Origin of the sequence: Bradyrhizobium sp. ISRA442 (assembly GCF_038085055.1) — a bacterium.
In the GTDB taxonomy this organism is placed as follows: Bacteria; Pseudomonadota; Alphaproteobacteria; order Rhizobiales; family Xanthobacteraceae; genus Bradyrhizobium.
In genome coordinates this window covers 1-57,671 of record NZ_JALGCN010000029.1, presented here as the reverse complement: position 1 = coordinate 57,671, position 57,671 = coordinate 1, and the positions used below count along the sequence as shown (strand labels likewise).

Genomic DNA, 57,671 nt, shown 5'->3' with positions numbered 1-57,671 from the left:
GAAGCCGGAGAAGTGAGGAGACACTCAGAAGGACATACGTGCGCCTCGTGCGCGAGCCGAAAAAAGCGATGCGCGCAACGATGCCGGAGACTTATCCATGCTTGACGCAACAAACAGGCAGCGTTCCGCCCTTGTCGACCCGGAGGGGCGATCCGTTGCACCGGGATGCTGGCGCGAAGGAAACGGCTTCAGGATCTTTCTGGCCAAGGCTCGGCAACGAAGGTCGATGATCGTGAGATTGGCGCTTGTCGGCGCCACGCTGGGTGGGATTGCAGGCGGCGCTTACGGCTTGATCAGAACTCCCGTATTTTCCGCGTCTGCCGTACTTCTAATGTCCAATACGACCCTGCAATCGTCGGGGCCGGACGCGGTCGTCCTCCAGATTCTTCTGGAGGACTCGCTCATTCAGAGTGCAATCGAAATGCTGAAATCGGGCAGCGTTCTCGACCGCGTCATCGACAGGCTCGGATTGGACAACATCGAACAAATCCTGCCGAGATCACGCTTCGCAGCACTTGGCGCGAAGCCGGAGCGCACGGGGGCGAGCCGCAGGCAAATCGCGCTGGCTTTGCTGAGATCCAACACGACGGTTCGTCGGGTGGGCACAAGTCAGGTCGTTTCGGTTCGCGGAACCGCCTTGACCGCCACGGACGCCGCCAGGGCGACCAATGAGATCGCACAGGCATTCGTTGAGGAGCAGAACGACACCAGCGCCGTCGTCACGACGAACGCGGCATTGCGGGAGCGGATCAAGGTGCTTGGACCGACCGCGAAGGTCATCAGCGATGCCGTTCCACCGGACGCCAAGGACGGCCCCGGTACGAGCGTCGCCATGCTACTGGGGACACTGTTCGGCGCTGTGCTAGGCATCGGCGGCGGGCTCGGGCTGACGCTAGCGGATCGACGCGTGCGCAGCGCTGAGCAACTGGCCGCGCTGACCTCCGTTGAGTGCTTCGGATACGTACCGCAAGTTAAGGGCAAGCGGACTGTCCTGCCCGGCCCGGCAGCCAGCTTGATAAGCTCGGTGCTGCGTCGTGCGCGCTCAGCGGTGCTGGAGCGCTCCGAGAGGGCTCCGCATATGGTTGCCGTAACGTCCTGTTCGCGCGGAGAAGGAAAAACGATGCTTGCCGCCAGGCTAGCTAAATCCATTGCGCGCGACGGTTCCCGTGTGCTCCTTATCGATGGATGTCGCGACACCGCGATCTTCTCGAGCAAGCCGGGGCAGGGAGAGATGCAAGGCCTCTACGAGATGCTGCGCGGCGAAGTTGCGCCGGGCAAGGTCATCCAGGCGGACATTTGCCCCAATCTCGACTTCCTGCCGACCGGAAATCCCACCGACAACCTCGACGCGCTATGGGGCAATCTCGCCGAGCTCATCAATGGAAGGTCGGAGTTGTTCTACCAGTGGGTCATTCTCGATCTTCCTGCGCTTACGAGTGCCGTGGACGTGCGCGCTGCTGGTCAAATCATTGACGACTTGCTGGTCGTGGTGGAATGGGGGCGCGCGTCGGAGGCCCAGCTCGAGCAGGTGCTGCGTGCGCTCGGAACCGTACGAGACAGGATTGTCGGAACGGTCATTAACAAGACGCCACGACGCTCGCTTCGCTCCGAGGCCCTGATCTAGATGCAAACAAGGCGCCGGCTTCGGCAGGCGCCATCTGCAGAATCCAGACGGCAGAGAACTGCTATGAATCGGAAAAAGCTTCGCGAGAGTGCAATGGCTCTGAACGTCGTGCTGATGCTTGCCTCGACAGCCGCAGTCGCAGACGAATACCGGCTCGGGGTATCGGACCGCGTGAAGATCAAGGTGCAGGAATGGCCGGATTTAGCCGGCGAATACACGATAACCGCGGATGGTGACATTTCCCTCCCCCAGATCGGAAACATCCATGTCGTTGGCGAGCGCCTCAGTGATCTGTCACGAGAAATATCGAAGCAACTGCAGCGGCGCGCAAGCGGAGGCGAGCCGCCAATTGCAGCGGTCGAAATGGTTCAGTATCGGCCGTTCTCCATCGTGGGGGATGTGCAACGGCCCGGTGATTATCCATATCGACCGGGTCTTACGGTGCTCAAGGCGATCAGTATCGCGAGCGGATACTACCGGCCAGAGTTCGGCCTGCTGCGGCTGGACCGCGATATTGCGCTCGCGAAAGGCCAGATCCGCGAATTGTCGCTGAAGCAGAACCGGCTCTTGGCGCGCCAGGCGCGCCTGACGGCGGCGCTCGCCGGCAACAATGATTTTACGGTGCCGCCGAGTCTTGCGGAGCAGAGGGATGACCCTAGCATCTCCGTCATCCTGGATAGCGAGCGCGCTGTCCTGGCCCTGGAGAACGATACGTCTCGGTCGGAAAAGGCGGCGCTCGAAAACATCAAGACGCTTTACCAGCGTGAGATCGATTCACTCAACGGGCAAGTGCAGGCGCTGGCAGGGGAGCGCGAGACGACTGAGGTACAGCTGAAACAGCTTCGTGCGCTCTCGACAAAGGGCCTCGCGCTTGCGCCGACGCTCTTCACCCTCGAGCGGGCGCTCGCGCAGATCGTGAATGAACAGATGGCTATCGAAACGGCAATCACAAAGGCTCACGAGAGCGTCGCATTGGCCGAGCAGGGGCTTCACGAGCGCTCGCTCGAGAGGAAGCGGAAGGACACGCAGGAACTGCGGGAGACCAAAGATCAGCTCTCGGAATTGCGGACTCGAATCCGGACGGAAGTAGACCTTCTGACCGAGGCGGAAATTAGCGCACCCGCTGAGGCTCGCGCGCGCCTTGCAGCGCGCGGCCAGCAGTCCACCTTCACAATAATTCGGAGGGACGGTCAAACCACGCGCGAGATCGCGGCGGACGAGATGACATCGGTGTTGCCCGACGATATTGTCAAGGTTCCCGTGATCCATCCCGAGCCGTACGCTCCGAGCGACGTTGCCAATCTGTCCGGGTCAAGTCCGGCGAAAGCGGATCGATAACTCGGCGGTCCTTGCTATCTCCCACATGCATGGCTACCAGCAAGGCCTGAAGGGATCGCGTCGGGCGATGCAAGGAGGTTAAGCGCAGGCTCAGCTCCTGCCGACCTTTGTTGCTGCGGGATCGATCGCAGAGTCTTCCGACGCATCGAATGGAGCCAGTGCCGGGCCGCCTCCATCATACGCGCTCCCAGAAGAAGATGACACATGAGCGGCGGTCAGGGTGAAGGCGAAACGCAAGGGCCTTCTGAACAGGGGCCGCTGCCACACGCTTCCTTCGTTCCACCAACCATGAGCCACACGCGCGTGGCAAGGCAAAGTGGTCTGTGACGTGCCAAAGCATGATCGAGAACGTGCGGCTTGCCGCACCAATCGTCAACGCTTGTGTCGGGGAGACCAGGACGACGTGTAGCGTCGCTGCTGTGATGGCCTTTGGCCGTTCGCGATAGCGAACCGAGTAGCAAGTCTCGAAGGGGCGCAGATCAAACCGAGCGGTCAATGGTCTTGAGGCAAGATCACAAGGCACCGCCGCGTCCTCCCCGCGACTGGGCGGCAAAAAAGCCCTGTTGCACCTGATCGCCTCACCCCTCCTATGGACTAGCTCATGAAGCTCACTTTGATAGAGCAGGTTTTAGGATAGTTTGCATCCGTGATTCAGACCTGTTGCGCGATCGGGAATGGTCGCGGGTAAAAGGTCGGGGCAAATGAGTCAATTTGACTCCGAAGCAATCTCAAGCCGAAATCATCCCCAGGCTAGCGGCTGGACGGGTTTGGTATCGAGTGGACCCGCCGAAGCGAACGGGCCGCTTCTCGCCGGCACAAACATTCTTGGCAATGCATCAAACCTGTATGTTGAAACCGACGACTTGCAGGACCAAGCGCGGCTGAAACTGCAGATTCCCTGCGCGGCGATCGGAGTGCTGTTTGCTGCCGCCGATGCCAGCTTCATTGTTTTGGCAAGCCTTCTGGGAGCGCGCGGCTATCAGGACTTAATTTCACATGCGCCATGGAATCTAAACTTCCATGTCGGGGCAGGTGTCACCGCTGCGCTGCTCTACGTACTAGTCGGGCGATCATCAGGTTTCTATCAGATGTCCAGCCTGTTCTCTGTCCAAAAAGTGTCAAGCATTGTCTGGCAATGGTTCTTGATCAGTCTGATCCTTGCGATGCTGGCATTTCTGTTTCGGATTGGCGTGGAATTCTCACGAGGCTCAATCATTTGCTTCGCCGGTCTGGCGCTTCCGATGTTGTTGATCTCGCGCAATCTCATGAAAGCGGCGCTTGCGTCAGCGATGAAGCAGGGTCGGGTGCAGGGCCGCCGCGCCGTTGTGGTGGGACTGCGCGACGAATTGGCGATAATCAGTCACGCAGATTTGCTTCGGCGGTTCGGGCTAAACGAAGTTGCGCGCGTTGCATGTCCTGCCGCGGCAAGTTGGCCGTCGCCGGCAACCAAGAGCATCTTGGCATCGTTGGACCGAGCGCTGGCTCTGGCTCGCGATCGCGGGGCCGAGGAGATCGTTCTGGCATTTCGTTGGAACGAAACCAGGCTTATAGAACTCATTCGCGAGAAGCTTAGGAGCTCGCCGCTGCCGGTTGAGCTCTTGCCTGATCGCAATGTACGCAATCTGATCGAGAATCCCAGCTTTTCGATCAATCGTTCTTTTGCGATCGGAATCCAGCGTCCCCCGCTTTCCGCGACTGAGCGGCTCGCCAAACGGCTGTTCGACGTTGTGGGCGCCAGCGTTGCACTGGTTCTGCTTTCGCCGTTCATGGCGCTGACGGCAGTGGCGATCAAGCTTGACTCCCCGGGACCGATCTTTTTCCGGCAAGTGCGGAGCGGCTTTAATGCAAGACGGTTCAGGATCTTCAAGTTCCGTACCATGACGGTCATGGAGGAGGGCGACAATGTCGCTCAGGCAATCCGGCATGATCCGCGCGTCACCAGAGTGGGCGCCATCTTGCGTGCCACTAGCCTCGATGAGTTGCCGCAACTCTTCAATGTTCTTCTTGGCGACATGTCCTTGATCGGCCCGCGCCCGCACGCGATCGCTCATGATGGCCACTACGGTAGCATGTTGTCGGAATATGCGTTCCGCCATCACGTCAAACCCGGAATGACCGGTTGGGCGCAGATTCACGGTTGCAGAGGTGAGACCGCGCAAATCGAGCTGATGAAGAAGCGGGTCGATTGCGACCTCTGGTACATCAACCACTGGAGCATCGGGCTCGATCTGTTGATCCTGCTTCGAACCCCTGGGGAAGTGCTGCGCCGGAGAAACGCGTATTGAGGCGCACCGGTGACCGTCGGCAGCTGATTGATGCAGTACAAGACAATCGGAGTGGTGGATGCGTATCGTGCACGTTGTTCGCCAGTTTTATCCGGCGGTCGGAGGGGTCGAGAGCGTCGTCTGGGAGCTGGCCACGAGGCAGGCGCGCGATGCTCACATGGTGCGTGTTGTCACGCTTGATCGCTTGTTCAAAACTGACAAGCTGGGCAAGCTTCCTGCGCATGAGCTGGTCAGCGGAATAGAGATCGTTAGAATTCCGTTCTTCGGCTCTTCGCGTTACCCGATCGCTCCTTCGATTTTGAGCCATGTTGGCGACGCCGATATTGTCCATGTGCATGCAATCGATTTCTTCTTTGATTATCTCGCATGGACCAGGCTTCTGCATCAGAAGAAGCTCGTCGTCTCGACCCATGGCGGCTTTTTCCATACGTCCTTCGCGGCGCGGCTGAAGGAGATTTATTTCTCCACCGTGACGCGCGGCTCGATGCGCGAGTACGACGGCGTCGTTGCGGTGAGCCAGACCGATCGGGACCGGTTCAGCCGAATCAGGGCGCGCGGCCTAGTCTGCATCGAGAACGGCGTCGACATTCAGAAGTTTGACGACGCCTCGTCGCATCGGGCCGTCAAGTCGATGATCTGGATCGGCCGCTTCTCGCAGAACAAGCGGCTCGACCGGCTGATCCACTTCTTTGCGTCGCTCTCGCGGCTTGTCCCCGACTGGAGACTGACGATCGCAGGGCGGCCGTGGGATCTCGACCTAAAGCAGGTGCAGGAATTGGTCGATGTCTCGGGCGTGCGGAACTCGGTGACGATCGAAGAAGCTCCGGATGATGCCAGGATCAGGCGGCTGATCGGGAGCTGTTCGGTCATCGTTAGCTCCTCCGACTACGAGGGATTCGGGATCGCGGCGATCGAGGGCATGTCGGCGGGACTATTTCCGTTGTTGAGTGACATCCCGCCGTTCGAGCGACTGGTTGCAGCGAGCGGTGTCGGATTGAATGTGAATTTTGCCGATCCTGAGGCTGCGGCAGCATCCTTCGCGGAGCGCTGGCAGAACGTCGCAGCGAATTACTCTTCGATCCGCCAGCGGTCGATTGCCGCGGCCGCCCGCTATGGTTGGGAAAATGTCGTCAACCTTTACCGATCGCTCTACGACGACGTGCTGGGAGCGAGGTATCGCACCATTCTCGACGTCCCGGTCTTTGCGGGAACCCGGGACGAGGCCGTCCAACAAATCGATGCGGCCTACGCCAGCGGCAAGCCGACGATCGTCGTCTTCGCCAACGCCAACACGCTGAACGTCGCAAGCCGCGACGAGAGGTATCGCAGCGTGCTCAAGCACTGCCTGGTCATGAACGACGGCATCGGCATTGATACTGCAAGCCGCATCCTGTTCGGATCGCACTTTCCGCAGAACCTCAATGGCACCGATTTCACCCCCGACTACCTTAAGCAAACGAAGAACAGCCACCGCATCTTCTTTCTCGGTGCCTCCTCGGGCGTCGCCGAACGCGCAGCTTCCAGGCTGATCACGATGTGCGGCGGCCGCCACCGGATTGCGGGCTACCAGAACGGCTATTTGCGCGAGGGCGATGCGATGACGATCGTGGCCAAGATCGTGGCATCCAAGGCCGACGTGCTGCTGGTAGCCATGGGTAATCCGCTCCAGGAATTGTGGCTGGCCGAACATCTTCAGGCCACCGGTTGCCGGCTGGGCATCGGCGTAGGCGCGCTGTTTGATTTTCTGTCCGGCGATGTTGCGCGCGCGCCGCTGTGGGTGCGCGAGGCGCGGCTGGAATGGGTGTACCGCCTGTTGCTCGAGCCGGGACGGCTGTGGCACCGTTATCTGGTGGGAAATCCGGTCTTTTTGATGCGCGTGCTTGGGCAGTGGTGGTCGGGCGCGCGGGTGTGAGATGTTTGCATCCGGATAGCACGTGCCGGTTCAGGTCGTCCTATGAGCATTGGGGCGGATTTGAACACTCGCTAATGCGATCGAGGCTCCTTAGCGGAGATAGTTGGCCAATACTCGCATCTGCGGCTTGTCGATGACCGGCGTGGCCGCCAAGTCCGGCTCGACTGAGAACGGGTAGTCGCCCCACCACGGACCGCCGGCCCACACGGCGAACCCAATATAGACGTCTCGATTCTCGGAAATGTGCTTGAGGAAGGCATCGGCTTCGGCGAGGTACGCTGGCGAGGAGGTGAAGCTGAACTCGCCGATGAAGCCCTTCTTGCCGTTGGCGCGCAACCACTCCGTGAAAGGCTTGGGACGCGACGCTCCCGAGCCAGCTATCACCGGATCCCCCGGGTTGCCCGATCCATCAGCATCGAAATACTGATGCGCCTCATACGCGTAGTTGTCGAGCGGATCGATCACACCGAGCATGACCGTATGGTTGTCCTCCTCTGTCCATTTCCAGGCGCCATCCCAGTACGAGCCCGGCACCAGCAGCAGTTGGCCTGCGCCGGCCGACCGGATCGCCTTGATGGCCGCGTTCGCGCCGCTGAGCCATTCGCGCGCGGTTTGGTCATGCGGCTCGTTCATCAGGCCCAACGCCACGTTGTGCTCGCCCTTGATCCGCTCCGCGATCGCTGCCCAGCAGGCGGCAAACTCGCGCGTTGCCCCGGCATCTCGGCCGATCAATCTTCCCGATCGTGACATCCCATAATCGTGCATGTCCAGTACGACAGCAACGCGCCTGTGATCGGCGTGGTCGATAAGTCGCAGTAAGACATCCATATCGGCAGTCGGCTTGTAGCTTGCCGACAGAACTCGCTTCGCAAGAAACGGGATGCGGACCAGCCTGAACCCTTTGCTGGCGTAATAGTCGATCTCAGCTGGATCCGGGTAGCCGTAGTTGGTCCACAGCTTGCCTCCGTACTTCGCCTCTTCGTTGAACTCGCCGACTGCTAGATTGACCCCGGGCAGAAAGGGAGCGAGTAGCGGGACGGCCGCGGGTGCTTCGACGCGCGCCGCCGAGTCGGACGAACGATTCTGCTGGGCATTGCTGATTTGCGGCCACGCGATGGTGCTGCCGCAGATGAGCTTGAGGATGTCGCGCCGCTTCATGTTGATCACCTCATTACTGAGTTGGCGCTATCAAGGCCGCCGAAGCCACGGTGGCGAGCCGTAAGATACTCCGGATACTCACGGAAGCTTCCATCCTCATCGCCCAGTGACCGCGGCTCGGGGCTTTCCAACATACATGACGCACCGCTCAGACATCCGCCTGCGTTAGCAGAGCCGATCGTTTAGTGCCCGCAGGGGGACGTCGCCGCGGCCAGAGCTACGTCTCTCCCCGGAGGAACGGGTCGCACGAGCCGGATCCTTCGTGGCCAAGACAAGTGTCTCGTGTCCGGATCCTGGATTGTCGAGCGGCTCTAGCCGGACAGGTAGCCCGCGCACCAGATTCTCAGCGGTCTCTCTCCAGCTTGCTGCCGCACCTCTTAGGTTGCGACGAAACCTGTAGAAACTTGCGTAGCCAAGGCCTCGGAGGAATGCCATGCACTCGCACCCCAAAGAGCTGTCAATCATCTCAAAAACGACAATTGGATTCCACCGCTGAAGCGTGCGTGTCGAGCCGCGGAGGACCGACAATTCATGACCTTCGACGTCGATTTTAATCAGAGCGATTGGCTCACCAGCAAATTCGCACGAAGCGAGAATGTCGTCCAAGGTAGCAGTTTGGATGGCTAGTTGATTGGAGTTGGATGCAGATTGGTTTGGCTCGATCGTCGACCATCCAAAGTTCCCATCGTTAGGGACGTGCAAGAGAACTTCGCCCGACGAAGCAGATACGCCTCGGCAGATGCACGATACGTTATCCAATCCGGCAACGGCTATATTCGCCTCCAAGACTTTCGCGGTGACCGGGTTGGCTTCTAATGCGAGAACGTGCCTAAAAAGTCCGCTGAAGACAATCGAGTACAGGCCAATATTAGCGCCAACGTCCACGCAAACCGCATCGGTATTAATCTTGAAGCCCAGGAGTTGGTGAGAAGACTCAATCAACGTTTGTATAGCGGCGACATGGGTCGACTCGTATTCTCCGGTGGCAAAGACCCTCATCCCCACAGTGTCGTCCATCGGGACAAATAGGTGCTGGAAACGACCCTTTTTGAGCGCCCTGGCGCGGATTTTGGTCACTGCCCAGTAGAGCAGTCTATCGACCAGCAGTCCGCCTAAATGCCAGCGTTCTTCAAATGCGTATCGCACGGCGTTCCCTACCTGAAGCGATTAGTTAGGTCCCTCTCGCGCCCAGCCTAGAACACAACGAAATTGATACACCGGAAAGCCGCAACGGGCAATTTTTGCGAACTACGGCCGTTGAGTCCGGCGCCAAGCCGCTCGCGCGCACCAGTACAACATGCCGCCCGGCAGGTCCGCGAATCCGACGCAATGAGGGTCGGCCTCTCGCGCGCTCATCCCGGGACGGAGATCCCTGGCAGCGACCGCTTGAGATCATGCGCAATACCTCTCGCGCGGGTTGAATCGCGCGGGACCCAACCCTTTTTTAGGAAGCGAGGAGTTGCCGGCGCTGTCGCCTGATACTCCGTTCACGGCCATGAAAGCGTACCCCTCATGGTCGTGCCCCGATAGCCCTCAGGAACGACTTCTCAATGACCAGGACGGCAACGAAGCCTAAAGCGGTTAACGTCTCTACAATCAGGACGGCCATGAAGGCTCCCTTTATCCCCGCGAGAACCGTTCCAACATACAGGCACGCCACCCCAAGTACGGATCCAAGGATCCGAACCCGACTGAATTGCGTGACGAAGCCGAAGACGACGAGCGACAACATGCCCAAAAAAAAGGAGCAGACTGAAAGGAGCGGGATGAGCCACAACAACCTCAAGTATATTTCACTGTTTGCGAATTCTCTGCCTCCGAAGAAGAGGACCAAATAGCCGGCCAATGCGAGGAACGTGCACGAGAGGGCACACCCCGTCACTAGCAAGAGGAGCAACAAGGTCCGCCGCAATTTAGGTACTTTCTCGGGCTCATTGGCTGAATATCGACAAAGTACAGGAAAGGCTGAGTTATAGACGGGGACGAAAAGACTGCGCGCCGCTACTAAGATCCGGTCCACAAAAGCGAACGCGCCGGCGGCGGCAGATCCCAGCAGTGCGCCAACAATAACTGCGCCTGCACCTGAATACAGGACCACACCGAACTCGGACAGCATGATCCCTGCATTCGAGGACGCAGAGGTACGGAGCGCTCGGGGCCCCGGGTAAGAAAACCGTATGCTAGACCAAAGCACAGCGAACAGAAGCGCAGAACCTGTCAACGCAACGCCCAAGTTTATGATTGCGTATGTGACCAGATCGGATGGCGTCCGGACTAAAACGAGAATTGCGCCGACACCGGCCGATCGGATAAGCAGCTGAGATATGCCAAGCAGCTTGGTGCGCTCCATGCCCAGGAAGAACCACATTGGGGCAAGTCCGACAGCATTCTGCTGTAAGAAGACTAGTATGCTAACCGCGGGGTGCTTTAGGAGCATCGGCACCAGCGTAAAAGCTGGAATAAATAGGAGCGACACAACCACAAACGTGACAAGCTGAAAAAGAATAATCTGGGAGACGCTGTGATCCAGCTTTCGCTTGTCGTTCTTGACTTCCGCGACAATCTTTGGGCCTGTCACGTACACCGAGGCAATCGTGAATAAAGAAAAGTACGAACAGATACCAACGACAACAGCGTAGTCACCATAGTACTCTATACCCAAGGCTCTGGTCACGACTGGAAACGTGACGATCGGTAAGGCATGGTCCGCGATCTGGATGAGCGAGAGCCAGCCTGAACGTCCTAATAGTTCCCGAAGCACCATGACCGAATAAGCGCGAGAGGTTGATCGGATTCACCCAAGCCGGACGGCGATTAGGCGGACTTCGGGGAAGAGGTCCGAGTCCGGGACAGAGAAGCAGAATCTACTCCCCGGCTTGTACTTCTGGCGGCGTACACGTCATCTCCAAACCCTGCTCAAGGCGGCAGCGTATGGATCGCAAAGCGATCGAAGGGGCAATCCTACACTTCCAACACCACTAGATCGTATATTTCAAATTCGATCTAGGCCTCCGCTAACTTCGGATAAGTCCTTGGAACGGTTTCGACGTTTCCCGACTTCGTTCGGCCAGTTGCCGCAACCGTTCCGCGATCCTCGCGTTCTCCCGTGATCTTCTCGACCGCAACTAACAGAAAAAACTATTCCATCCAGGCGCCAATCAGCTCGCGCAGAAACATTCGGTGCACTCTCGCCACGCAAGTCGGTATTATTCCAAATTCACACCCGCCGGTCGGCCAAAGTCAAGGGCCCTCAATATCTGCGACAATTATACGTTAGGGCTTTCGGAACTGTGACTCGATCCCCGGCGCCCAATCGGCATTTCGGAGGTTCATCGAGTTGTTCGAGCTGCGATTGCTTACGACCTGCGTTGGTCTTAGAAAGGAAGCTCCCTGAGCCGCTCACGGGCTCCGGGACTTCAAGACTGAGCGATTTTGTCGGGCCAGAATCATGGGCATCGATTTCACCGGACTCCGAGCTCTCGCTTTCGCAAACCGCGTATATGGTTTTGATTTTCGCGAGACCGTAATGCTTGGCAGGCAAGAGATCCATTTCTGGAAAGAAGAATATATGGCCGTTCGCGAGAGCGCCAAGTTGGATTTTGAATATGATGAGGCCATCGAGCTCGGTCAGTTTGCCGAGCCGCTGTTTCGAAAAATGGGAGCGCAGAAGGTTAAATCTGTTGATGCGGCTAGTTATGAAGGGGCCTCAATAATCCACGATTTCAATCTGCCGCTCCCCGAGAATTTGCATAGATCATTTGATACTTTTGTAGATTTCGGGTCTATCGAACACATCTTTGACGTGGCGCAAGCGATAGACAACATTCGTTCGATGGTAAGGGTCCACGGTTCGATTCTGATCGTGACAATTGCGAATGGATTTGCGGGTCACGGTTTCTATCAATACTCTCCTGAATTTTTCTATAGTGTCTTCAGCGAACGCAACGGCTTCGGCGACACCAGTGTATTTCTCGTGGATACCTCTCGTCCGAAGTTGTGGCATTTGATCAAGAGGCCCGCCGGACTCAAGCGCCGGAACCAAATTCCTTTCGGTAAGCAATTCTTGATAGCGGTTTTCTCGCGGAAATGCGGTGACGTGAGGGGATTGGAGGTAATTCAATCGGATTATGAGAATGTAAGGTGGACTACTGCCGATTACTCCCACTTCGAACCTTGGAATCAAGAACAGATACTCAAATCGCGCAAGTTTGCTCGAAGGATATTGAATCCGTATGTCTACAAAGCGATCGCGTATGCAAGGCAAGCGCGTAGCGCTCTGGGGAATTATAAGGCGGATCGCACATTGATAGATCCGGACACTGTGGATGCTGCTGCTTTCATGCAAAACGTCACAGCCGGTTCCTGACGGCCAGGTCGGAGTCACACTCGAAATCTTGGGGCCTGGCGAACTTCGCGATCAGATCCACGGCACGCGCGCCTCGCGGCGACAAGGATCAGCTGAGCGGAAGCTGATTGCCAGAGCGAGTGCGCAACTGCTATCTCAACGAACCCGCTATGTCGGCTCCAGCACGTGGTCGTAAAACGAACGGACGGTCGAATAGCGCAGTTCGGTATTCATTGTCCCCCCGCCAAGGACTGGAATTTCGTACCTTCGTCGCTTGGCCCCTTGGCCTGCAAGATGAATGATGCCGAGTGGCCGCCGATTTTCGTCGGGCGTTACGAACAGGCGGACGGCTGGGTCCCATGCAGGGGGGGCGCGATCAGGAATCCAATTAAGTTCCGGCGGGAGGATCAAGGTCGGTGTTTTGTCCTGATGGACAATTTGATTGAAGGCGAATTGGTCATTCGGATAGATCCGCCCGGTCCGCCGAGCTGCGGCGACGAGGCGTTCACGCCACCTCTCCCAATGCGGCGCATCACCTCGGATCGCGAAGACACCCATGTTGATGTGCGGCTGCATCTGCAGCCACAGTCCGTCTGTCAGTCCGTATCCGCGAATGAAACTCTTGATGTTCCGAAACTGGAGACGAGGCTGGAAGCGGTAGCTCAGGTGGTGCTCCGCGACGACAGCGGCGCCATGAGCGCCGGCCCCCTCGATGAATGCATCAAGTGTGCCGGGGACCTGGAGCCATGCGTCGGGATCGATCCAGAAGTACACGTCGTAGCCGGGAAACTCGATCGGAAGGAACAAATGGCTGGCCCAAATTCCGGATGTCGGGTCCTGATCGCGCGCAATCTCGAGACGCCACGTTGGTTTGATAATGCGCGAAGTATAGGCGTGCAGCGAGCGAACCTGGTCGGCCGTAAGCCCATAATCGATGATGCCAATGTCAATACCGCGCATGCGTCGGTGCGGGTCGACCGAAACGAGCATCTCCGACAATAGATCGAAGTAGTTGCGATCACAACCAGCGAGAATAATAGTGCGATACTTTGAGCTTTCAGGTCTGTCCAACAAAACAGCCATATAGCACCAAATGATCTCGAGAGCGTCGTACCGGCATCCAGAGTTCTGCTATCGGCCCGCCAACAGACTGAATAGGTATTGGCCGTAGGTGTTGCCCTTGAAGTCAGCGGCGAGTCCTTCGAGCTGACTGTCATCGATCCAACCCTGTCGCCAGGCGATCTCCTCGGGCGAGGCGATCTTCAGGCCCTGGCGCGCTTCGACTGTCGCCATGAACTCTGAAGCTTGCAGCAGACTTTCCGGGCTGCCCGTATCAAGCCAGGCGAAGCCGCGGCCCAACTTTTCGACCGTGAGCCGGCCTTGGCGCAAATAATGATTGTTGACATCCGTGATCTCGAGCTCGCCTCGTGGCGAGGGCTTGAGCGTAGCAGCGATGTCGGCAACCTGCTCGTCGTAGAAGTAGAGTCCAGTCACTGCATAATTTGAGGGTGGATTCTTCGGCTTCTCAATGATGGCGCGCACGCCGCCATCTGGATCGAAATCGACCACGCCGTACTGGCTCGGCTCGCGCACCCAGTACGCAAATGTGACGGCACCGACGTTGCTTGTAGCCGCGCGCCGCAATTGGGCGATGAAGCCTTCGCCATAGAAGATGTTATCGCCAAGGGCCAATGCGGACCGCCCGTTCGCAATGAAGTCGCGGCCAATTATAAGTGCTTGGGCGAGGCCGTCGGGCCGCGGCTGAACGGCATAGCGCAGTTCAATGCCCCATCCTGCACCGTCCCCCAGTAGGGCTTGAAACTGCGGCGTTTCGCGGGAATGCGTGATGAGCAAGATCTCACGGATGCCGGCCAGCATCAGCGTGGTCAGCGGATAGTAGATCATCGGCTTGTCGTACACGGCCAGGAGCTGCTTGCTCACGCCCCGCGTAATCGGCCACAGTCGACTTCCGGTGCCCCCAGCGAGGATGATCCCCTTCATGCCGCCACCTCTAAAAGCGGGGTCTACAATGTGTGATGGTCCGACAATCGCCACAGAATCTCGCGGGCGACGAGCCGCGCCCCAGGGCGGAGCCGAGAAAGCTGGCATCGCTGGTCACACGCTTTCCGGACGATTGCTTCCGGGAGCGTTCGTCACCGATCACGAGGTGATCAGCCTGGAAGCGCATCACAGGGATCATGAATGCCAACCCAAAGTGAACCGCACCGCGAGCCAACGATACTTGCCGCCAAACCTTCTCGTCAACTTTGCTGAGCGCCACAAAGGATTAGTTCGTTAGGATCGATCCCGCGAAGCGTCGCGTGCGCCTGGCACAGGACCTCAGCAGTACTATCCACCGCTCAGGTGCGTCGAAAGAGAAAGCCCAACACCTGTGATGCTTCCGGTGCCTTTCGATAATGTTGACGATCAGTGCCGAAGGCGACGAACTCACGCCGCAGAATGACTCCGGAGCCTGTCACTTGCCTCAAGAAGTCGTCATTGCCGCGGGTATCTTGTCCGATGTCCTGCGCGGCCACTATGAAGGATTCACGAAAGCTTTGAGGCCGATGGGTGGATCGTCGGCCGCAAGACGATGAGCGAAATGGCAAAGGGACGCCCCAGTGCGCCAAAGTTGACACGCGAGGCGCATCTCGGAAATCGCAACGGCCCCAAGCTCGCGATCGGGATAGACCCATCGGGGCGCGTACATTTCGGTAAAGACAATGTGGGCGGCGATCATGCCATGGCGGTTCTCGGAGAGCACGTCTCCGACGCTCACCTTTTGGAACTGCGCACGGCCGGCGTGTCCTATGTGTTTGCGCGTCCCAGGGCCTCGCTGCGGCCCAAGCTGTTCGGCCCCCTGATTATCGCCGGCGCACCGCTTGCCTACTGGGTCGGCATGCACGGCAAATATCCGATGCGCTACTCGGGTGGGCTTCTGGGCGGAAGCTGGCTCACGGCGCTGACCAGCGATCTTGGCGCCGGCAGATTCGATGGTGCCTGGCTGGTGCAGAACTTCGAGAACCAGAACCCGTCCAACACTCTCAATGGCCGTCCCACCGAAGATGATCAGCAGCACGCCGGCAACGGCTAAGCTGATCCGCGTTGAAGTGGCCATGCCGAATAGTCGCGTTTGATGATCGCATAACCAGGCCCTTCACGGCAGGTTTCATCCGGCACCTCCCAAATCACCAAGATGTTGAGCGTTCTGCGCGTTTGGTCGGGTGAGAGCCGACGCTGCCAGGACGTGTTGTCGCCAGAATTTGAACAGGGAGCCACGCCCGTGCTGCAGGCGATGTTCGCGGTTGCGCGTCTTCTTGTCCTGTCGGTGGCGGCACGCGGCACCGCTACTGATCACGGTGATCCGGCAAAGGCGCCGTGATCTTCAGCCGCGAGTCGTTATGTCACACCATCGGCAAAGGCGAGCCAAATCGTTGCCGCTTCCAGGAAAAGCATCTCCTCTGCGGAGAGCGTTCCCGTCCATCCTTCCTGCCAAATTTCAACAGCACTGATCTAGAATCTTCCAAAGCAACTTTGGAATTTCTCCAAACACGGTGCCGCTGGCTCGAGTCGATCGACGATCGAGACATTCTAAGTCGCAGCCCACGCATTTGCGTTGTGGTCACCATAGCGTCTCTCTAAGGAGACGGTGCAGATCGCTAGCGATCGGACTTGCCGATGAGGCGCAGGCAACCAACGCGGAGTTCGAGTCTGCGGGGGAGTTGATTCACGGCGCCATACGTGTCGGCCGAGTTCGAACGCGGAGAGCGGATCGTCGATCCGTGGTTGTTGCAGGCCGATCGTGGAGCCATTTCACGTTGGGCGCCGTGTTGTTGATGAGGGACTTTCTGGAAATGCGACGTGCAGGTGGGGTTGGGACGGTAGCTCGCTTTGGTGCGGTGCTGCTGGGTGGAGCGGCGTTGTTGGCGTGGTGCGAATCGCCCGCTCGATCCCAAACACCGCAAGGCACCACCTCACTTCCACCCGTGACCATCGATGCTCCGACGCAACAGTCGGTCCGCCGCGCATCGATCAAACGAAATGCCGCCGGGGCTCGATCAGCTTCGCGCCGCACCACGGCGCCTGGCGCCCCACAGACCGTAACCGTCGCGGTGCAATCGCAGCCGTCGCAGTCGGGTGTCATGCCGGCCTTTGCAGGCGGCCAAGTCGCTCAAGGTGCGCGGCTCGGACTGCTCGGAAACATCGACACGATGAAGTCACCGTTCAACGTGACGAGCTACACGGACAGATTCATCCGGGATCAGCAGGCGGCGACGGGTGCGGATGCATTGATCCTGGATCCTTCCGTGCGCAGTTCCCACCCCACGGGCGGTGTGGTCGATTCCTTCAATATTCGCGGCTTCCCGATCAACGAAGGCAACAATGGTGAGTTCGCCTTCGAAGGTCTCTACGGCATCGCACCGAGCTATCGCATCTTCACGGATTACGTCGAGCGCATCGAAGTGCTCAAGGGGCCCTTAGCCGCGCTCTCGGGGATCGCACCCAATGGCGGTGTCGGCGGCGTCATCAATGTTGTGCCTAAGCGTGCGGGAGAGGACTTGACCCGCTTCACCGCCGGTTACGGTTCGACCACACGGTTCGGCGGTTACTGGGATGTTGCGAGGCGCTACGGCGACAGCAAGGAATGGGGCCTGCGCACCAGCGGCAGTCTGCGCAGCGGCGACACGCCGATTGACCGCCAGTCTGAAACGACGGGTGTCGGATCACTGGCACTCGACTATCAGGGCGAACGGTTCAGGTCCTGGCTTTACCTTATCGCGCAGACCGATCGGTTCGATGCTCCGTCACGTCCGTTCCTCATGGCGACCGGGCTGCAAGTGCCGAAGGCGCCGGACGGCCGGCTGAACGTGACGCAATCCTGGGAGTGGTCGCGCATCAACGATCAATCTGCCTTGTGGCGCACCGAATACGACATAACCGATCAGGTTACGCTGTTTGCCGACGTCGGCGGATCGCGAACCAATGTCGAGCGCTTCTTCGGTCTTCCAACGATCATCAACACCAGCGGCGACACGACCTCGACGCCGCAATTCTTCGGGCTGAGCATTGATCGGCACACATATGATGGCGGTGTACGGGCCCGCTTCGATACCGGATTCGTTCACCATGCCGTCACCTTCCAGGCCTCGGTCTATCATGACGCGCTGTACCGGCGGCTCACCAATGGCAGTCTGGTTACGTCGAACATCTATATTCCGACCGTGGCGCCAACTCAGTTCGCCAACGAGATCAGCGGGCGCCCTCGGCTCTCGGACAGTGAACTCACGGGGCTCGCGATCGCCGACACCTTGTCCGTGCTCGATGAACGTATCCTGTTGACTTTGGGTGTCCGGCGCCAGGGCGTCGAGGCGAACAACTATCTCTCCAATGTCGGAACGCTAACGACGTCCTACGACAAGAGCGCGACCACTCCCGTGGTCGGCCTCGTCGTCCGGCCCATGGACAACGTTTCCCTGTACGCGAACTACGTCGAAGGGCTAAGCCGGGGCGACATCGCGCCTCAAAGTGCTTCCAATTCCGGCGAAGTGCTCGCGCCCTATATCGCCAAGCAATACGAGGCCGGCATCAAGGTGGACTTCGGCCGGCTCGCAACCACCTTCAGCGCCTTCGAGATATCGAAGGCGAGCGGCGAGCTGTTGGCCGGGCGCTTCGCGGCGACCGCCGAAACGCAAGTACGCGGGCTCGAGTTCAACGTCTACGGCGAACTCATGCCCGATGTTCGTGTTCTCGGAGGCATTTCGCTGCTGGATGGCACCCTGACGAAGACCGCGATCGCGGCAAACGTGGGCAACACCCCAATCGGCGTTCCGAACCTACAGGCCAATATTGGAGCCGAGTGGGATCTCCCGTGGGTGAGAGGGCTCACCTTGAATGGGGCAGTCATCTACACGGGCAGGCAGTTCGTCGATGCGGCGAACAAGCAGCCGATCCCGGATTGGACGCGACTCGATCTCGGTGCGCGCTACACGACGGCGATCAACGGCAGGAAGACGGTTTTCCGCGCCAACGTTCAGAATGTGACCGGTACGAATTACTGGTCCAGCGTAGCTTCATTCGGAACGTTCTTCCTGGGAGCACCGCGCACGTATCTGCTGTCGATGACCGTGGACATTTAATCGTTGCTCTTATGGCTGGTGATGCGCTTCATGGGAGCTTCTGAAGCGCGAGTTTGGACGTTCATGTGTTGCATCGGTGCATAAGTGTAAGCCATTGAAATCGCAGACCGCACTTCGGGATTGAGCTTATGCCAAAGCCTATCCGACATCAGATCGGCGCGCCCAAGGGCTGCCGATCTGGCTGCACTGATACAACTGGCACCGACTATAGAACGCCGATCAGCAGACTGGGTTTGACCGAGGATAACCTCTTGAGGCTCCACATCTAGGGCGAGCGGAACCTTGCATGGCCTATTCGATTGTCAAATAGGTGGCTTATGGCCGAAGCCGATAAGCTTCGAGTGAACCTTCATGGCAAAGGAAATCAGACCGGTCGCTGGATCCATAAAGACGGTCGATGCAGCCGCTGAGCCGACCGTGCCGTCGGTCCGCGCCGAGGTGTTTTATACTCAAGCCTTGCGCGAGCTCGCGAAGCTCGATCTTCCGTTTCTGTTGGCCGGCACTTATGCGCTCAGCGCCTATACCGGCGTGGCGCGCGCGACCAAAGATCTCGATATCGTGTGCAAGCCGACTGATTATCCCCGGGTTCTCAATCACTTCCGGCGCCTCGGATACACCGTCCAAATCGAGGACGAACGCTGGCTCGGCAAAGTCTTCCAGGGCGAGGACTTCTTCGATGTGATCTTCGCGTTCTGGCATGGCATGGCTCCGGTGACCGACCAATGGTTCGAATCCGCACCGCGCATCGAGGTGTTCGGCACGTTGATGCGCATCATTGCCCCGACGGAGTTGATCTGGTCCAAGGCTTTCGTCCAGCTACGGCACCGTTACGACGGTGCGGACATCGCGCATCTCATTCTCAAACAGCACGACCAGATCGATTGGCGGCGTCTGCTTGCCCACATGGAGTTGCATTGGGAGGTGCTTCTGGCACATCTACTCAACTTCCGCTGGGCCTATCCGAGCGAACGCGAATGCGTGCCGCGTTGGCTGATGGACGAACTGGTCGCCCGCCTGAAGACTCAGTTTGAGCTTCCTCCTCCGCGCGTGAAGATATGTCGTGGGCGTCTGTTTTCGCAGGTCGATTACGAGCAGGCCATTGAGGAATGGGGTTTTGTCGACGCAGACGAGGATAGTGAGTAGCGATGTCTGAAAAGCCCGACAACCTCACTTTCGCTGCCATTGGCGATCTCCACGTGAAGGAGGATCGCACGTTGTCCTTCCGGGAGCTCTTTGCTGAGCTTTCGACCAAGGCCCAGGCGCTTGTCCTTTGCGGCGACCTCACTGACCTCGGCAAACCGTCCGAAGCGGAACTTCTGGCGGAGGATTTGCGCGCCTGCTCCATTCCCGTTGTCGGCGTGCTCGGAAATCACGACTACGAGTCAGGGCAGACTGAAGACGTAAAGCGCATCTTGAAGGGTGCCGGGATGCACCTGCTCAATGGGCAGTCGTACGAAATCGATGGCGTCGCCTTCGTCGGGGTGAAGGGCTTCATCGGTGGGTTTGGCCGCCGCATGCTTGCTTCGTTCGGCGAGGCCGTCGTCAAAAGCCTGGTCGCCGAAGCCGTCAACGAAGCGACGCGCCTCGAAAATGCAATGCGCGCCGTCGCCAGCAAGCAGGCTGTCGTTGTTCTTCACTACGCGCCGGTTCTCGATACGGTAGAGGGCGAGCCACCGGAGATTCTTCCGTTCCTCGGCTCGTCACGTCTCGGCGAAACGATCGATCGATTTAAGGTGAGTGCAGTGGTGCATGGCCATGCCCATCAGGGCCGCTATGAGGGCCGCACGCCCGGGGGGGCGCGAGTCTACAACGTGGCCCGATCAATCGAGAAGCCCACCGGCCGACCCTATGCCTTGATTGAGGTCTGAGCCGGGCATCTAGATTCAATGCGGTAACGCAAGCACCGCCAGCGTCGAGATCTCAACCCGGAACGGCATGGATTGAAAAAAGCCCTAGCCAACGGAACGCGGCGGCTGGTTGGACGTTGCCCGACAAGGAGCAGGGACCTCGAAAGAGGCGAATGTTCCGAAGGCCCCGTCACTTTGCGCAAATGCAAATGGCGGGGCCGCTTTTTTGGGCAGCAAGAATTTGATACGCACGAAATGGGCGGATCTGGGAAATCGACGCACCTGGAAGGCGAGCGCTGGTCGGATCGCCGGAACATGGCCCTCAAGCGGACTTCTAGGAAGGTTCCGCCGATCGCGAGGCCTCACACAGCAAGCGGGAAGCCTCGCCCGAAGTGCACCGGAATCGCCTGCAGGACGGCTTGTCCGCCGCTCAGGAACGTCAGGTATCGCTGGCTGTTGGAGGCCAATCAGAGCGGAGAAATTCCATGAGAGTGTCTGATGTAATGACCTCGGACGTTCAGCTTTGCAGCCCCGAAGACACGGTAGGAGAGGCAGCCGAAGCGATGGCCCTGCTTGACGTTGGGCTATTGCCGGTTGCGGAAGGTGACTACCTCGTAGGCATGGTCACCGACCGGGACCTCGCTATCCGCGTGCTTGGAAAAGGGCGCGGACCGGACACGAAGATCAAGGCAGTCATGACCCCCGACGTCAAATATTGCTTCGAGGACCAGGACTTGGACTCGGTTTGCTGGAACATGGGCGATATTCAAGTCAGGCGGCTGCCGGTGCTCAATCGGCAAAAGCGTCTGGTAGGCATACTTTCCTTGGGTGACATAGCGCGAAGCCACGAACGCGATGCAACTGCAGCCTCGTTGCAGCAAATCTCGCGGCCCGGCGGCCAGCACACGCAAGCTGCCTAGACAGAGCAACACGACGATCGCATCAGCCAAGCAAGTGAGCTGACGGAAGATATCGCCGGCATGCGGACCCCCGCCGCGCCGGTCACAGCTAGCGGGGTCCGGCGCTACCGTCTCAACAGCTTTCTCAACTTGGCAAGGGGGGCATTGATGACATCGCTCGGTTCAAGCCAGACGCGGCGGGCCGTCGTAATCGAGCCCAGTTACCCATCCCGGTTCTTGTTCTCGCGTTGCAACCGTCTTCATGCTGTTACGTTGACCCTGCATCGCAGGCAAGCGGCTGAAAGGACGGCGACGATGCGGGCCTGAGGCTGACCGTGCTGGAATGCTTGCCCGCATGGGCGGAGCTCGGCAGCGGAGCAAGACAAGGAGCCTGCGGTCATGAAAGAGGTACAGGAGCTCGCAACGTTTGTGGAACGTGCCCGACTGGAGGATCTGAGCGAGCGGGCGCTGGAGCAGCTCAAAATTCGCGTGCTGGATACGGTTGGTGTAGCCATCGCAGCGCTGGATGCGCCGCCTGTCGCGGCGATTCGCGGTCTCGTCGCCGAACTTGGCGGTCGTCCGTTGTCCACGCTCATCGGAGGCGGTCGCACCGCGCCGGACCGCGCCGCGTTCTACAATGGCGCTCTCAGCCGGTACCTTGATTTCATGGACAGCTATATAGCGCCCGGTGAGACGTGCCATCCATCCGACAATCTCGGCGCAGTCCTGGCAACAGCGGAGATGCGGGAGGCGAGTGGGGCCGATCTGCTCACCGCGCTCGCTGTCGCCTACCAGGTCCACATCCGATTGAGCGATGCCGCTCCGGTCCGCGACAAGGGCTTCGATCATACCACACAGGGGGCGTACGCGGCCGCTGCAGGCGCTGCCAAGGCGCTGGCCTTGCCGTCTGCACAGATCGCGCATGCGATCGCCATCAGCGGCACTGCCAACAATGCGCTGCGTATCACCCGCACAGGCGCGCTGTCTCACTGGAAGGGACTCGCCTATCCGAATACGGCGATGTCGGCCACGCACGCAGCGCTGCTCGCCAGTCGCGGCATTACCGGCCCCCAAGCTGTGTTCGAGGGCATCAAGGGATTCAAGGAGGTGATCGGCGGCCCCTTCGAGATTGACTGGCGACAAGAGGATCTGGAAGGCGTGCGCCGAACGATCGTGAAGCAGCATAATGCCGAGATCCACGCCCAATCTGCGCTCGACGCAGCGCTCGATATTCGTGCTCGCCCGGGCTTCGAGGCGGCCGCAGTCTCGGCAATACGGCTCAAGACGTTTGCGGTAGCCCATCAGATCATTGGCGGAGGGGAGGAGGGCGACAAGCGAATCGTGCGAACCAAGGAGGAGGCCGATCACAGTCTGCCCTACATGCTGGCGGTCGCGTTGATCGACGGCGAGGTGCAGCCGGAGCAATACGCACCCGAACGGATTTCGGCCGAAGATGTCCAGATGCTGCTGCGGAAGGTGACGGTCACGCCCGATCCCGGCCTGTCGGCGCAGTTCCCGCAGCGGATCCCTGCTGATCTCGAAGTCGAACAGAAGGACGGGACTGTGTTTCGGATCCGTTGCGACGATTATCACGGCTTTCATACCAGGCCGTTCGATTGGGCCGCGGCGCGCCGCAAGTTCGATAGCGTCACGGCTGCCGTCGCGAGCCGTTCCGAGTGCGACGCACTCGCCGAGGCGATTGCGTCGCTGGAGGAGTGCCCAGTTGCCGCTCTCACGTCGCTGCTCGGCGACATCTCAATCCCGCCGGCGGAGGTTCGAACGAAGTTCTGAGGAGGATGAAGCCATGGCAGACACCACATTTCCCTTCATTCCCCGGGCGGCACGCTCGGCCAAGCCGCGCCGGGTCGGCATCACCGAGATCAGAGGTCCCTATTACAGCGCCTATGGTCCCCGCCATCTGGCCGATATCCTGGAAACGGTCGGCACCTGGGTTGACGGTCTCAAATATGCCGGTGGTTCTTTTGCGCTGATGCCAGCCGATGCGGTCAGGTCGATCAACAAGCTGGCGCACGATCATGACGTCTACGTCTCAACCGGCGGCTGGATCGAGAACGTTGTGCGCTTCGGCGTGGACGCGGTCGATCGCTACATCGAGGAGGCCAAGGTGCTTGGCTTTGATGTGATCGAGATTTCGACAGGCTTCATCAGCTTGCCGACCGATAGCCTGCTGCGTCTCGTGCAGAAGGTGAAAAGAGCGGGGCTGAAGGCGAAGCCCGAACTCGGCATTCAGTTCGGCGCTGGCGGCAGCACGTCGACCGAGGAGCTCGCAGCCGAGGGTACCAAGGATGTCGGCTGGCTCGTCGCGCAAGCCGAGCGGGTGCTCGATGCCGGAGCCGACATCATCATGATCGAAAGCGAAGGGATCACCGAAAACGTCAGCAGTTGGCGCACCGATGTGGTCGCCCGCATCATCAATCAGCTCGGGCTCGAAAAGGTCATGTTCGAAGGCGCCGACCCGCAGGTCTTTGAATGGTATGTCAAGAACTACGGAAACGAGGTCAATCTGTTCGTCGACCACAGCCAGATCGTGCAACTCGAGGCGCTGCGCTCAGGGATCTGGGGCACCAAGAGCACCTGGGGTCGAATTCAGAACCTGCCCGGTTGACGGTGCGGACCTGAGCGACGGATCGCACATTGTGCGTTTCGTTTCCGCCGCCGGTGACCTCGCGGTCGATCGAGGCCGAAATCGTCAATGGTACGCGTCATCCAGTCTTCAAGCGCGATTTGGATTCAAATGAACCGCCGATTCTTGCCAAGCCAGGCGGAGATCAGCGACCGCCTGACGCCATGCATCGCCGTTACGCCCGCCGAAGCGGCGGGCGTAGGCTGGGTGGAAAGTGATGCGGAGCGGATGGCCTTCAAATTGCAGTTTTGCCTTGCGCGTCATCCGGATTGATTGTGACTGGCCAAACAGGCGGGATGCTGTGCTGCCGAGCGCAACGATTATGCCAGGCCTTGAACGCCGGATGTCGGCTAACACGGCTGCGCCATAGTGGTCGACTTCCTCGATCGTTGGGCTGCGATTGCGTGGTTTCCGATCCTTGGAATATGCGATTGGCCGGAAAGGAATGACGTTTGCCAAACGCACCTGGCGGGGTTCGATTCCGGCCTCCTCCAGCATCTCGCGCAACGCTCTGCCGGCCGGACCGACAAAAGGCCTGCCCTGCGTAGACTCCTCGGCGCCGGGTGCCTCGCCAACCACGTATAGCCGCGGTCGTCGGAACCGGCCCTCGGGCGCGACACGACGATGATCGAGACGTGTGTTGGGGGCGCTTGCCTTGCCCATCGGTTCCTCTGCCAGGCCTGAGAACGGCGACGTTCTGGTTCTATCAACCATCGTCGCGCCGCCGATTTCCAAGAGCGCTAGACCCTCGGAATTCCGCATTGGAACCCGGTGTTGCCGGCGCGAGTTTTCGACCCATAAGCTCGTTCTAGAGAGCGCTCGACGCATGGCTGCCGCGCGCATCAATGCCAAAGAATAGGAGCGTGACATGGCCAAGACAAAGACTCTGGCAGCGGCGGCAGCTCGTTCATTCCAGACCATCAATCCGGCGACTGGCGAAAACGGCCGCGTTTATCAAGGACATGCAGTGGATCAAGCCATGTCGATTGCGGCTGATGTGCATCGGGCGCAAATTGACTGGCGGCGGACTCCATTCAGCGTTCGTTCGGATCTGATGAAGAACGCGGCGCAAGCCATTCGCAGGAACCGCGAACGCTATGCCAGATTGATGACCGACGAGATGGGCAAGACCGTTACGGATGGTTTGGCCGAGCTCGAGAAGTGCGCTTGGTGTTGCGAATTTTTTGCGGAACATGCCGAAGAATTTTTGAGGCCAATCCCTCAGGATATGAGCGTCAACCATGCCGGGCCAAAGCCTCCCCCTCGTGCTTTCGTGACATTCAATCCGCTCGGCGTCATCCTTGCGGTGATGCCCTGGAATTTTCCCTTCTGGCAGGTGATGCGATTTGCGGCGCCGCATCTGATGGCCGGAAATGGCGGCGTTCTCAAACATGCTTCCAATGTGCCCGGCTGCGCGCTTGCGATTGAGGAGGTCTTTCGGGAGGCCGGATTTCCGACCAACATCTTCCGAACAGTGCTTCTGTCATCCAAGGACCTCAAGCCGCTGATCGAGGATCCGCATATTGCCGCCGTGACGCTGACGGGCAGCGTCGCGGCCGGAAAGTCTGTCGCTGCAACTGCGGGCGCCGTCATGAAGAAGGGCGTGTTCGAGCTTGGAGGATCGGACGGCTACATCGTTCTGGAAGATGCCGATCCCATTGCGGCCGCCAAGATCTGCGCGCGCGGACGGATGGTCAATGGCGGCCAGAGCTGCATTGCGGCCAAGCGGTTTGTCGTGGTCGAGAGCATACGGGAAGTGTTCGAGCGCGCGCTGATCGAAGAGATGCGCCACTATGTAGTGGGAGACCCGAGCAATCCGAAGACCAGACTGGGACCGATGGAAAGCGTACATTCGCGCGATCAGATTGCGAGCCAGGTTAGCCATAGCGTGAAGAAGGGCGCCAAAATTCTGCTCGGTGGCGAAGTGCCGAAGCAACCGGGTGCATGGTATCCCGCCACGGTGCTGTCAAACGTGCGGCCCGGGCAGCCTGCGCATGATGAAGAGGTGTTCGGACCGGTCGCCGCCGTCATTTCCGCCAAGGACGAGGTGGACGCGATCCGTACCGTCAACGCCAGTCACTTTGGTCTCGGAGCGGCGGTGATTACCGGTGACGCCGCTCGAGGCGAACGGATAGCGGCGGAAGAGCTCGACGCGGGCGCCGCGTTTGTGAACGAGAACGTCCGTTCAGACCCAAGGTTGGCATTCGGCGGCGTCAAGGACAGTGGCTACGGGCGTGAACTATCCGAATTTGGAATCCGCGAATTCTGCAATATCAAGTCGGTCTTGGTTGAGCCACTGTAGTTGCTTCGCGGGTCGAATTCGGTAACCGAGGCACGGGCCTTCGGTACACGAGAATGTCCACAGCGCTTTTTGCCCGGACGACTTGAAGGCATGAACCGTGCGGAGGCCACCTTGGGCTCCAAAACGTGGATCGATGCGAATAGGCGGTTCTGCCTGCGGAACTGAGCGGCACTTGATCCACGCAAATCCGTGCCGGTCGCGTCGTTGCGCCGCGCTTTGGTCACCCGTGGGGCCGCGATTCCTCACACGTTAAATTCGGCGCGGGCGGAAACAGGCGTTCGCGACCGGTGTTGGCAAATCGGGAGAAGGCCGAACGGCTCTTGTTCCGACACCTTCCAACGAAAAAGGATGGAGACGATGAAGAACATTGTTGGCACAGTGATCGTTGCGGCGGCGGTATCGGCTCCGCCGGCCGCCGCGCAAACGATGAACCTCGACACCCACGTTCCGAGCGCCCAGAATTCAGGCGCCGGAATTCCAGGCGACGCCGGAATCCAGAGCGGCCCTCCGCCTCGTTCCGCAACAGTCGCTGAGCAGGTGAATCCGACGGTCAAGCAACAGGATTCCGCGGAAATTGCCGGCCTGCCCGGAAACAAGAATGGCGCACCCGCGAAGCCTCTTGGTGGTAAGTGAGCGGTCATGAAGTGATGTCACGCAAGTTAACGCGCCCGGGTCAGCGCCCTCTCTGCGTCAGGCGGCGAATGAAGGGGGCGCGCGGTCCACGCGCCTCGCAGTGACGGCCACCTTCATTGACGAGCAATAGGGGCTTTGGCCAATGGGTCGATGGATCGGTCGAGATTTGGCAGGAGCCGACTCAGGGGCAGGGATTCTGCCATCGACATGTTGGTGCCGTGGGCCGCGGCGGCGCTTGGCTTTCGGGCTTCGGGCATCGCCTTCAACCTGGCTGAGCCGACCTTCTGCGTCCTGACCTTATGATTTGGTCAGCCGATTGATACCAAGCTGCTTCAGCACTCGCGCACAGAGGCGCTTCAGATCCCAACCCGGGTCCTGGCATCGTTCCACGGAAGATCCTGCATGTTTGGGTCAAGCTCCTGCTTCAGCGAGAGGTATTGAAGCATATCGGACAAGGCCAGGACGCCGAGAAGCCGTCCCTGTTCGACCACAAGCAGCCGGCTGTGCCGACCGCCCTGCATCCTGGCAAGCGCCTCCAGCGCATCCAGATGCGGAGGGACAATGATCTCCGGCGAGCAGGGGCGCATGACATCAGCGACGTGGCGCCGGGTGGTGTCGGAGGGACCCAGATCGCGGACGTCTTTCGCCATGATGCAGCCGAGGAGTTCGCCGTCGCGCAGCACTGGGAAAGCCTTAAAGTAGTATCTATAAAAGTAGTCCTCGATCAATTTCGCAATGGAAAGATCCGGTGCGACCCCGATCGGATTACGTTGCATGAGCGTGGAAACGGGAAGCCCACCGAAAGTTCGGCGAAGTGCCAACTCGTGCCGCGCCGCACCGGCGGCGCCGTGCAGGAAATACCCAATAAAGAACAGCCAGACACCACTGATTGTACTACCGGCGATGAATTCCAGGATGCCGTACAGGATCATGGCAATGCCAAAGAACTCGCCACTGCCGGCGGCAATGCGTGTGGCCCGTCCAAAGTCGCTCATCCAGCCCCAAAGGCCGGCGCGGAGCACCCGTCCGCCGTCCAGCGGGAACGCGGGAATGAGATTGAACAGCGCCAAGATCCAATTGAGGGTACCAAGATAGTCGAGCACGCCGAATGCGGCGCGAGACAGGGTCTGCTCACCTGCAGCAGCGACCAGGAGCAAGATGGTGCCAAGCACCATGCTTGCGATCGGCCCGCCGATCGCCATAAGGAATTCTGCCTTGGCGCTGCTCGGCTCCTTGTGCAGTTCAGCGACCCCGCCGAAGATGAACAGAGTAATGCCGGCGATTGGCATGTCGTAACGCCGCGCAATCAGAGCGTGGCTCAGCTCATGCAGGACGATCGAGATGAACAAACCGATCGTGCCGGCGAACCCCATCCACCAATAGGCGCTGGCCGATAAATTCGGAACTGTGCGGGGGAACTCGCCGAGCGCCAGTGTCCAAATGAACAGAGCCGCCAGGATGAGCCACGAGATGTCGATCCATACCGTAAACCCGGCGAGCGTGAGGATCTTGATCCTGTGCAGGAACATCGCTGCCTCGCGAGCAGTGGCGTTCATGGGAAAACATCGCGTCGAAGGCGCTTGTTCCTAAGGCTGAACAAGGCGCATCAGGCGCTGCACGAAGAATGTCGGCGAACTTGATGCCCAGAACTCTGGATCATTTCGTCCCAAGTGCGTCGCGGATTGCTTTCGCATTCTGCTCGAAATCGCTCGGGTCGCCTTTCGCCCGGCCTGGAGCGGGATACAGCCAAATGTGTGCGTGTGGCACTTCTTCGCCCATAATGCGGGAATGTATTTCCTCGGGAATGCCTGTTGCATTGCGCGCGCAATCATTCGTACGACTTCGAAATACGCGCCAACATTCGGCACATCCCAGACCCAGCGCCGGTGCTTTCTTGGGATGACAAGAGTGTGCCCCGGAGATTGCGGGCGAATGTCGAGAAACGCGAGATGCTCGTCGTCCTCATACACCTTCGTTGACGGAATCTCGCCGCTGACGATTTTGCAGAACGGACAGTCGACCATTGTTCATGCCCTTTGCTGCGAAACTGAGGGGCGGACATTTCGACGCGAAGTCAACGCGAGTCTCGGTCACAGGTTCATGCCGGTTCGTGTTCATCCGCTGCTCACCGGGGGAGGGTTCCTCTTTCCGATGCCTAGGATGCCGGCTGCGGCCGCCAACATGCTGGCGATTGCCGGCCAAATCAGGATCGGGAGAGATAGCTCGGCAGCTCGCGCTCGAACTCGGGAAAGTAGCGGGAGATCACGGTGACGTCGAATTGCCGCAGGATTGACTCTTTGGGTTCGCGGTCAAGCAGAAATTGGAACGCAGCCCTGATGCAATGCTCCGGCGGGTACGTGCCCATCGTCAGCCTCTCGCAAGTATCTCGTGCCAAAGTGACGTGGTGACGGGTCTCACCGTCTCCCACACGAACGATCACCTCGAATCCGAGTGGATCGCCATCGCTGACTCGCTCGACCATGATCACAGTGCGTTCACCGTCGGTCCGGTTGGGTGATCGTGGACACTAGCACATCGCCTGATGGATCAAAGAGTTGACGAGCGCATTGGGGGGAGCAGGGTCATGACCGTTCAGGTGATCACCGTGCCGTTCAGAACTTGAAGGCGTAAATGCGCCCGTCGGCGCCGACATAGAGGCGATCCTGCGTCGCTATCAGCGTCTGGAAGCGTCGGAGACCGCTCAAGGGCTCGCTGACAAAAATCGGTTCGCCGGTATCGCCGCGGAACGCGTGCAGCCGATTGTCGCCTTCGGCGCCAAGCATCCAGACGATCGGGTTGGAATGGCCGTCCGTGGTGGTCGCAATGGGGGAGCCGCGGCCGCGGAGCGCGCCGCACCAGGCGGTGGCGACCGCCGGCGACGGGCCTGCCGCGATCTTCAAGACCGTCAAATCGTGGCCTCGGCCAGGCTGCGGGCAGTGCGCTCCTGAGGCTTGGAAGGCAACAAAGACATCTTCGCCGACACGATAGGCGGCTGGCGACGTGACGATCGACGACTGGGATACTGTTTCGACCGCCAACTGGCCGCCAACGCCACCGAGTCTATTTCGGTCGAGAAGATAAGCCTTGCCATCCTTTCCCAGCGCCAGGATCAGAGCGCGGCTCCCGCCGGCTCCGGATATGTTGAAAGCAAGCGGATTGCTGCCCCCGAGATCCGCATCGCCGGCATCGAGTGTTTTCCAGTCCGACGGCGCAAAATAGTCCTTCTTGTCGTCACTGCGGCGCAGGTCGGGTCCAACGTGAAACACGGCTTCACCGTCGCTCCAGGTCGGTGCGCCGAGCGTATTCCCGGTCGCAAAGTAGATGTCGTGCTCGGAGACGCTGAGACCACCCGGCGCCCAGATGCCGCCTCCTCGCCCACGCGTTTCGAAACTGACATGCTTGCCGGGTTCGCGCAGGGAGAGTCCAACCACCCAGCCGTGATAGTTTCCGCAATCACCGAAATGGCCACTGAAGGCGACATAGACAGTGCCGTCGAGAAGGGTGAGTGCCGCACGCTGGTTGTGGACGCTCGGATCGAAATGTCGTCCTGCCTTTTGCAGAAGGGCAGCCACATCGATCGGCCAGCCGGGGAGAACGCTGCCATCCTTTGTCGAGAGTGCGAACACTTCGTGGCGCGGGCCGTTTCTCCGCTCCACGGCACCATCGAAATAGATGGCTTGGGTTGTAGGGTCGATTGCGGGCGTCCCGGTGATGCCAAGCGGATCGATATTCCCGCACGGCAGCGACGAACGGCGAACAGGACGCCCGACTACGCGCCTCCACAATTCCTTGCCGGTCGTCGCGTCCAAGGCCTGGACGACGTCGTCCTCGGTGGCCACAAATAGCATCCCGGCGTCCGCGCCAGGAGGACGCCAGTAAAGTGGCTGGGCGTACATCGAGCCCGCGACGTGGGCGTTGAACGCCCGATCCAGCTCAACCGATCTGGCTTTCTCCCAGGACAACGTCGGAACGACGTACTGGCCGCTTCGGCTATTGTCACCGTGATAGGTCAGAACCGAGCTGTCTTGAGCAAGGACGGACAGCGGCGGCGACGCCGCAAGTGCAAGTAGTCCGGCCATCAATACAGGACGTGCCGCCATTGAAAAGGCGCTTCGGATGTTCATGAGCGCCTAACAGTCCCGTGCTGCTCCGGTTCCATCTGCATGGGGAGCCTCTCACATGAACTGTGTCGTTTCGCCCTCGCGCTCACCAAGCGCCGGTTCACCCCCTCTCCGCGAGGACCTCGGCGACCTCGTACAGATGAGGATCGATATCGTCGGTGAGCCTTCCGAACTGGCTCCAGGCCTTGCGAAAGTCAGGCGACTGGTGCGCGGCCCGCAGCAGGTCGCGGCTTTCCCACTGAATGTAGTTGACGATACGGCGCCCATCGAGGCTGCGATGCAGGCTGATCGAAATAAACCCCGGCTGGCGTTGCATGAAGCGGGCTCGCTCTCTCATGAGCGACAAGGCTTCGGTCTGCTTCCCCGGCTCCGCGTCGATGATGGTAATTTGTGTGACTGGCTGCGGGTCGATTTGGATCTGCGGCATGGCGATCTCCTTTCACGACATTATCGATCGATCTCTCCAAAAACGATGTCCAGCGAACCGATGATCGCTGCGACGTCGGCCAGCAAATGGCCGCGGCAGAGCAAGTCCATCGCCTGCAGATGCGCGAAGGAGGGCGCACGGATCTTGCACCTGTAAGGCTGGTTCGTCCCATCCGAGACCAGATACACGCCGAATTCGCCCTTGGGGGCTTCCACTGCCGCATAGACCTCGCCAGCAGGCACATGAACGCCCTCAGTGTAGAGCTTGAAGTGATGGATCAGGGCCTCCATCGAGCGCTTCATTTCGCCACGGCGCGGAGGGAAGACCTTGTTGTCCTGCACCGCAACCGGGCCCTGTCCGTCGGCAGCCCGGAGCTTGGTGATACACTGCCTCATGATGCGCACTGACTGGCGCATCTCCTCCATACGGATCAGATAGCGGTCGTAATTGTCGCCGTTTTTTCCGATCGGAATGTCGAAATCCATCTCGGGATAGCACTCATAGGGCTGCGCCTTGCGCAGATCCCAGGCCGCGCCCGAGCCTCGCACCATGACGCCGGAAAAGCCCAACCCCCAGGCTTCATTCAGCGTCACCTTTCCTACATCGACATTGCGCTGCTTGAAGATGCGTAAATTCGTCAGGAGTCGATCGAGATCGTCCACCACGCGCAGAAATGGGTCGCAAAAGGCCTCGATGTCGTCGATCAGTTTCGGTGGAAGATCCTGGTGCACGCCGCCGATGCGGAAGTAGTTTGCGTGCATGCGCGCGCCGGATGCGCGTTCGTAGAATACCATCAGCTTTTCGCGCTCCTCAAATCCCCACAGCGGCGGGGTGAGCGCGCCGACGTCCATCGCTTGGGTCGTGATGTTGAGAAGATGCGAAAGCAGGCGTCCGATTTCACAATAGAGCACGCGGATCAATTGGCCGCGCCGCGGCACTTCGAGGCCAAGCAGCTTTTCTGCTGCGAGACAGAATGCGTGCTCCTGATTCATCGGCGCAACATAGTCGAGCCGGTCGAAATACCCGATCGATTGCAGATAGGTCTTGTGTTCGATCAGCTTTTCGGTGCCGCGATGAAGCAACCCGATATGAGGATCGACGCGGCGCACGACCTCGCCATCAAGCTCCAGCACAAGTCGAAGCACCCCGTGGGCCGAGGGATGTTGGGGACCGAAATTGATGGTGAAATTGCGGAGGCCTGCTTCAGTCATAGCAAACTCGCAGTTATGGCGCCTTCGAGCCGGCATAGTTCGACCCATGGCCTGGGCGGCGCACAGCATTCACGCGCCTTCAACGCGTCCCAAGCCTTTGGCGTTCCTAAAGCTCGTCTCGCCTCACTCGGCCGCGAGCGAGGATTGCGCAACCGCACCGTGCCCCAGCCACAACCCGGAAGCGCTCGGGTTTGCACTCGATTGGGCAGATGACAGAAGATGCAGATGACAGACGATGTTGAGCACGATTGGCGGCTGGATGGTTCTGTGCGACAGAGGGGGCGGCCTCCACCTGTCCGAGCCTGAGCATCCGCCCCCCGCGCGCCGCTGGGAACGACTCAACAGGATGCCCCTGGTCGTTCTAGACCACTGGCGCGTGCTGGTCCGGCTCCAATCTGAACAACCTGCTCTCATTGGGCTTCGCAGGAAGTTGCAGCACGACTGCCCTCTGACCCACGCGCAGTCTTGTAAGAAGCACAACCTTGCCGTTCGCAAATTCCAGCGCGTCGTGATGCCTGTTCGTCACTCTCTGGTTGATCTTTCGGAATCGCGCCAACCGCGACCCAATGTTGCCGAATTCCATTTTCGGGAAAAGCGTCGCAAACGGGTGGTCGAGTACGGCGTCTTCGCTGAAGGCAAGTTCGGTGCCTGGCAGGAGGCACGCGCACGTCTTTGGCTCCGCGATTGTCGAGAACCCTCGCGTAGCGGTACCGGCGAATTCGCTTAAGATCAGCAAATCGCCAGCCTTTGCCGGACGCGAGTGAACGGCATGGAGGCTGTAGTCACACATGAAATTCTCCAACTTGTTCTTCGCAGTACCGCTTGGCGGGCAGGCAGACCGACGGAACCGTTCGGGTTCGGCGTCGACTACTCTGGACTGCCCGGCTGCTGCCGCGGCTCATGCGGGAGCTGACCCAGGGTTACGCTCAATGAACTCTGCTTTCCGGCGCGAACCATCGCGAGCTGAACCGACGAGCCGGGCGCCGTCGCGTGGATCTTCTTTGTCAACTCGGTAGCGCTCTTGATTGGTTGTCCACCCACCGACGTGACTACGTCACCACGTCGCAATCCGGCCTTCGCTGCGGGGCCGCCGTCTTGAATGCCGGTAACGATCGCACCATGAAGGTTGTCGGCACCGAGGCTATCGGCAATCTCGGGAGTAACTGATTGGACTTCGGCACCCATCGATCCGCGCGTTACGGTGCCGTTTTCCTTCAATTGGGGTATTACCGCGCTGACGGTGTCTGCCGGGATCGCAAACGCAACCCCCGACCAGCCACCGGTCAGCGAGAAGATCATACTGTTCACGCCGATGACATCGCCGTTGGTGTTGAGACTTGGTCCGCCAGAATCGCCGCTGTTGATCGGTGCATCGATCTGAATGAAACCCTCGCTCGGACCATTCTCGATTTCGCGTTCGCGAGCCGAGACGATGCCCGCCGTGACTGTACCTCCAAGCCCGAATGGATTGCCTACGGTAAGCACCCAGTCGCCGACACGTGGCGGTTGCCCAGCTATCTTCACGTAGGTAAAGTCGGTTCGCCCGTCGACCTTGATGAGGGCCAGGTCGCTGAGCGGATCCCTTCCGACCACCTTTGCGGAGTAGGTTTTCTTGTCGCTCGTGAGGATCTCGGCAGTATCGTTGTCCTTGACGACGTGACTGTTCGTTACGGCGTAACCGTCGGGCGAGATGAAGAATCCTGATCCCATTGCAACCGCTTCGAGTGTATTCGGCCCTCTTCCGGGGTTCAGGCCATCAGGTCCCGGAACTCGCTTACCGGGAATGTCCTCGTCAGGCGTATCGAATCGAAACGGTAGGTCTGGCGGAAGTTGCCTAGTCTCTGCAGATTTTGAGATGACGCCGACGACTGCGGGTTGAACTCTCTCAGCGATCTCGGCAAAGTTATTAGGCCCTCCATTTGGCGGCGCGACATCTCGAATCAAGTGGATCGCGCCCGCAGGCCACACTGCGACACTGGTGTCATGGGTAGATTGCGGCTGCGCAACAGCGGTGCTGACGGCGGCCAGGGCCGTCAAAGCGATCATGCCGCCGGTAGCTGACGTTCGATGATGGCCGAAGATCAATTTTCGAAACGCTGCTTCCACTGTCATTGTTTTCGTTTTTCCCGTTGCCTGGCAATCCGCTTCGCTCGCGGCCGTACTCCAAGGTCCGCGCGGAGCACAATCCCGTGACGGCTCACCGGCTGTAGGTGCCGACGAGCTCCGCTTGTCCAAGCATATGCTTCTTGGCCGCCTTCCAGACATCGGCCACGGCGAGCGTGGGTGCCTGCGAGAGCGCCTCGATGTCGAGCGCCGCGAGTTTGAAATGGTAGTGATGCGTGCCGTGGCCCTTGGGCGGTGCGGGCCCACGGTAGTTCGGCTCGCCGAAGTCGTTGACACCCTTGCCTATGTTTTCTGATTTTGCCTCGCCGCGGCCGACACCTTCCGGCAGAAGGGTACGTCCGCTCACGATATTGTAGAGTCCCCAATGACGGAACGTGCCCGATGGCGCATCCGGATCCTCGACCACGAGCGCAAAACTTTTGGTGCCGGCGGCGGATCCGACCATTGCAAGGGCGGTGAGAAGTTCTCGCCGTCCGCGGTGTATCTGACCGGTATACGCTCGCCGTCGCGGAATGCAGGGCTTGTCAAGGTGAATGGCATTTGAGCCTCCGGTCGGCTTGCATGATGTCGTGGTGACCTCTTGAGGCAGAAGCCTTGCCCTTCTTCCGCCCAGCGACAGATCGAGGCAAAGGTTTCTACCGTCCTCAAGAAACGGCCAATTTCAGCAGGAGTTTCTTGTCGGAACAAAACGACTCCTTGTTTCCGTCGCGTCGGTTGGCTTACGCCTCGGTGGGCCGACCTATTGAGTGGCGACCTTCCGATCGGTTCCGGAATTTGCGCCGTTCGCGTTAACCGGCATGCCATCTGTAATCGTCACCGGTGGGTTGAGGACGACGTACTCGCCGGCATTCAAGCCCTGCTTGACCTCGACTTGTGCACCATTATCCGCTGCAAGCTCGATATGCCGCAGATGCAATTTTCCGTCGGTAAAGACCGCTACGCTCAATCCGCGCTCGTCGAAGATCACGGCCTCAGCCGGCACGACCATCACCGGCTGCGTGCGTGGCACGGCGAACCGAACCGTACAGTAGAGCCCGGGATGGAGCGTGCCGTCCGAGTTGTCGATATCGACTTCCGTGAGCAAAGTGCGGGTCCCGGCCTGCAGCGCATTGGCATTGCGCGCGATGGTGCCATGAAATGTCCGTCCGGGAAGTTCCGGAACGGTGATATCGGCCTGCGACCCATCCTTGGTCGCCAGCGCAGCGTCCTGGGGCACATAGGCCTGCACACGTAGCGTGTTGGTCCGGGCAATCGAGAACAAAGGCGTGCCGCTGGCGGTGTCGGCCGTGACCAGGCTGCCGGCGTCGACCTGGCGCGCAGTGATGACGCCGTCGAATGGAGCTGTCACACGCTCGAATCCGGTCAGTTGCTCGAGGCGGGAGACCTGTGCCTTCTGCGCCTCGAGATTGGCCGCGGCCACGCGTACGCCGGCCGATTGTGCCGCGAATGAGAGACGGTCGGTGTCCCCCTGTTGCTGCGATTGCCAGCCTTGAACCACCAGACGAGAGGTTCGCTCGTTGTTGGCGCGCGCCAATTGCTCGGTTGCGCGGGCTTGCTCCAGCGCGGCTTCGAGCTGCACCAGTTGCGCGCGCGCCTGGGCCAGTTGCTGATCGAGATCCGGCGCAGCGATCGTCGCGAGGAGATCGCCGCCGTGCACGCGGCTGCCGATGTCGACGTTACGCTTGCTGATATAGCCCGTTGCCCGCGCGAACAGCGTGGCGCTCTCGAACGCATCGATCGTGCCCGGAAGATCGAGCGGCCTCGGTTCGACGACCGGGCTGACCGATTTGATCCGAACCGTGGGTACCGTGCGCTGCTCGCGCTGCAGGGTCTCCTCCGCCAGCGCTTTGGTCTCCAGGTGGCGCCAGGCGCCGTAGCCCACGAGGCAGGCGACGATCGCGAGCGCGCCGAGGGCGACGCTCCAGGTGATCCGGCGACGTTGGGTAGTTGCGCGCATATCGTCGGAGTCGGCGGGATCGACAGGGCTTCGCGTCTGTCCATGGCCATTCATCTCAGCGTCTCCCTGGCACCGCCGCGCGACTCGGACGCTGTAGCATGCTCGTATCGACCGACGACCGAGTACAGGTAGGGAACGAAGAGTAGCGTGGTGGCGGTACCCATCGCGACTCCGCCGATCACGGCGCGGGCCAGTACGGCGTTCTGCTCCTCGCCCGCGCCTGCGAACGCCATTGGTATCATGCCGGCCACCATGGCGGCGGCCGTCATCAGAACCGGGCGCAGCCTGGTCTTGCCCGCTTCGAGCGCCGCTTGCGTGGCGTCTGCGCCCGCCTGGCGTCGCTCGCGCGCGAATGCAACGAGGAGAATGGAGTTCGCCGAGGCGACGCCCATCGCCATGATCGCGCCCATCAGAGAAGGTACGCTTAGCGACGTCCCGGTGACGAACAGCATCAGCAGGATGCCGCTGCCGACCCCTGGCAGCGCCAGCAAGACGGCAAGCGGATCAAGGAAGCTCTGGAAGTTTACGACCATGAGCAGGTAGACGAACAGCGCCGCGAACAGCAGGCCGATTGTCAAATCCTTGAATGCGGAATTCATGCTCTCGACCTGCCCGCGTACCGCAATGCGGTTGCCGGGCTTGAGCTTGGAGTTGAGATCATTGACGATCGGTTGGATCCGTGACGCGGCCTCGCCGAGATTCGAATTCTGCACGCTCCCATAAATGTCGTAGACCGGCTGCACGTTCGAATGATTGTAGACGGATTGGATCGGGCGGCGCGCGATAGTCGCGACGTTGCCGAGCACATTTGGAATGGGCGCTTGCGCCGAGGCGGAGCTGGTGATCGGCGTATTCTTGATGTCGTCGACGCTGCTGATGCTGTATTGGGGCGTCTGGACTACGAGATAGTAGGGAATTCCGGCTTTCGGATCAGTCCAGAAATTCGGAGAGACCTGTTCCGAGGAGCTCAGGCTGACATTGATGTCGTTGGCGATATTGCGGACCGACAGGCCCAGCTCCTGAGCGCGGTTTCGGTCGATATCGTAACGCAATTCGGGCGCATCGAGCTCCTGCTGGATATGGACGTCGACGAGGCCGGGCACGCTGCTCATGCGCTGCTTCAACGTCTTGGCGATTTCACGATTTTCGGCGTGGTTCTGTCCCTGCACCTCGATGTCAAGCTGTGAAGGAATGCCGAAATTGAGAATCTGGGTGACCATGTCGGCCGGCTGGAAATAAAACAGCACATCCGGGAAGGCCTGCCTCAGTTGTTCGCGCAGACTGCGGACATAGTCCGCCGTGGGGCGATGGCCCTCCTTCAGGGAAATCAGGATCTGTCCGTCATTGACCCCGATGGTCGAGCCGTCGGTGAAAGCGAGATTGTAGAGACGTTGGGGAAGCCCGATATTGTCGAGCACAAGTCCGAGGTCGCGGGCTGGAATGTGCTGGCGAATCTTGTCTTCGACCTTCTGAAATATCCGCTCCGTATCCTCGATGCGTGTGCGCGCCGGCGCCCGCACGTGAAGCTGGATGAGGCCGGCGTCGACCGGCGGAAAGAAATCGGAGCCGATGAAGGGAGAAATGGCGACAGACGTAGCGACGGTGACGATTGCCACGATCGGCACCAGGATGCGACGCGCCAACAAGCCTGCGAGCAGCCAGCCATAGAACTCGCGGAAGCGCTCGAAGCCGCGGTTGAAACGGTCGTGAAGCCGCGAGAATGAGCGCGTGATTGTCGACCGAGTGTGTTCGCCTGGCCGCTCGCCGCGCAGGATTAGGTCGATCATGATCGGTGTCAGCGTGCGCGCGATGAGATAGGATGCCAGCATGGCGAACGACACCGCAAGTCCAAGCGGGGTAAACAGAAACCTCGCCGGCCCATGCAGGAAGAAGAGGGAGACGAACACGGAGCAGATCGCCAGCGTAGACACCAGGGTCGGAAGGGCGATTCCGGCCGTTCCTTCGACCACCGCCTGATGAAAATCCATCCTTCTTTCGAACAGCCGATGCGTATTCTCGATCGCCACGGTGGAATCGTCGACCAGGATGCCGATGGCGAGCGCAAGTCCTCCGAGCGTCATCGTGTTGATGGTCTGGCCCAGCGCAGAAAATATGGCGATAGAGGTCAGGATCGATAGCGGGATCGAGACGGCCACGATAAGCATCGAACGCCACGAGCCGAGGAAGAGCAGGATCATCAGCGCGGTCAGCGCGGTCGCGATCAGGCCTTCGCGCACCACACCGCCGATAGCCTGCGAAACGAACACCGACTGGTCGAACAGCGGACGAATTTCCATTCCTTGAGGCGCTGCCTTCTGGATCTCGGGCAGCGCGGCTTTGACTCGATCTACGACGTCGAGCGTGGAAGCGTCGCCATTCTTGATGATGGTCAGAAGGATCGAGCGGCGGCCCTCGGAGCGAACGACATTCTGTTGCACGGCCCAGCCGTCGCGCACGTGAGCCACGTCCTTGAGCGTCACTGGCGTGCCGCCGATCTGCCGGATCGGCACGTTGTTGAGATCGTCGATGGTCGACGGTTGCGAGTTGATGCCGACGATGTATTGCCTGTGGCCGATCTTGGCGTCGCCCGATGGCAGCGTCAGGCTTTGGGCATTGACCGCGTTCACCACGTCGGTCGGCGTCAGTCCATTGGCACGCAGCGCGGCCGGATCGATGTCGACCATGATCTGACGATATTTGCCGCCATAGGGCGTGGGCAGCGTGATGCCTTGGATCGGGGCGAGCGCCTGACGAATGCGGTAGATGCCATAGTCGTAGAGCTGCTGCTCGTTGAGGCGATCCGAACTCAGGCTAAGTTGCAGCACGGGAACGCTCGATGCATTGTACTGCACCACGATCGGTGGCTGAATGCCCGGGCATCAGATTGCGGATGGAGTTGCTCGCCGAGACGATCTGGCTCATCGCGAGATCGACGTTGACATTGGGCTGGAAGTAGATCTTCTCGACACTGATGCCGGACAACGTCTGCGACTCAATATTACGGACGTTATTGACGCTCGAGCTGATGGAATATTCGCTGTAGGTCGTGACCCGCTGTTCCATCTCCTCCGGAGTAAGGCCGGTGTATTGCCAGATCAGCGTGATGACAGGTATGTCGATCCGGGGGAAGATGTCCTTGGGCGTACTCAAGATGGCGCTGGTCCCGAGGACCAGCATGGCGACAGCCATGACATAAAACGTATGCCTGTATTTCAAAGCAAAGCGAACGATTCCCATCAGACCGTTCCAATGTCATTGATGATCGTCGCCACACGGACTTGTCCTGCACCTTCGGCATGGCCAATCCGGTAGAAGTGGACCGCAACGGAATTGTTCCAGAAGAGGCAGGCCTCGCGCCATTGTCGTTGGCCACGAAGTTCCTGACGGACCGAGGCCGAACTCCGGTCTAAGCCTGAATTGCCTTCCTGATCCGATCCCGGGTTAGGGGCAGATCGCGCAAGCGCTTGCCAGTGGCATTTGCAATTGCATTTGCGATCGAGGCCGCGGTCGGTCCCTGGCCGGCTTCGCCACTGCCTAGAAACGGCTGGCCGGGCCGGTTGAGGAGATGAACTTCAACGGCTTCCGGCACGGCGTTGAAGCGCAGGATAGGGTAAGTTTGCCAATCGACGCTGGTGATTTCCGAGTCGTTGAAGGTCACACTCTCATAGAGGGTCCAACTCGCCGAGTGCAGGATCGCCCCTTCAATCTGGTTGATCAGGCCGTCGGGATTGACGATTTGCCCTGCGTCGACCGCAGCCACGGCACGGACGAGACGCGCGCGGCCGGTGTCTCGGTTGACCTCGACCTCCGAGGCTATCGCGCAGTAGGCCGCGAGGTTCTTGTAGCGGGCGAAAGCAAATCCGTAACCGTGACCGCTCGGTGGCTTCCGATCCGTTGTCCAGCCGAAGCCCCTCGCAGCTTGCTCGATGACCTCGGAAGCGCGCTGGTCCTTGAGGTGTCGCAGCCGGAATTCGACCGGGTCCGCCTCAGCAAGAGCCGCGAGCTCATCCATGAAGCTCTCGATGGAAAAGATATTGTGGTAGGCACCGAGCGCGCGCAGCGCGGAAATGCGCAGCGGCATGTCGGCAATGAAGTGGTGCACGACCTTTGCGTTGGGAAACGAATAGATTGGGATCGCATTGCGGTCGCCGCCGCCTTCCGGCAAGGGGAGCGGCTTTGGCTCTGGCGCAGCGATCGGTTGCGCCTTGTGCTGCGCAGCAAGCAGCGCGCCGGCGCCGCCGGGGCGCATCGAATGCGTATTGCTCCAGACCTCAAAGTGCCAGTTCGCGACACGTCCTTCGGCATCGAGCGATGCCCTCAATCTCGTCACCATGGCCGGACCGAACGGCTCCCAGGCGTGCTCCTGTTCACGCATCCATTGCAGGCGCACCGGGCGTCCCGGCAAGGCGCTGGCGATCAATGCCGCATCGGCCGCAGCATCATCGGCGCCGTTATGACCGTAGCAACCGGAGCCTTCGACGTGAATGAGACGCACGCTGTCCGGCGGCATGCCCAATAGCTCTGCAATCGCCTGACGGTCGGAGTAGACGCCCTGCGTATGGGTCCAGACGGTCATCGCCCCATCGCTGAAGTGAGCGACCGCACATGATGGTCCAATCGAACCATGCAACTGGTAGGGCCGCACGTAGGTCGCCCCGATCGTTCGCTGCCCCGTCACCGCGGCATCGCTGAGCTCGAGGATGGTCGAATCCTGCGACCTCAACCGGGTCAATACGTCGTGCAGATCGCCTTTAGGCAGGGTTGGGGTCTCCCGCCACTTGGCTGCGGCGGCGAGCGTGTTCATGGCCTTGATCGACTGAAATTCCTTTTCCGCGGTAACCGCCAGGAAATTCCCGTTGCGGATGACCTTGACCACGCCTGCCATCTTCTCGACGGCGGAGAGGTCACAATCCATCAATTGAGCGCCATAGCTCGGCGGACGCACCACGCGCGCGTGCAGCATGCCGGGCAGCCGGATATCCTGTACGAAGGCTGCGCCGCCCGTGACCTTGGCGGGAATGTCGACCCGCGGTATCGGCTGAGCCATCACTTTGAAGGTCGAGGGATCCTTCAGCCTTGCGCCGGGCTGCGCCTGCACATGCAGAAGCTCGGAAGCGACGAGTTCGCCATAGCTCAACCGGGTGCCGCCGGGAGCGACGACTGCGCCGCTCTCGGTTTTCAGGCGTTCGATCGGTTGGCTTAGCCGGCGCGATGCTTCCTCGATCAGCAACTGACGCGCCTGCGCGGCAGCATTCTGGATCGCCGTGCCGCTATCCTGCATGGAGTGACTTCCTGCCGTGTAGCCTTCGTTCGCAGTGAATTTGGTGTCTGCTGTAACGAGCTTTATCGACTCGAAGGGCACATCGAGCTCTTCCGCGGCGATTTGCTGCAGCGCGGTCTTGATGCCTTGGCCAAGTTCCGCCTTGCCGGTGAATACGGTAATGCCGGCGTCGGCATCAATGCGGATCCAGGAATCGAGATAAGGTGCTTTGGCGAGGCTGCCAGGAAGGTTCGGCGCGCCAGCCGATGTTTGTTCCTGTGCTGACGCTCGGCCGAGCGACAGGCTGACGATCAGAGCGCCGCTACCAATCAACACGCGACGGCGATCGATGGTGAGGAGGGCGCTCATAGCGAACTTCCATGACCTGAAGAGGAATGATCAGAGCTTTCCATCATCCGTGCGGCGCGCTGCACGGCGCGCAGGATCCGCATGTGTGTCCCGCAACGGCACAGATGCGGCGCGAGCTCGGTTCGGATCTGTTGGTCGGTTGGTTTTGAGTTGCGCTGGAGCAGCGCTTGCGCACGCATCATCATGCCGGGAATACAATAACCGCATTGCGCTGCCTGCTTTTCCATGAAGGCGCGCTGGATCGGTGCCGGGTTCTCCGCTGTGCCCAATCCTTCGAGCGTCGTGATCTGCTTGCCCTCGAGCACCACGAGCGGCGTGACGCAAGAAAGCGCCGCCTTGCCGTCGACCATGACCGCGCAGGCGCCGCACTGGCCGAGCCCGCAGCCATACTTGGCTGCATTCAGCTTGATGTCGTCACGCAGGACGTAGAGCAGGGGAGTGTCCGGTTCTGCGTCGACGGAGTGATCTTGCCCGTTCACATTCAGCTTGATCATGGCTTGTCTCGCGGCGATGGATCGGTGGCGATGTTTGGCGGGTCCGCCGACGTCTGGAGGAAGGCTGCCTGGGCCTGCCTGGCGCCGGCAACCGTCTGATCGATGTTGCTCCATTGAGGCTGGTTGCTGAAATGAGCGCGCAGGTATTTCAGGAGCGCGCTCACTTGTGCGTCGGTCATGCTCGAAGCAAAGCCGGGCATGATCGGACTACGTTCGCCTTCGAGCGCTGGCAGGCCATACAGAACGGTGTTGGCGGCATTACGCGCGTCCGGCGCGCTGATTGCCGTCGAGAGGCGGAGATTGACCCCGGCATAGGGAAGCGGCCGCGCGGTCTCATGGCAACCGGCGCATGCCGCCGCGTAGATCACCGCCCCGCTATCAGTCGTGGGCGAGCCCGCATTTCGCGTGGATATCGAGGCTGATGTTTGCGGTGACGTGGTCTGCGTCTTGCCCGCTTCCGCGCGTACGGTTTCGCCGGCGCGAACGCGATCGGGGGCAGGCGGCCCGAACAGGCCGCCGGTGTAGGCCGCAATCGCGCGGACGTCGTCGTCGTCGACGTCAGAGAGATTGCTGACGACCTGTGCCATCGGCCCGCGTGCCACGCCGTGATCGGAAGCCCAGCCGCGCCGCAGATAGGCGAACAGGGCCTCTTCCGTCCACGGGACAGGCGCGGGCGATTGCGCATTGATGGCGTAGGCGAGCCAGTTCTCGGCTTCGCCGCCGCCGAACGCTGCCTCGTTCCGTTCGGCACCCAAGGCATTGCGTGGCGTATGACAGGCGCCGCAGTGAGCCAGTCCTTCAACCAGATAAGCGCCTCGGTTCCATTCAGCACTTTTCGAAGGCTCGGGGCGAAACTCGCCGTGACGCAAGAAGAGCAGCTTCCAGCCGGCGATCAGCAGGCGCTGGTTGAACGGAAACGAAAGTTGGTTTTGACGGGCCGGCGCACGCACCGACTGTCGTGTCATGAGATAAGCGTAAAGGGCGCGATCGTCCTCGCCCGTAACACGGGTGAAATGATCATAAGGAAAGGTCGGATAGAGATGCTGACCTGCACGGTCGACACCGTAACTCATTGCGCGTTGGAAGGCGGCTTCCGACCAGCGCCCGATGCCGGTGTCCGGATCGGGCGTGATGTTGGTGGAGTACACGGTGCCGAACGGTGTGGACACCGGCATGCCGCCGGCGAGCTCTTCGCCGCCGCGCACTGTATGGCAGACAATGCAATTGCCGATCGCGGCAAGTTGACGGCCACGTTTGACCAGCTCGGGATCGAACGATTGGGGGGCAGGCGGCTCGACCGTCCCGATGGCCGGGCGCCAAGCAAGCGCAATGGTCGTCCCACCGAAGATCAGCAGCACGCCGGCAACGGCTAGGCTGATCCGAGTTGAGGTGGCCATGCCGAATATTCGCGGTTGACGATCGCATAACCAGGCCCTTCGCGGCAGGTTTCATCCAGCGCCTCGCAGATCACCAGATGTTGAGGGTGCCGTTAGTGGTAGGAACCGACGCTGCCGGGACGTGTTGTCGCCAGAATTTGAACAGGGAGGCACGCCCGTGCTCCAGGCGTTGTTCTCGGCTGTGCGTCTTCTTCTCCTGTCGGTGGCGGCAGTCGGCATCGCTCCCGATCTCGCCTGCGCAGCCGGCGATTCGGTCAAAGGCGCCGTGATCTTCAGCCGCGAGTGCGCGTTATGTCACACCATCGGCAAAGGCGAGCCAAATCGCTTCGGACCAAATCTGTTCGGGATCGCGGGGCGCAAGGCCGGCACCGCGCCAGGATACAAATATTCGCCGGAATTCGTTACTGCAGCGACCTGGACCTGGGGCGCCGACGAGATTGCGTCGTTCGTCCGCGCGCCGGACCTCATGATTCCGGGCAACAGGATGTCGGTGTTTCAGGGGATCGCGGACTCGCAGCTTGACGATCTCATTGCCTACGTGACGGCTCAGAAATAGAGGCGTTCATGGGACTGCGGATTGGCCCGACCGTGGCATTGGTGCTGACACTTGCATTTGCGCGGCCGTTAGTCGCGCTTGCAGAGGACGCTGGGCAGCCGCTGTCGGTCGACATCGGTGTGCATGACATCGGCGGCGCCGTCAGAAGCGCGAACGGACCGGAAGGTGGGGTCTGGGTGATCGCCGAGACGCGGGATCTCGGCACACGCTTCGCCAAGATGGTCGTCACCGACGATGCGGGACGCTTCGTCATTCCGGATCTTCCGGCCGCGCGCTATCAGGTCTGGGTCCGCGGCTATGGTCTTGTCGACTCACCGAAGGTCAGTGGTGAAAGAGGCCAACGGTTGAAGCTCGACGCAGTGACCGCGCCCGATCGCGCTGCGGCGGCGCAATACTATCCTGCGATCTATTGGTTTTCACTGTTCAAGCCGCCAGGTGCGGACAAATTTCCCGGCACCGGTCCCAATGGCAACGGCATTCCGCGTGAATTCAAGACCCGCGATCAATGGCTCGACGTCATCAAGACCAATGGTTGCGGCAATTGTCATCAGATTGGAAATTATGCCACGCGCACGATGCCGCCGGTGTTCGACCAACTTGGGTCGAGTGTGGCGGCCTGGGCGCAGCGACTGCAATCGGGACCGGGCGGGACGACCATGGTGCGCACCATGGGCCGCCTGTTGACGCCGGACGGCGGCCACCTCGCGGCTCTCGCGGACTGGACCGACCGCATCAAGGCCGGCGAGTTTCCAAAAACTGCGCCGTCGCGGCCGATCGGCATCGAGCGAAAACTCGTCGTCACCGTGCGCGACTGGCTCGACCCGAAGCACTATCTGCATGACCTTACGGCAACGGACAAGCGACAGCCGACCGTGAATGCGAACGGTCCGCTCTATGGTGCGACCGAGCTCAGCAGCAATACGATGCCCGTGCTCGATCCGGTGCGCAACCACAAGCGCGTCGTCGACGTGCCGGTCCGCGAGCCCGAGGGCACACCAAGCTCGGCATTGGCGAACCCCGTATTTGCATCTTCGCCTTACTTGGGGCGCGAGCAGGTATGGGATAGCCAAGTCAATGCCCATTCGCCGGCGATGGACCGGGATGGCCGCATCTATTTCACGGCCCAAATGCGGCCACCGGCGGAAATCCCCACCTACTGCGGCAAAGACTCGCCGCTTCGCTCGGCGCAGCTCTATCCACTGACGGCAAGGCCGGAGGGGTTCAATCAGAACTCGCGACAGGTGACCGTCTACGATCCCCGTACCGGGAAGTTCACATTCATCGATACCTGCTTCGGCACCCAGCATCTGAATTTTGCCGAGGATGAAGCGAACACGCTCTGGTTCAGCAACAACACGCAGGGCAAGAGCGCAGTCGTCGGATGGGTGAATACCAAGCGGTTCTGGTCGGACGGAGATGCCGCGGCCGCGCAGGGCTGGACTGCTCTCGTGATCGATACGAACGGCAATGGCAGACGCGACGAAGGCTACAACGAGCCCGGTCAGCCGGTCGATCCGAACAAGGATACGCGCATTCCGCTCGGTCTCTACGGCATCTCGGCAAGTCCGCTGGACGGCTCGATCTGGGGCTCGAGCCTCCCGCATCCCGGCTACATCGTCCGCATCGATCCCGGGTCAGATCCACCCGGCACAGCGCTATCCGAGGTCTACAAGGTGCCACTGCCCGGCTACGGCATCCGCGGCATGGACGTAGATCGCAACGGGGTCGTGTGGGTCCCGCTCGACAGTGGCCATATCGGCAGCTTCGACCGCCGCAAATGCAAAGGTCCGCTGAACGGTGCTGGAGCGGAGAAGGGCGACAAATGTCCCGAAGGCTGGAGCTTCTATCCTTTGCCGGGGCCGCCGTTGCAGGGCGACACGACCGCGGCAGAGAACCCCTATTATCTTTGGGTCGATCAGCACGATATCCTGGGGCTCGGCGTCAATACGCCGATCGCCACCGGCAACCAGTCCGATTCGCTGCATGCGCTGGTGAATGGCCGCATCATCGAGCTGCGCGTGCCGTATCCGATGGGGTTCTTTGCCAAGCAGCTTGACGGGCGGATAGATGATCCCACTGCCGGCTGGAAAGCTCGTGGGCTGTGGGCGACCTCAGGCAACCGCACCCCCGTTCATATCGAGGGCATTGATGCGCCCCATCCCGGCGCGCCAGGGGCGACGGAGGCCACGCGATCGAGTCCGCTGGTTGTTCAGTTTCAGCTCCGCCCGGATCCTCTCGCCCACTAGACTGGTCTGATGATGGTCGTTTCTACGACCGTGCCGTCGCGCCGCGGTCACCCTCGACCACGCCAGTTGATCTTGTGCTGGTGGACTTGTGCTTTGGGTCGGGTGGACGGGTGATCGAACCCTGCGAGCGGAGTTTCGTCAGCATGACCTTTCGATTACACACCTCGTGTGCATGGTGTGCGCACTGAGAATCCGAAAGCCAGATTTTCGCTTCCAATTCGGACATATATGAGCCTAGAACGAGCAATCTGAGGAAGCCTCATCGAACCAAATTTCTCAGTCGGTCCAATCACATTTGGGATCGAGGGAGCAAAATAGATAAACGAAATGAAGGACTTGCGCTGGAGATTTGCCGTCGCCCCGATGATGGACTGGACTGACCGTCATTGCCGGGTGTTCCATCGTCACCTGACGCGGCGGGCGCTGCTCTATACGGAGATGCTGACGACCGGCGCCGTCATTCACGGCGATCGGGAGCGGCTGCTCGGGTTCGACGCGGTCGAGCATCCGGTGGCGCTTCAGCTTGGCGGGTCGGATCCGCGCGAGCTCGCGCTGGCCGCGCGGATCGGCGAGGACTTCGGCTATGACGAGATCAATCTCAATGTCGGCTGCCCGTCGGATCGCGTGAAGGACGGCCGCTTCGGTGCCTGTCTAATGGCGGAGCCGGAACTCGTTGCCTCATGCGTCGATGCGATGAAGCGCGCGGTCGCCGTGCCCGTCACCGTCAAGTGCCGCATCGGTATCGACGACCAGGATCCGGAAGCCGCGTTGGATACGCTCGCACGCGCGGTCGTCGCGGCAGGCTCCGACGCCCTGATCGTGCACGCTCGCAAAGCTTGGCTCAACGGCTTGTCGCCGAAGGAGAACCGTGACATCCCGCCACTCGATTACGATCGCGTCTATCGCCTGAAGCGCGCGATGCCGGATGTGCGTGTCGTCATCAATGGCGGCATCGGCGGCATCGACGAGGTGAGGGCGCATCTTGATCATGTCGACGGTGCGATGCTCGGCCGCGCCGCGTATCAGGCGCCATGGCGGCTGCTCTCGGTCGATCCGGAGATCTTCGGCGAGGCGGCGCCGCATGCGACGATGCAGGACGCGCTCGAGGCGATGATGCCTTATATCGAGCAGCAGCTTGCGCGCGGCACGCGGCTGCATGCGATCACACGGCATTTCGTCGGCGCCTTCCACGCTGTGCCCGGCGCGCGCGCCTTCCGCCGCCATCTTGCCGAAAAAGGGGTGAAGCCGGGCGCGGGCATCGACGTGCTGCGCGATGCGATCGCCCGCATCGGCCGCGCTCTACCTGCTGAGGCGGCTGCGTAGCTGCGCTTTAGTCGACCGCCGTGCGCGCCCGGCGGCGGCTGCTTTGGAGCTCCGGGTAGCCGGTAAGCATCAGCGTATCGGCGCGCACGCCCCAGCTCTCCAGGCGGTCAAGGAAGCTCATGCCGAGCAGATTGGTCTTCATCTGCCCGCGCTGCACGACAAGCGCCGGCACCGATTTCTCGACGAGGTGGCCGACGGCCAGACGGTCGAGCGTGAGCCGGGCCGCCTTGGTATGACCGCCCGCGGTCTCCAGGTCGACGTCATATTCCAGCATCTCGAGCGGCAGCCCGATCGCTCTTGCGGTTTCCCAGGTCAGCACCACCGACGTTGCCCCGGTGTCGATCACCATCGGCGCGGTCACGCCGTTGATCTTCGCCCGCAGCGCGAATTCGCCGCCCTGGCCGCGCTGGATCTGTACGGCGGGAGCGGGCGCGGCGGCTTGTGCGCGGAACATGTGCGAGACCTTGTGGCTGGCGCGTGCAATCTGCGCAGGATCGCCATACGCGACGACCGCACCGGCGGTGCCGGCCAGCATGGCGAGAACGAGCAGGAATCGGATCATCGCGCGCCTCCGCCGACGCGCACGCAGGTCAGGTGCGCCTCGATCCGGCGATCGGCGCAAGTCCGGCCTCCGCCATGCGCGCCGCGAGCTGCGCCATCACCGCGAGCCGTTCCGCGCGCTCCATCGCATGCCAGCACGCGATCTCCGGCAGCGTACGGCCGCAGCCGAAGCACAGCTTGGTCTTGGGATCGATCATGCAGACGGCGACGCACGGCGTGTCTTTGCTCATTCGGACATAGTGAGGGATCGTCGGGTATGTCTGCAAGCATCTGTTTAAGAGCCCGTGCCTGCGCTCATGATCGGTCTGTGGCGCGGCCGGCGCTTCTCGTCGGGAACGATGGAACTCTCAGGCTGCAGCGGCGGCGAATCCTCCGTCAGCGGCGCCAGCGCGCTCATCACGCGCTCCGGCGGGAAGGTGACGATCACCTCGGTCCCGATGCGCAGCTTAGATTTCAGCGTGAACGTGCCGCCATGCAGGTCGATTAGGTTCTTGGCGATGGGCAGGCCTAGCCCTGCGCCCTGTTCGGCCGACTTGATCGAGTTGGAGCCTTGGCCGAAGGAGGCGAGCACGACCGGGATCTCGTCCTCGGGGATGCCGGAGCCAGTGTCCTTCACCGAGAGATACTGTCCGCCCGAGGCGGTCCAGCCGGCCTTGAGCCAGATCTCGCCGCCCTGTGGGGTGAACTTGATCGAGTTGGAGAGCAGATTGAGCACGACCTGGCGGATCGCGCGCTCGTCGGCCCACAGCCGCGGCATCGCCTGCTCGAACACCTCGTGGATGGTGATGCCGCGGCTCGAGGCGCGCAGCTTCATCAGGTGATGGCAATCGGCGACGATGCCGACCAGCGACACCGCTTCCTCGTTCAGCTCGTAGCGGCCGGCTTCGATCCGCGACAGGTCGAGGATCTCGTTGATGAGGTTGAGCAGATGCACGCCGGAATTATGGATGTCGGCGGAATATTCCTTGTAGACGGCGACCTGATGCGCGCCGAAAATCTCGCTCTTCATCACCTCGGAGAAGCCGAGGATCGCGTTCAGCGGCGTGCGCAGCTCGTGGCTCATCTGCGCGAGGAAGCGCGACTTGGCGACGTTGGCGGATTCGGCGCGGTGGCGCGCCTCGTCGGAGATCGCCTTAGCCTGCTCGAGCTCGCCGATCAGCGCATCCTTCTCGGCGCGCGCTTCCAGCGTGGCGAAGGTCGAGGAGTGCAGCCGGTGCGCCAGCAGCACGAAATAGCCTTCGGCCGCAAGCGCGAGCGCAGCCAGGATGTAATTGTCCAGTGAGCCGCTCATCGCGAAGCTCAAGGCCATCGCGACGGCGACGGGCGCGGTGGCGGCAAGCGCTGCAATCGGCAAATTGGCGGCCAGCATGCTCGACACTGCGATCACCAGCAGCATCAGGAACATCATCAGCGTTTCCGTGACCATGTCGAGCACGGGATGGATCAGGATCGCCATCCAGCACAGGCCATAGAGTAGATCGAGCACGACGAAGCGCGTCTGCCAGGTGCGCGTCGCGGCGGGCGAGGTCGGCTCGGCCAGAAAGCGCCGGCAGCTCCGGATCAGTGCCGCGTGGATGCAGAGCATGCCGCAGGTCCAAGCCGCGGCCGGGATCGGCTGCATCCACAGCCCGAACAACACGCCGGTCGCCACCACCAGCAGCATCACGACGTAGGAAGCAGACAGCCGCGTCTGGGCATATTGGCGCAGCAGCTCGGCGTCGAAGGCCGGCCGGGTTCCGCTGGTCGACGTTAACTTGTCGCGCGCCTCGCGCACCCGCTGCAAGGCAGCCCGGCGACTGCTCGCCGATGGCACGCTGACCGGCTCGGCCGGAAGCTGCACAACCTCGGGCTTTTCAGCGGGGTTACTCATCGAACAACAACGATTCCTGCCCACGCGGAGGCGGGCCTTCTGCATTGTCTATCTCTGGCAACAAATCCTTAAGAGCTGCCTTAAGGAGCTAAAGAATTACGTTAACGGGGCGTTAATTTCAGGCGGTGCGGCCCGCTCAATGCAGCGCCGCATGCTGCGCGATGTAGACCATGGCGCCGGCCAGATAGCCTGCGAGCGCGGGGCCACCGATGCGGCGTGCGTACCAGAGGAACTCGATCTTCTCGAGGCCCATGGCGGCGACGCCCGCGGCCGAGCCGATGATCAGGATCGAGCCGCCGGTGCCGGCGCAATAGGCGATGAACTCCCAGATGAAGCTGTCGGGCGGATATTGCGCCAGATTGTACATGCCCATCGTCGCCGCGACGAGTGGGACGTTGTCGATGACGGCACTCAGCAGGCCGAGGAGGATCACGATGATGTCCAGACGGCCGACCGTGGCATCGAGCCATTTCGCGAGCTGCTCCAGTATGTGGGCGTGCTCCAGGCACGCGACCGCCAAAAGAATGCCGACGAAGAACACGATGGAGCTCATGTCGATGCGGGTCAGCGCATGAACGAGGGTGAGGGGACGGCGCGCTTCCTCGTCCTTGTGGCGGTGAACGATCTCACCGACCAGCCAGAGGATGCCCAGCCCGAACAGGATGCCCATGAAGGGGGCGAGGTGGGTGGCGGCCTTGAAAACCGGAACGGCGATCAGCGTGCCGAGGCCGAGATAGAACATCAGGTTGCGCTCGAACAGCTCGATCTTGCGGCCCTGCATTTCCTGCTGCAGCGGAGGGATGATTTCCTTTCCTTTCACGAAGGAGCCGATGATCAGCAAGGGAATGAGCAGGTTGAGCAGTGACGGAAGAAACACCGCGCCCATGATGCTGACGGGAGAGATCTGGCCTCCGATCCAGAGCATCGTCGTGGTGACGTCGCCGATCACCGTCCAGGCGCCGCCCGCGTTGGCGGCGATCACGATGATCGACGCGAACCACAGCCGATCCTGCCTGTCGCCGATCAGCTTCTGAAGCAGCGAGATCATGACGATGGTGGTCGTCAGGTTGTCGAGGATCGCGCTCAGGAAGAAGGTCACGAAGCCGAGAATCCACATCAGCGTGGTCTGCCTCGTGGTGCGGATGAGCGAGGTGATAACCTCGAAGCCGTTATGGGCGTCGACCACCTCGACGATGGTCATGGCGCCGATCAGGAAGAAGACGATCTGCGCGGTCGACGAGACTGACTCGTCAAGCTGGTGATTGATGAGCGAGGCGTCGCCGACGGACAGCGCGTAGATGGTCCAGAGCAGGCCGGCTCCCAACAGAGCGGTAGCGCTCTTGTTGATACCTAGCGGGTGCTCGAGCGCGATGGCTGCATACGCAACGATGAAAACGGCGGCTATCACACTCAGCAAGTCAGTTCCCCCTGAACTTCTCTCTTAATGCACGCTTGCCCGGCCTCGTCGCAGCAGGCGCCGCATCGAGGCTCGGGACCGTCGCCGCCTGCCCGGTCAGCGAACGGGTTGGCAGCGCTCCTCAGCGCTGCAGGCGCGCAAGCAGGCTGGACGTATCCCAGCGCTTGCCGCCCATCTTCTCGACCTCGGCATAGAACTGGTCGACCAGCGCGGTCACCGGCAGGTTGGCGCCGTTGCGGCGGGCCTCCGCGATGCAGATCGACAGATCCTTGCGCATCCATTCCACCGCGAAGCCGAAATCGTACTTGTCCTCGTTCATGGTCTTGTAGCGGTTCTCCATCTGCCAGGATTGCGCCGCGCCCTTGGAGATGGTGTCGATCACGGCCGCCACGTCGAGGCCGGACTTCTTGGCGAAGTGGATGCCCTCCGAGAGGCCTTGCACGAGGCCGGCGATGCAGATCTGGTTGACCATCTTGGTGAGCTGGCCGGAGCCGGCCGGCCCGAGCAGCTTGCACATGCGCGCATAGGCCGCGATCACCGGCTCGGCGCCGGCATAGGCGTCCTTGGCGCCGCCGCACATCACGGTCAGCACGCCGTTCTCGGCGCCGGCCTGGCCGCCGGAGACCGGCGCGTCGACGAATTTGAAGCCGGCCTTGGTGGCGGCCGCATCGAGCTCGCGTGCGACCTCTGCGGAGGCAGTGGTGTGGTCGACGAAGGTCGCGCCCTTCTTCATGCCGGCAAAGGCGCCGTCGGGTCCGGTCGTGACCGCGCGGAGGTCGTTGTCGTTGCCGACGCAGCACATCACGAAATCCTGCCCTTCGGCGGCGGCCTTCGGGGTGCTGGCGGTCTTGCCGCCGAACTTGTCCGCCCAGTCCTTCGCCTTGGCCGCGGTGCGGTTGTAGACGGTGACCTCATGGCCTCCTTTTTTCACGAGGTGTCCGGCCATGGGGAAGCCCATCACGCCGAGACCGAGGAAAGCGACTTTAGCCATGTGTGTAACCTTGTCCGTAGTTTGGGTTTTTACGGTTATTGCCGGGCGAGGGGCGCCAGGTTCCGCTGCGAGGGCGGATCGCGCGCACCATAAACCCTTAAGGCCAGAGGGCAACGGCTTCGTTTGGCGCCCTCCTGTGCTAGGATGGCAGGACAAGCACTTCAAAAGACTTCAAAAGACCAAGGACTTCAAAAAAGGAGCGACGGCATGGGTGAGGATTTGGGCGTGAGCGTTGGCGTCCTCGATCATTTCAATATCCGGACCCGGAAGCTGGCGGAGACGGTCCGCTTCTATGAAGAGGTGCTCGGCCTGGAGAACGGCGCGCGGCCCAATTTCGCCTTTCCGGGGGCCTGGATGTACAGCGAGGGCAGGCCGGTGGTGCATCTCGTCGATATTTCTCCGACCGCGGAGCCACAAAAGCCGGATTCCGGCGTTGTCCACCACGTCGCTTTCGTCAGCCGCGGGTTCGACGGCATGAAGCGGCGGCTGACGGCCAAGGGCATGAAGTTCGAGTCCCGCCAGGTGCCCGGCGGCGACCTCTGGCAGATATTCGTCCACGATCCCAACGGGGTGATGATCGAGCTGAATTACGAGGCAGCCAAGGAACAGAGAGCGGCGGCGCCCGCCGAGATGGCTGACGATATCGGCAGGCAGTAGCCTTTTGGGCGTTTCCGCTCTAATGGGGCACATCTTGAGTTCAGGAGATGCGCTTTGAGCGTGACGCAGCAACAGGTTCTCGACAGCCTCAGCCGGATCAAATCGCCGCGCGGGGTCGCGCTCACCAATGCCAATGTGCTGAGCGCGATCAGTGCCTCTGACGGCAAGGTGTTCTTCTCGATCAATGTGGATGCCGCCGAGGCGCGGACCTGGGAGCCGGTTCGCGCCGAGGCCGAAGCCGCCGTGCGCGCCATTCCGGGTGTCACCACGGTCTTGGTGGCGCTGACCGCCGAGCGCAAGCCGGGCAGCACGCCGCCACCGGCACCGAGCCGCGGCGCGCCGGGAGTGCAGCCGGCCCATGCCCATCGGCCGCCGCAGGGCGCCGCCTCGCCGATGTCGCGGCAATCCGAGATCCCGGGCGTTGCCGCCGTGATTGCTGTGGCGTCCGGCAAGGGCGGTGTCGGCAAGTCGACCACCGCGCTCAACCTGGCGCTGGGGCTGCGCGACCTCGGGTTGAAGGTTGGGCTCCTCGATGCCGACATCTACGGTCCCTCGATGCCGCGGCTGACGGGCCTGCGCGACAAGCCGGAGCTGAACGGCGAACGCAAGATGATTCCGCTCAGGCGTTTCGGGCTCGCGATCATGTCGATCGGCTTCCTGGTGGAGGAAGAGACCGCGATGATCTGGCGCGGCCCGATGGTGATGTCGGCGGTGACGCAGATGCTGCGCGACGTCGAATGGGGCACGCTCGACGTGCTGGTGGTCGACATGCCGCCGGGCACGGGCGATGCCCAGCTCACGCTGGCGCAGAACGTGCCGCTGAAGGGCGCCGTCATCATCTCGACCCCGCAGGACCTGTCCTTGATCGATGCACGGCGGGGTCTTGCCATGTTCAGGAAAGTGAACGTGCCGGTGCTCGGCATCGTCGAGAACATGAGCTATTTCCAGTGCCCGCATTGCGGCACGAAGTCGGACATCTTCGGCCATGGTGGTGCCCGGCATGAGGCCGAGAAGCTTGGAGTTCCGTTCCTAGGCGAGGTCCCTCTGCACATGGCGATTCGCGCTACGTCGGATGCCGGCAGCCCGGTGGTCGACAGCGAGCCCGACGGACCCCATGCGGCGATCTACCGCGCCGTCGCAGAGAAGGTGCGGGACCAGCTCAAGGGCGTCATTGCAGCGGCCTGAGCTGGTTCGCAGTGGACATGCGACTTTCGTAGAGGTCCGTCATGCCAATGTCGCGTTCCGCAACCGGGGCTTCCGTGTTAAAGGCCCACGGCAGTCTAGCGCCATCGGTTCGACGCGATTTCTAATGAACGCATCGCCGAGATGAGCGGCGGCAAAAGAGAAGTTGAGGGGAAACGCCCCAGCAAGGAGAGACCTGAAGATGAAGCGTCGTGATTTTTTGAAGGTGTCGGCAGCAGGCGCGGCGGCGACCGCAGTGGCCTCGCCGGCGATTGCGCAGTCCTCGCCGGAAGTGAAGTGGCGCCTGACTTCGAGCTTTCCGAAGTCGCTGGATACGATCTATGGCGGTGCGGAGTATCTCGCCAAGCAGGTCGCCGAGATGACCGACAACAAGTTTCAGATCCAGGTCTTCCAAGCGGGTGAGATCGTTCCGGGTCTGCAGGCGCTCGACGCGACCCAGAAGGGCACGGTCGAGATGTGTCACACCGTCTCCTACTACTATGTCGGCAAGGACCCGACCTACGCGATCTTCGCCTCGGTGCCGTTCGGGCTGAATGCGCGTCAGCAGAATTCCTGGCTCTATCAGGGCGGCGGCAACGAACTCGCCAACGAGTTCTTCAAGAAGTCGGCGAACGCCATCGCATTCCCCTGCGGCAACACCGGCACGCAGATGGGCGGCTGGTTCCGCAAGGAGATCAAGACGGTTGCCGATCTCTCGGGCCTGAAATTCCGAATCGGCGGCATCGCCGGTCAGGTATTGCAGAAAGTTGGAGTCGTGCCGCAGCAGCTCGCCGGCGGTGACATCTATCCGTCCCTGGAGAAGGGCACCATCGACGCCGCCGAATGGGTCGGTCCCTATGACGACGAGAAGCTCGGCTTCGCAAAGGTTGCGAAGTACTACTACTACCCGGGCTTCTGGGAAGGCGGCCCGACCGTCCACGCATTCGCGAACCTCGACAAGTGGAACGAGCTTCCGAAGGCCTACCAGGCGATCCTCACCAATGCGGCCGCCAACACCAACTCCTGGATGGCAGCGCGATACGACCTGCAGAACCCGGCGGCTTTGAAGCGCCTCGTCGCCGGCGGCACGCAGCTCCGTCCGTTCACCAACGAGGTGCTCGAGGCCTGCCTCAAGGCAACCAATGAGCTGTGGGCGGAGATTTCGGCCAAGAACCCCGACTTCAAGAAGGTGATCGACGCCATGCAGGCCTACCGCTCCGACGAGTATCTGTGGTGGCAGGTCGCCGAATACACCTACGACAGCTTCATGATCCGCTCGCGCACCCGCGGCTGATCCTGAACGATCGCTCGACAACAGAGCCCGGCCTCGCTCGCGAGGCCGGGCTTTTTTGCGGCGGTCGCGCGCATATCGAATGCAGGGCCCCGGAGCGAAGGCTCCGGGGCGTTGCCGCCGCAGCGTGTTGGAGGGCGCCCAACCAAAATATGGAAAACAACCCCATGCAAAGTAGACGAGGGGTGAGGGCACGATGCCCTGTGGATGCTGCCAACGGTTTGACACGTCGGACCAAATCGGCAGAACGAGGCAATCACCGCGCAGCCGAGGCCGGTGCAGGTCATTCGCCTGACGGCGCGCATCCGGAATGACATCGTCATTTTACGCGGGTGTGCTCCCACACCGTCATTGCGAGCGGAGCGAAGCAATCCAGAGTCCCTCTGCGCAAAGATCCTGGAGTGCTTCGCCACGCTCGCAATGACGAGTGGGTGGAGTTGGGCTCCCGCCCGGCGCTGCGCATTCGCGGCGACCGCCGCCATCAGCGCGCGCTGGCGAAGGTGACGGGCTTCGCTCCACGGATCCCGCGATCTGCGAAGCCGTTTGACACGTCGGGCAAAACAGTGTCAGAAAAGCGATTATCGTATAATCCGAATTTGCGCCTCGCCGATCTTTGGAGTGACGATGAGCTTCGATCCTGATGAAGTTCAAAGCGCGCTGAGCAAGGCATGGTCATTGTCCACTGCCAGCAAATGGACTCCGAACAATCCCGCAGCAGGGCAATGCAATGTCACTTCGCTGCTGATTCATGAACTCTTTGGCGGTGACTTACTGAAGACGCCTCTACCGGCCGGCGACCATTTTTACAATCGGATCGGAGGCCGGAGGTTTGACTTCACGGCGAGCCAGTTCGATCAGCCAATCGCCTACATGGACTTGCCTACAAATCGGGCCGACGCAGAACAGGAGCAACAAACGACGAACTAGCTGAACTCAGAGCGGCTTTTCAGGAGCACCGTACCAAGTCGGGTCCAGCTCGATCGTCAGTCCCAGTGACTAGGCCGTGTACCCATAAACCCGGCGGCGTGATGTGACTAAAGCAATGTCTGCTTTGCCCCTATAGCGACCGACTTCGTGCGGCAGCGCAATATGT

General features: G+C 60.8%; 44 protein-coding genes and 3 pseudogenes. 22 read left to right on the top strand and 25 right to left on the bottom strand.

Features of this window, described 5'->3' with window-relative positions:
• The first annotated feature begins 97 nt into the window (after window positions 1-97).
• The 4 genes from MTR72_RS35930 (at window position 98) to MTR72_RS35915 (ending at window position 7,159) form a co-directional block, all read left to right on the top strand.
• Entirely contained in the window at window positions 98-1,624 is a 1,527-nt protein-coding gene (locus tag MTR72_RS35930) for a tyrosine-protein kinase domain-containing protein (RefSeq protein WP_280964644.1), read from the top strand.
• Window positions 1,625-1,717: 93 nt separating this feature from the next.
• The gene (locus tag MTR72_RS35925) at window positions 1,718-2,962 is read left to right on the top strand and encodes a polysaccharide biosynthesis/export family protein (protein WP_280964643.1); all 1,245 of its coding nucleotides are present in this window, start codon (window positions 1,718-1,720) and stop codon (window positions 2,960-2,962) included.
• Between the two features lie 701 nt (window positions 2,963-3,663).
• Entirely contained in the window at window positions 3,664-5,247 is a 1,584-nt protein-coding gene (locus MTR72_RS35920) for an undecaprenyl-phosphate glucose phosphotransferase (RefSeq protein WP_341512020.1), read from the top strand.
• A gap of 58 nt (window positions 5,248-5,305) precedes the next feature.
• Window positions 5,306-7,159, top strand: coding sequence for a WecB/TagA/CpsF family glycosyltransferase (locus MTR72_RS35915; RefSeq protein WP_341512019.1), 1,854 nt, complete (start codon window positions 5,306-5,308; stop codon window positions 7,157-7,159).
• A gap of 90 nt (window positions 7,160-7,249) precedes the next feature.
• On the opposite strand, the gene MTR72_RS35910 is transcribed toward MTR72_RS35915, so the two are convergent.
• The 3 genes from MTR72_RS35910 to MTR72_RS35900 all read right to left on the bottom strand — a co-directional run bounded on the left by MTR72_RS35910 (window position 7,250) and on the right by MTR72_RS35900 (window position 11,081).
• Window positions 7,250-8,317: a glycoside hydrolase family 5 protein gene (locus tag MTR72_RS35910; RefSeq protein WP_280964640.1), complete on the bottom strand. Its 1,068-nt coding sequence runs from the start codon at window positions 8,315-8,317 to the stop codon at window positions 7,250-7,252.
• Between the two features lie 165 nt (window positions 8,318-8,482).
• Window positions 8,483-9,463 carry an FkbM family methyltransferase gene (locus MTR72_RS35905; RefSeq protein ID WP_280964639.1) on the bottom strand — a complete coding sequence of 327 codons (981 nt, stop codon included), beginning with the start codon at window positions 9,461-9,463 and terminating at the stop codon, window positions 8,483-8,485.
• A gap of 364 nt (window positions 9,464-9,827) precedes the next feature.
• Window positions 9,828-11,081 carry an oligosaccharide flippase family protein gene (locus tag MTR72_RS35900; RefSeq protein WP_280971371.1) on the bottom strand — a complete coding sequence of 418 codons (1,254 nt, stop codon included), beginning with the start codon at window positions 11,079-11,081 and terminating at the stop codon, window positions 9,828-9,830.
• 684 nt (window positions 11,082-11,765) lie between these two features.
• Between MTR72_RS35900 and MTR72_RS35895 the strand changes: the two genes are divergently transcribed.
• Window positions 11,766-12,683, top strand: coding sequence for a hypothetical protein (locus tag MTR72_RS35895; protein WP_280964637.1), 918 nt, complete (start codon window positions 11,766-11,768; stop codon window positions 12,681-12,683).
• 147 nt (window positions 12,684-12,830) lie between these two features.
• On the opposite strand, the gene MTR72_RS35890 is transcribed toward MTR72_RS35895, so the two are convergent.
• Window positions 12,831-13,733, bottom strand: coding sequence for a hypothetical protein (locus tag MTR72_RS35890; protein WP_280964636.1), 903 nt, complete (start codon window positions 13,731-13,733; stop codon window positions 12,831-12,833).
• A gap of 60 nt (window positions 13,734-13,793) precedes the next feature.
• Window positions 13,794-14,663, bottom strand: coding sequence for a glucose-1-phosphate thymidylyltransferase RfbA (gene rfbA, locus MTR72_RS35885; RefSeq protein WP_280964635.1), 870 nt, complete (start codon window positions 14,661-14,663; stop codon window positions 13,794-13,796).
• An 829-nt stretch (window positions 14,664-15,492) separates the two neighbouring features.
• Here rfbA and MTR72_RS35880 point away from each other — a divergent pair.
• From MTR72_RS35880 to MTR72_RS35845, 8 genes and pseudogenes are all read left to right on the top strand, one after another.
• Window positions 15,493-15,708, top strand: a pseudogene (locus MTR72_RS35880) (DUF3141 domain-containing protein); the annotation flags it as partial.
• Window positions 15,709-16,480: 772 nt separating this feature from the next.
• Entirely contained in the window at window positions 16,481-18,799 is a 2,319-nt protein-coding gene (locus MTR72_RS35875) for a TonB-dependent receptor (RefSeq protein WP_445819673.1), read from the top strand.
• Between the two features lie 124 nt (window positions 18,800-18,923).
• Window positions 18,924-19,068 (top strand): annotated as a pseudogene (locus tag MTR72_RS35870) (IS481 family transposase); the annotation flags it as partial.
• Window positions 19,069-19,150: 82 nt separating this feature from the next.
• Window positions 19,151-19,942, top strand: a complete 792-nt coding sequence (locus tag MTR72_RS35865) for a nucleotidyltransferase family protein (protein WP_280964632.1) — start codon at window positions 19,151-19,153, stop codon at window positions 19,940-19,942.
• Between the two features lie 2 nt (window positions 19,943-19,944).
• Window positions 19,945-20,667 carry a metallophosphoesterase family protein gene (locus tag MTR72_RS35860; RefSeq protein ID WP_280964631.1) on the top strand — a complete coding sequence of 241 codons (723 nt, stop codon included), beginning with the start codon at window positions 19,945-19,947 and terminating at the stop codon, window positions 20,665-20,667.
• Window positions 20,668-21,131: 464 nt separating this feature from the next.
• The gene (locus tag MTR72_RS35855) at window positions 21,132-21,566 is read left to right on the top strand and encodes a CBS domain-containing protein (RefSeq protein ID WP_280964630.1); all 435 of its coding nucleotides are present in this window, start codon (window positions 21,132-21,134) and stop codon (window positions 21,564-21,566) included.
• A 378-nt stretch (window positions 21,567-21,944) separates the two neighbouring features.
• Window positions 21,945-23,336 (top strand): MmgE/PrpD family protein, encoded by a 1,392-nt coding sequence (locus tag MTR72_RS35850; protein WP_280964629.1) that lies wholly within the window; start codon window positions 21,945-21,947, stop codon window positions 23,334-23,336.
• A gap of 13 nt (window positions 23,337-23,349) precedes the next feature.
• Window positions 23,350-24,171: a phosphosulfolactate synthase gene (locus tag MTR72_RS35845; protein WP_280964628.1), complete on the top strand. Its 822-nt coding sequence runs from the start codon at window positions 23,350-23,352 to the stop codon at window positions 24,169-24,171.
• A gap of 108 nt (window positions 24,172-24,279) precedes the next feature.
• Here the strand turns inward: MTR72_RS35845 and MTR72_RS35840 are convergent, their stop codons facing one another.
• Window positions 24,280-24,852: a uracil-DNA glycosylase gene (locus MTR72_RS35840; RefSeq protein ID WP_280964627.1), complete on the bottom strand. Its 573-nt coding sequence runs from the start codon at window positions 24,850-24,852 to the stop codon at window positions 24,280-24,282.
• A gap of 205 nt (window positions 24,853-25,057) precedes the next feature.
• Between MTR72_RS35840 and MTR72_RS35835 the strand changes: the two genes are divergently transcribed.
• Window positions 25,058-26,491, top strand: a complete 1,434-nt coding sequence (locus tag MTR72_RS35835) for an NAD-dependent succinate-semialdehyde dehydrogenase (RefSeq protein WP_280964626.1) — start codon at window positions 25,058-25,060, stop codon at window positions 26,489-26,491.
• Window positions 26,492-26,839: 348 nt separating this feature from the next.
• Window positions 26,840-27,124, top strand: coding sequence for a hypothetical protein (locus tag MTR72_RS35830; RefSeq protein WP_280964625.1), 285 nt, complete (start codon window positions 26,840-26,842; stop codon window positions 27,122-27,124).
• A gap of 356 nt (window positions 27,125-27,480) precedes the next feature.
• Here MTR72_RS35830 and MTR72_RS35825 read toward each other — a convergent pair whose 3' ends face one another.
• The 14 genes and pseudogenes from MTR72_RS35825 to MTR72_RS35760 form a co-directional block, all read right to left on the bottom strand.
• Window positions 27,481-28,680 carry a site-2 protease family protein gene (locus tag MTR72_RS35825; protein ID WP_280964624.1) on the bottom strand — a complete coding sequence of 400 codons (1,200 nt, stop codon included), beginning with the start codon at window positions 28,678-28,680 and terminating at the stop codon, window positions 27,481-27,483.
• Between the two features lie 30 nt (window positions 28,681-28,710).
• Window positions 28,711-29,148 carry an HIT family protein gene (locus tag MTR72_RS35820; protein ID WP_341512018.1) on the bottom strand — a complete coding sequence of 146 codons (438 nt, stop codon included), beginning with the start codon at window positions 29,146-29,148 and terminating at the stop codon, window positions 28,711-28,713.
• Window positions 29,149-29,327: 179 nt separating this feature from the next.
• On the bottom strand, window positions 29,328-29,606 hold the full coding sequence (locus MTR72_RS35815; RefSeq protein WP_341512027.1) for a hypothetical protein: 279 nt from the start codon (window positions 29,604-29,606) through the stop codon (window positions 29,328-29,330).
• Between the two features lie 130 nt (window positions 29,607-29,736).
• Window positions 29,737-31,248 carry an outer membrane protein assembly factor BamB family protein gene (locus MTR72_RS35810; RefSeq protein ID WP_280964621.1) on the bottom strand — a complete coding sequence of 504 codons (1,512 nt, stop codon included), beginning with the start codon at window positions 31,246-31,248 and terminating at the stop codon, window positions 29,737-29,739.
• A 97-nt stretch (window positions 31,249-31,345) separates the two neighbouring features.
• A complete protein-coding gene (locus MTR72_RS35805) occupies window positions 31,346-31,672 on the bottom strand; it encodes an antibiotic biosynthesis monooxygenase family protein (protein ID WP_280964620.1) in 327 nt (108 codons plus the stop codon).
• A 20-nt stretch (window positions 31,673-31,692) separates the two neighbouring features.
• Window positions 31,693-32,883 carry an NADH-quinone oxidoreductase subunit D gene (locus MTR72_RS35800; protein ID WP_280964619.1) on the bottom strand — a complete coding sequence of 397 codons (1,191 nt, stop codon included), beginning with the start codon at window positions 32,881-32,883 and terminating at the stop codon, window positions 31,693-31,695.
• 361 nt (window positions 32,884-33,244) lie between these two features.
• On the bottom strand, window positions 33,245-33,673 hold the full coding sequence (locus MTR72_RS35795) for a hypothetical protein (protein WP_280964618.1): 429 nt from the start codon (window positions 33,671-33,673) through the stop codon (window positions 33,245-33,247).
• A gap of 77 nt (window positions 33,674-33,750) precedes the next feature.
• Entirely contained in the window at window positions 33,751-34,995 is a 1,245-nt protein-coding gene (locus MTR72_RS35790; RefSeq protein WP_280964617.1) for a S1C family serine protease, read from the bottom strand.
• An 85-nt stretch (window positions 34,996-35,080) separates the two neighbouring features.
• Window positions 35,081-35,452, bottom strand: a complete 372-nt coding sequence (locus MTR72_RS35785) for a YbhB/YbcL family Raf kinase inhibitor-like protein (protein WP_341512017.1) — start codon at window positions 35,450-35,452, stop codon at window positions 35,081-35,083.
• 294 nt (window positions 35,453-35,746) lie between these two features.
• Window positions 35,747-36,889, bottom strand: coding sequence for an efflux RND transporter periplasmic adaptor subunit (locus MTR72_RS35780; RefSeq protein ID WP_341512016.1), 1,143 nt, complete (start codon window positions 36,887-36,889; stop codon window positions 35,747-35,749).
• A 125-nt stretch (window positions 36,890-37,014) separates the two neighbouring features.
• Window positions 37,015-40,201: pseudogene (locus MTR72_RS35775) on the bottom strand (efflux RND transporter permease subunit).
• Window positions 40,202-40,370: 169 nt separating this feature from the next.
• Complete coding sequence (locus MTR72_RS35770; RefSeq protein WP_341512015.1) at window positions 40,371-42,593, bottom strand: xanthine dehydrogenase family protein molybdopterin-binding subunit; 2,223 nt, start codon at window positions 42,591-42,593, stop codon at window positions 40,371-40,373.
• On the bottom strand, window positions 42,590-43,087 hold the full coding sequence (locus tag MTR72_RS35765) for a (2Fe-2S)-binding protein (RefSeq protein ID WP_280964613.1): 498 nt from the start codon (window positions 43,085-43,087) through the stop codon (window positions 42,590-42,592). The genes MTR72_RS35770 and MTR72_RS35765 overlap by 4 nt, the downstream gene beginning before the upstream one ends.
• The gene (locus MTR72_RS35760) at window positions 43,084-44,484 is read right to left on the bottom strand and encodes a cytochrome c (protein ID WP_341512014.1); all 1,401 of its coding nucleotides are present in this window, start codon (window positions 44,482-44,484) and stop codon (window positions 43,084-43,086) included. Before MTR72_RS35760 ends, MTR72_RS35765 begins: the two co-directional genes overlap by 4 nt.
• Window positions 44,485-44,641: 157 nt before the next feature.
• Between MTR72_RS35760 and MTR72_RS35755 the strand changes: the two genes are divergently transcribed.
• From MTR72_RS35755 to dusA, 3 genes are all read left to right on the top strand, one after another.
• On the top strand, window positions 44,642-45,040 hold the full coding sequence (locus MTR72_RS35755; RefSeq protein ID WP_341512013.1) for a c-type cytochrome: 399 nt from the start codon (window positions 44,642-44,644) through the stop codon (window positions 45,038-45,040).
• Between the two features lie 8 nt (window positions 45,041-45,048).
• The gene (locus tag MTR72_RS35750; RefSeq protein WP_341512012.1) at window positions 45,049-47,286 is read left to right on the top strand and encodes a carboxypeptidase regulatory-like domain-containing protein; all 2,238 of its coding nucleotides are present in this window, start codon (window positions 45,049-45,051) and stop codon (window positions 47,284-47,286) included.
• A gap of 327 nt (window positions 47,287-47,613) precedes the next feature.
• Window positions 47,614-48,609, top strand: a complete 996-nt coding sequence (gene dusA, locus MTR72_RS35745; RefSeq protein WP_341512011.1) for a tRNA dihydrouridine(20/20a) synthase DusA — start codon at window positions 47,614-47,616, stop codon at window positions 48,607-48,609.
• A gap of 7 nt (window positions 48,610-48,616) precedes the next feature.
• Here dusA and MTR72_RS35740 read toward each other — a convergent pair whose 3' ends face one another.
• From MTR72_RS35740 to MTR72_RS35720, 5 genes are all read right to left on the bottom strand, one after another.
• Complete coding sequence (locus MTR72_RS35740; protein WP_280964609.1) at window positions 48,617-49,171, bottom strand: TIGR02281 family clan AA aspartic protease; 555 nt, start codon at window positions 49,169-49,171, stop codon at window positions 48,617-48,619.
• Window positions 49,172-49,199: 28 nt separating this feature from the next.
• A complete protein-coding gene (locus tag MTR72_RS35735; protein WP_280964608.1) occupies window positions 49,200-49,400 on the bottom strand; it encodes a DUF1289 domain-containing protein in 201 nt (66 codons plus the stop codon).
• A gap of 44 nt (window positions 49,401-49,444) precedes the next feature.
• Window positions 49,445-51,040: a sensor histidine kinase gene (locus tag MTR72_RS35730; protein WP_280964607.1), complete on the bottom strand. Its 1,596-nt coding sequence runs from the start codon at window positions 51,038-51,040 to the stop codon at window positions 49,445-49,447.
• A 136-nt stretch (window positions 51,041-51,176) separates the two neighbouring features.
• Entirely contained in the window at window positions 51,177-52,457 is a 1,281-nt protein-coding gene (nhaD, locus tag MTR72_RS35725; RefSeq protein ID WP_280964606.1) for a sodium:proton antiporter NhaD, read from the bottom strand.
• 121 nt (window positions 52,458-52,578) lie between these two features.
• Entirely contained in the window at window positions 52,579-53,448 is an 870-nt protein-coding gene (locus MTR72_RS35720; RefSeq protein ID WP_280964605.1) for an NAD(P)-dependent oxidoreductase, read from the bottom strand.
• Window positions 53,449-53,655: 207 nt separating this feature from the next.
• Here MTR72_RS35720 and MTR72_RS35715 point away from each other — a divergent pair, with 207 nt between their 5' ends.
• The 4 genes from MTR72_RS35715 (at window position 53,656) to MTR72_RS35700 (ending at window position 57,505) form a co-directional block, all read left to right on the top strand.
• A complete protein-coding gene (locus MTR72_RS35715; protein ID WP_280964604.1) occupies window positions 53,656-54,105 on the top strand; it encodes a VOC family protein in 450 nt (149 codons plus the stop codon).
• A 54-nt stretch (window positions 54,106-54,159) separates the two neighbouring features.
• The gene (locus tag MTR72_RS35710) at window positions 54,160-55,290 is read left to right on the top strand and encodes an Mrp/NBP35 family ATP-binding protein (RefSeq protein WP_280964603.1); all 1,131 of its coding nucleotides are present in this window, start codon (window positions 54,160-54,162) and stop codon (window positions 55,288-55,290) included.
• A gap of 199 nt (window positions 55,291-55,489) precedes the next feature.
• Complete coding sequence (locus MTR72_RS35705) at window positions 55,490-56,581, top strand: TRAP transporter substrate-binding protein (RefSeq protein ID WP_280964602.1); 1,092 nt, start codon at window positions 55,490-55,492, stop codon at window positions 56,579-56,581.
• Between the two features lie 621 nt (window positions 56,582-57,202).
• Window positions 57,203-57,505, top strand: a complete 303-nt coding sequence (locus MTR72_RS35700; RefSeq protein ID WP_445819672.1) for a YunG family protein — start codon at window positions 57,203-57,205, stop codon at window positions 57,503-57,505.
• Window positions 57,506-57,671: the final 166 nt, after the last annotated feature.

Excerpts from the sequence above, each read along its gene's own strand:
- MTR72_RS35930 (WP_280964644.1), top strand. The coding sequence starts at position 98 with ATGCTTGACGCAACAAACAGGCAGCGTTCCGCCCTTGTCGACCCGGAG.
- MTR72_RS35925 (WP_280964643.1), top strand. The coding sequence starts at position 1,718 with ATGGCTCTGAACGTCGTGCTGATGCTTGCCTCGACAGCCGCAGTCGCA.
- MTR72_RS35920 (WP_341512020.1), top strand. The coding sequence starts at position 3,664 with ATGAGTCAATTTGACTCCGAAGCAATCTCAAGCCGAAATCATCCCCAG.
- MTR72_RS35915 (WP_341512019.1), top strand. The coding sequence starts at position 5,306 with ATGCGTATCGTGCACGTTGTTCGCCAGTTTTATCCGGCGGTCGGAGGG.
- MTR72_RS35910 (WP_280964640.1), bottom strand. The coding sequence starts at position 8,317 with ATGAAGCGGCGCGACATCCTCAAGCTCATCTGCGGCAGCACCATCGCG.
- MTR72_RS35900 (WP_280971371.1), bottom strand. The coding sequence starts at position 11,081 with ATGGTGCTTCGGGAACTATTAGGACGTTCAGGCTGGCTCTCGCTCATC.
- MTR72_RS35895 (WP_280964637.1), top strand. The coding sequence starts at position 11,766 with ATGGGCATCGATTTCACCGGACTCCGAGCTCTCGCTTTCGCAAACCGC.
- rfbA (WP_280964635.1), bottom strand. The coding sequence starts at position 14,663 with ATGAAGGGGATCATCCTCGCTGGGGGCACCGGAAGTCGACTGTGGCCG.
- MTR72_RS35865 (WP_280964632.1), top strand. The coding sequence starts at position 19,151 with ATGGCAAAGGAAATCAGACCGGTCGCTGGATCCATAAAGACGGTCGAT.
- MTR72_RS35860 (WP_280964631.1), top strand. The coding sequence starts at position 19,945 with ATGTCTGAAAAGCCCGACAACCTCACTTTCGCTGCCATTGGCGATCTC.
- MTR72_RS35855 (WP_280964630.1), top strand. The coding sequence starts at position 21,132 with ATGAGAGTGTCTGATGTAATGACCTCGGACGTTCAGCTTTGCAGCCCC.
- MTR72_RS35850 (WP_280964629.1), top strand. The coding sequence starts at position 21,945 with ATGAAAGAGGTACAGGAGCTCGCAACGTTTGTGGAACGTGCCCGACTG.
- MTR72_RS35845 (WP_280964628.1), top strand. The coding sequence starts at position 23,350 with ATGGCAGACACCACATTTCCCTTCATTCCCCGGGCGGCACGCTCGGCC.
- MTR72_RS35840 (WP_280964627.1), bottom strand. The coding sequence starts at position 24,852 with ATGGGCAAGGCAAGCGCCCCCAACACACGTCTCGATCATCGTCGTGTC.
- MTR72_RS35835 (WP_280964626.1), top strand. The coding sequence starts at position 25,058 with ATGGCCAAGACAAAGACTCTGGCAGCGGCGGCAGCTCGTTCATTCCAG.
- MTR72_RS35830 (WP_280964625.1), top strand. The coding sequence starts at position 26,840 with ATGGAGACGATGAAGAACATTGTTGGCACAGTGATCGTTGCGGCGGCG.
- MTR72_RS35825 (WP_280964624.1), bottom strand. The coding sequence starts at position 28,680 with ATGAACGCCACTGCTCGCGAGGCAGCGATGTTCCTGCACAGGATCAAG.
- MTR72_RS35820 (WP_341512018.1), bottom strand. The coding sequence starts at position 29,148 with ATGGTCGACTGTCCGTTCTGCAAAATCGTCAGCGGCGAGATTCCGTCA.
- MTR72_RS35815 (WP_341512027.1), bottom strand. The coding sequence starts at position 29,606 with ATGGTCGAGCGAGTCAGCGATGGCGATCCACTCGGATTCGAGGTGATC.
- MTR72_RS35810 (WP_280964621.1), bottom strand. The coding sequence starts at position 31,248 with ATGAACATCCGAAGCGCCTTTTCAATGGCGGCACGTCCTGTATTGATG.
- MTR72_RS35805 (WP_280964620.1), bottom strand. The coding sequence starts at position 31,672 with ATGCCGCAGATCCAAATCGACCCGCAGCCAGTCACACAAATTACCATC.
- MTR72_RS35800 (WP_280964619.1), bottom strand. The coding sequence starts at position 32,883 with ATGACTGAAGCAGGCCTCCGCAATTTCACCATCAATTTCGGTCCCCAA.
- MTR72_RS35795 (WP_280964618.1), bottom strand. The coding sequence starts at position 33,673 with ATGTGTGACTACAGCCTCCATGCCGTTCACTCGCGTCCGGCAAAGGCT.
- MTR72_RS35790 (WP_280964617.1), bottom strand. The coding sequence starts at position 34,995 with ATGACAGTGGAAGCAGCGTTTCGAAAATTGATCTTCGGCCATCATCGA.
- MTR72_RS35785 (WP_341512017.1), bottom strand. The coding sequence starts at position 35,452 with ATGGTCGGATCCGCCGCCGGCACCAAAAGTTTTGCGCTCGTGGTCGAG.
- MTR72_RS35770 (WP_341512015.1), bottom strand. The coding sequence starts at position 42,593 with ATGAGCGCCCTCCTCACCATCGATCGCCGTCGCGTGTTGATTGGTAGC.
- MTR72_RS35765 (WP_280964613.1), bottom strand. The coding sequence starts at position 43,087 with ATGATCAAGCTGAATGTGAACGGGCAAGATCACTCCGTCGACGCAGAA.
- MTR72_RS35760 (WP_341512014.1), bottom strand. The coding sequence starts at position 44,484 with ATGGCCACCTCAACTCGGATCAGCCTAGCCGTTGCCGGCGTGCTGCTG.
- MTR72_RS35750 (WP_341512012.1), top strand. The coding sequence starts at position 45,049 with ATGGGACTGCGGATTGGCCCGACCGTGGCATTGGTGCTGACACTTGCA.
- dusA (WP_341512011.1), top strand. The coding sequence starts at position 47,614 with ATGAAGGACTTGCGCTGGAGATTTGCCGTCGCCCCGATGATGGACTGG.
- MTR72_RS35740 (WP_280964609.1), bottom strand. The coding sequence starts at position 49,171 with ATGATCCGATTCCTGCTCGTTCTCGCCATGCTGGCCGGCACCGCCGGT.
- MTR72_RS35735 (WP_280964608.1), bottom strand. The coding sequence starts at position 49,400 with ATGAGCAAAGACACGCCGTGCGTCGCCGTCTGCATGATCGATCCCAAG.
- MTR72_RS35730 (WP_280964607.1), bottom strand. The coding sequence starts at position 51,040 with ATGAGTAACCCCGCTGAAAAGCCCGAGGTTGTGCAGCTTCCGGCCGAG.
- MTR72_RS35720 (WP_280964605.1), bottom strand. The coding sequence starts at position 53,448 with ATGGCTAAAGTCGCTTTCCTCGGTCTCGGCGTGATGGGCTTCCCCATG.
- MTR72_RS35715 (WP_280964604.1), top strand. The coding sequence starts at position 53,656 with ATGGGTGAGGATTTGGGCGTGAGCGTTGGCGTCCTCGATCATTTCAAT.
- MTR72_RS35705 (WP_280964602.1), top strand. The coding sequence starts at position 55,490 with ATGAAGCGTCGTGATTTTTTGAAGGTGTCGGCAGCAGGCGCGGCGGCG.
- MTR72_RS35700 (WP_445819672.1), top strand. The coding sequence starts at position 57,203 with ATGAGCTTCGATCCTGATGAAGTTCAAAGCGCGCTGAGCAAGGCATGG.